The 55,937-nt window shown below is 58.9% G+C and carries 57 protein-coding genes and 2 pseudogenes (1 of these 59 only partly in view); 22 read left to right on the plus strand and 37 right to left on the minus strand.

The genetic code is table 11. The features are described 5' to 3' along the window. Positions 1–72: 72 nt before the first annotated feature. From RBH71_RS04720 to RBH71_RS04775, 12 genes are all read left to right on the plus strand, one after another. On the plus strand, positions 73–1,215 hold the full coding sequence (locus tag RBH71_RS04720) for a Gfo/Idh/MocA family oxidoreductase (RefSeq protein ID WP_323687183.1): 1,143 nt from the start codon (positions 73–75) through the stop codon (positions 1,213–1,215). A 10-nt stretch (positions 1,216–1,225) separates the two neighbouring features. Further along, positions 1,226–2,389, plus strand: a complete 1,164-nt coding sequence (locus RBH71_RS04725) for a dihydrodipicolinate synthase family protein (protein ID WP_111802998.1) — start codon at positions 1,226–1,228, stop codon at positions 2,387–2,389. Between the two features lie 51 nt (positions 2,390–2,440). Beyond that, positions 2,441–3,262, plus strand: coding sequence for a sugar phosphate isomerase/epimerase family protein (locus RBH71_RS04730; protein ID WP_323687184.1), 822 nt, complete (start codon positions 2,441–2,443; stop codon positions 3,260–3,262). A 20-nt stretch (positions 3,263–3,282) separates the two neighbouring features. After that, positions 3,283–4,518 carry a Gfo/Idh/MocA family protein gene (locus RBH71_RS04735; RefSeq protein ID WP_025595955.1) on the plus strand — a complete coding sequence of 412 codons (1,236 nt, stop codon included), beginning with the start codon at positions 3,283–3,285 and terminating at the stop codon, positions 4,516–4,518. A gap of 479 nt (positions 4,519–4,997) precedes the next feature. Beyond that, positions 4,998–5,207 carry a cold-shock protein gene (locus RBH71_RS04740; protein WP_003517872.1) on the plus strand — a complete coding sequence of 70 codons (210 nt, stop codon included), beginning with the start codon at positions 4,998–5,000 and terminating at the stop codon, positions 5,205–5,207. A gap of 109 nt (positions 5,208–5,316) precedes the next feature. Next, on the plus strand, positions 5,317–5,607 hold the full coding sequence (locus RBH71_RS04745; protein WP_003517874.1) for a hypothetical protein: 291 nt from the start codon (positions 5,317–5,319) through the stop codon (positions 5,605–5,607). Between the two features lie 27 nt (positions 5,608–5,634). After that, on the plus strand, positions 5,635–5,871 hold the full coding sequence (gene rpsU / locus RBH71_RS04750) for a 30S ribosomal protein S21 (protein WP_003517876.1): 237 nt from the start codon (positions 5,635–5,637) through the stop codon (positions 5,869–5,871). 30 nt (positions 5,872–5,901) lie between these two features. Further along, positions 5,902–6,117, plus strand: coding sequence for a hypothetical protein (locus RBH71_RS04755; RefSeq protein WP_111802999.1), 216 nt, complete (start codon positions 5,902–5,904; stop codon positions 6,115–6,117). Between the two features lie 147 nt (positions 6,118–6,264). Then, on the plus strand, positions 6,265–6,549 hold the full coding sequence (locus RBH71_RS04760) for a hypothetical protein (protein ID WP_025595953.1): 285 nt from the start codon (positions 6,265–6,267) through the stop codon (positions 6,547–6,549). A 90-nt stretch (positions 6,550–6,639) separates the two neighbouring features. After that, positions 6,640–6,780, plus strand: a complete 141-nt coding sequence (locus RBH71_RS04765; RefSeq protein ID WP_003517881.1) for a hypothetical protein — start codon at positions 6,640–6,642, stop codon at positions 6,778–6,780. 639 nt (positions 6,781–7,419) lie between these two features. Beyond that, a complete protein-coding gene (locus RBH71_RS04770; protein WP_013761399.1) occupies positions 7,420–7,713 on the plus strand; it encodes a hypothetical protein in 294 nt (97 codons plus the stop codon). Between the two features lie 13 nt (positions 7,714–7,726). Continuing rightward, positions 7,727–8,038, plus strand: coding sequence for a hypothetical protein (locus tag RBH71_RS04775; RefSeq protein ID WP_003517885.1), 312 nt, complete (start codon positions 7,727–7,729; stop codon positions 8,036–8,038). Between the two features lie 268 nt (positions 8,039–8,306). Here the strand turns inward: RBH71_RS04775 and RBH71_RS04780 are convergent, their stop codons facing one another. Continuing rightward, complete coding sequence (locus RBH71_RS04780) at positions 8,307–9,404, minus strand: acyltransferase family protein (RefSeq protein WP_041694625.1); 1,098 nt, start codon at positions 9,402–9,404, stop codon at positions 8,307–8,309. Positions 9,405–9,713: 309 nt separating this feature from the next. Here RBH71_RS04780 and RBH71_RS04785 point away from each other — a divergent pair, with 309 nt between their 5' ends. Next, the gene (locus RBH71_RS04785) at positions 9,714–9,950 is read left to right on the plus strand and encodes an acyl carrier protein (protein WP_003517889.1); all 237 of its coding nucleotides are present in this window, start codon (positions 9,714–9,716) and stop codon (positions 9,948–9,950) included. A 16-nt stretch (positions 9,951–9,966) separates the two neighbouring features. Here RBH71_RS04785 and RBH71_RS04790 read toward each other — a convergent pair whose 3' ends face one another. The 5 genes from RBH71_RS04790 to RBH71_RS04810 all read right to left on the minus strand — a co-directional run bounded on the left by RBH71_RS04790 (position 9,967) and on the right by RBH71_RS04810 (position 14,255). Further along, positions 9,967–11,925 (minus strand): MacB family efflux pump subunit, encoded by a 1,959-nt coding sequence (locus RBH71_RS04790; protein ID WP_111803000.1) that lies wholly within the window; start codon positions 11,923–11,925, stop codon positions 9,967–9,969. A gap of 3 nt (positions 11,926–11,928) precedes the next feature. Continuing rightward, the gene (locus RBH71_RS04795) at positions 11,929–13,152 is read right to left on the minus strand and encodes an efflux RND transporter periplasmic adaptor subunit (RefSeq protein WP_097100260.1); all 1,224 of its coding nucleotides are present in this window, start codon (positions 13,150–13,152) and stop codon (positions 11,929–11,931) included. A gap of 22 nt (positions 13,153–13,174) precedes the next feature. Further along, a complete protein-coding gene (locus tag RBH71_RS04800; RefSeq protein ID WP_111803029.1) occupies positions 13,175–13,471 on the minus strand; it encodes a hypothetical protein in 297 nt (98 codons plus the stop codon). Positions 13,472–13,597: 126 nt separating this feature from the next. Beyond that, on the minus strand, positions 13,598–14,014 hold the full coding sequence (locus tag RBH71_RS04805) for a hypothetical protein (protein ID WP_323687185.1): 417 nt from the start codon (positions 14,012–14,014) through the stop codon (positions 13,598–13,600). 40 nt (positions 14,015–14,054) lie between these two features. Beyond that, on the minus strand, positions 14,055–14,255 hold the full coding sequence (locus RBH71_RS04810) for a hypothetical protein (protein WP_323687186.1): 201 nt from the start codon (positions 14,253–14,255) through the stop codon (positions 14,055–14,057). A 173-nt stretch (positions 14,256–14,428) separates the two neighbouring features. Here RBH71_RS04810 and RBH71_RS04815 point away from each other — a divergent pair, with 173 nt between their 5' ends. Both RBH71_RS04815 and RBH71_RS04820 read left to right on the plus strand, forming a co-directional pair. Continuing rightward, the gene (locus RBH71_RS04815) at positions 14,429–15,190 is read left to right on the plus strand and encodes a response regulator (protein WP_097100481.1); all 762 of its coding nucleotides are present in this window, start codon (positions 14,429–14,431) and stop codon (positions 15,188–15,190) included. Beyond that, a pseudogene (locus RBH71_RS04820) lies at positions 15,187–16,448 on the plus strand (ATP-binding protein). The gene RBH71_RS04815 and the pseudogene RBH71_RS04820 overlap by 4 nt, the downstream one beginning before the upstream one ends. Before the next feature lie 44 nt (positions 16,449–16,492). Here the strand turns inward: RBH71_RS04820 and RBH71_RS04825 are convergent. The 6 genes from RBH71_RS04825 to RBH71_RS04850 all read right to left on the minus strand — a co-directional run bounded on the left by RBH71_RS04825 (position 16,493) and on the right by RBH71_RS04850 (position 23,440). Then, positions 16,493–17,587 carry a glycoside hydrolase family 88/105 protein gene (locus RBH71_RS04825; protein ID WP_111803002.1) on the minus strand — a complete coding sequence of 365 codons (1,095 nt, stop codon included), beginning with the start codon at positions 17,585–17,587 and terminating at the stop codon, positions 16,493–16,495. Further along, positions 17,574–19,145 carry a glycoside hydrolase family 28 protein gene (locus RBH71_RS04830; RefSeq protein WP_111803003.1) on the minus strand — a complete coding sequence of 524 codons (1,572 nt, stop codon included), beginning with the start codon at positions 19,143–19,145 and terminating at the stop codon, positions 17,574–17,576. The genes RBH71_RS04825 and RBH71_RS04830 overlap by 14 nt, the downstream gene beginning before the upstream one ends. 112 nt (positions 19,146–19,257) lie before the next feature. Further along, on the minus strand, positions 19,258–20,523 hold the full coding sequence (locus RBH71_RS04835) for an ABC transporter substrate-binding protein (RefSeq protein ID WP_111803004.1): 1,266 nt from the start codon (positions 20,521–20,523) through the stop codon (positions 19,258–19,260). 43 nt (positions 20,524–20,566) lie between these two features. Then, a complete protein-coding gene (locus tag RBH71_RS04840; protein ID WP_111803005.1) occupies positions 20,567–21,667 on the minus strand; it encodes an ABC transporter ATP-binding protein in 1,101 nt (366 codons plus the stop codon). A 2-nt stretch (positions 21,668–21,669) separates the two neighbouring features. Then, positions 21,670–22,554: a carbohydrate ABC transporter permease gene (locus tag RBH71_RS04845; RefSeq protein WP_111803006.1), complete on the minus strand. Its 885-nt coding sequence runs from the start codon at positions 22,552–22,554 to the stop codon at positions 21,670–21,672. Between the two features lie 4 nt (positions 22,555–22,558). Further along, positions 22,559–23,440 (minus strand): carbohydrate ABC transporter permease, encoded by an 882-nt coding sequence (locus tag RBH71_RS04850; RefSeq protein WP_003517909.1) that lies wholly within the window; start codon positions 23,438–23,440, stop codon positions 22,559–22,561. A gap of 211 nt (positions 23,441–23,651) precedes the next feature. Between RBH71_RS04850 and RBH71_RS04855 the strand changes: the two genes are divergently transcribed. After that, positions 23,652–24,578: an AraC family transcriptional regulator gene (locus RBH71_RS04855; RefSeq protein ID WP_111803007.1), complete on the plus strand. Its 927-nt coding sequence runs from the start codon at positions 23,652–23,654 to the stop codon at positions 24,576–24,578. 29 nt (positions 24,579–24,607) lie between these two features. Here the strand turns inward: RBH71_RS04855 and RBH71_RS04860 are convergent, their stop codons facing one another. The 8 genes from RBH71_RS04860 to kduI all read right to left on the minus strand — a co-directional run bounded on the left by RBH71_RS04860 (position 24,608) and on the right by kduI (position 32,237). Then, entirely contained in the window at positions 24,608–25,888 is a 1,281-nt protein-coding gene (locus RBH71_RS04860) for a TRAP transporter large permease (protein ID WP_111810037.1), read from the minus strand. Then, on the minus strand, positions 25,889–26,410 hold the full coding sequence (locus RBH71_RS04865) for a TRAP transporter small permease (RefSeq protein WP_013761414.1): 522 nt from the start codon (positions 26,408–26,410) through the stop codon (positions 25,889–25,891). 77 nt (positions 26,411–26,487) lie between these two features. Continuing rightward, positions 26,488–27,465, minus strand: coding sequence for a TRAP transporter substrate-binding protein (locus tag RBH71_RS04870; RefSeq protein ID WP_003517915.1), 978 nt, complete (start codon positions 27,463–27,465; stop codon positions 26,488–26,490). 146 nt (positions 27,466–27,611) lie between these two features. After that, complete coding sequence (locus tag RBH71_RS04875) at positions 27,612–28,490, minus strand: amidohydrolase family protein (RefSeq protein ID WP_111803009.1); 879 nt, start codon at positions 28,488–28,490, stop codon at positions 27,612–27,614. Then, positions 28,487–29,623: a D-galactarolactone cycloisomerase gene (locus RBH71_RS04880; protein ID WP_111789101.1), complete on the minus strand. Its 1,137-nt coding sequence runs from the start codon at positions 29,621–29,623 to the stop codon at positions 28,487–28,489. The genes RBH71_RS04875 and RBH71_RS04880 overlap by 4 nt, the downstream gene beginning before the upstream one ends. Positions 29,624–29,647: 24 nt before the next feature. Continuing rightward, a complete protein-coding gene (kdgD, locus tag RBH71_RS04885) occupies positions 29,648–30,559 on the minus strand; it encodes a 5-dehydro-4-deoxyglucarate dehydratase (RefSeq protein ID WP_111801512.1) in 912 nt (303 codons plus the stop codon). 113 nt (positions 30,560–30,672) lie between these two features. Further along, positions 30,673–31,416: a 2-dehydro-3-deoxy-D-gluconate 5-dehydrogenase KduD gene (kduD, locus tag RBH71_RS04890; protein WP_013761417.1), complete on the minus strand. Its 744-nt coding sequence runs from the start codon at positions 31,414–31,416 to the stop codon at positions 30,673–30,675. After that, positions 31,413–32,237 (minus strand): 5-dehydro-4-deoxy-D-glucuronate isomerase, encoded by an 825-nt coding sequence (gene kduI, locus RBH71_RS04895; RefSeq protein WP_003517924.1) that lies wholly within the window; start codon positions 32,235–32,237, stop codon positions 31,413–31,415. The genes kduD and kduI overlap by 4 nt, the downstream gene beginning before the upstream one ends. A 175-nt stretch (positions 32,238–32,412) precedes the next feature. Between kduI and RBH71_RS04900 the strand changes: the two genes are divergently transcribed. From RBH71_RS04900 to RBH71_RS04910, 3 genes are all read left to right on the plus strand, one after another. After that, positions 32,413–33,210: an NAD-dependent epimerase/dehydratase family protein gene (locus tag RBH71_RS04900; RefSeq protein WP_111803010.1), complete on the plus strand. Its 798-nt coding sequence runs from the start codon at positions 32,413–32,415 to the stop codon at positions 33,208–33,210. Between the two features lie 134 nt (positions 33,211–33,344). After that, the gene (locus tag RBH71_RS04905; protein WP_003517927.1) at positions 33,345–34,082 is read left to right on the plus strand and encodes a FadR/GntR family transcriptional regulator; all 738 of its coding nucleotides are present in this window, start codon (positions 33,345–33,347) and stop codon (positions 34,080–34,082) included. A 41-nt stretch (positions 34,083–34,123) separates the two neighbouring features. Then, entirely contained in the window at positions 34,124–34,441 is a 318-nt protein-coding gene (locus RBH71_RS04910; protein ID WP_003517929.1) for a cupin domain-containing protein, read from the plus strand. A gap of 12 nt (positions 34,442–34,453) precedes the next feature. Here RBH71_RS04910 and RBH71_RS04915 read toward each other — a convergent pair whose 3' ends face one another. The 6 genes and pseudogenes from RBH71_RS04915 to RBH71_RS04940 form a co-directional block, all read right to left on the minus strand. Continuing rightward, positions 34,454–35,686 (minus strand): M24 family metallopeptidase, encoded by a 1,233-nt coding sequence (locus RBH71_RS04915; RefSeq protein ID WP_111803011.1) that lies wholly within the window; start codon positions 35,684–35,686, stop codon positions 34,454–34,456. A gap of 351 nt (positions 35,687–36,037) precedes the next feature. Next, positions 36,038–38,041, minus strand: coding sequence for an aldo/keto reductase (locus RBH71_RS04920; protein ID WP_003517932.1), 2,004 nt, complete (start codon positions 38,039–38,041; stop codon positions 36,038–36,040). Positions 38,042–38,078: 37 nt separating this feature from the next. Next, the gene (locus RBH71_RS04925; RefSeq protein WP_019566480.1) at positions 38,079–39,164 is read right to left on the minus strand and encodes an ABC transporter ATP-binding protein; all 1,086 of its coding nucleotides are present in this window, start codon (positions 39,162–39,164) and stop codon (positions 38,079–38,081) included. Positions 39,165–39,177: 13 nt separating this feature from the next. Then, entirely contained in the window at positions 39,178–40,014 is an 837-nt protein-coding gene (locus RBH71_RS04930; RefSeq protein WP_111803012.1) for a carbohydrate ABC transporter permease, read from the minus strand. Further along, positions 40,011–40,870, minus strand: a pseudogene (locus RBH71_RS04935) (carbohydrate ABC transporter permease). The gene RBH71_RS04930 and the pseudogene RBH71_RS04935 overlap by 4 nt, the downstream one beginning before the upstream one ends. A gap of 78 nt (positions 40,871–40,948) precedes the next feature. Further along, a complete protein-coding gene (locus tag RBH71_RS04940) occupies positions 40,949–42,220 on the minus strand; it encodes an ABC transporter substrate-binding protein (protein ID WP_080850053.1) in 1,272 nt (423 codons plus the stop codon). A gap of 92 nt (positions 42,221–42,312) precedes the next feature. Here RBH71_RS04940 and RBH71_RS04945 point away from each other — a divergent pair, with 92 nt between their 5' ends. Beyond that, entirely contained in the window at positions 42,313–43,203 is an 891-nt protein-coding gene (locus RBH71_RS04945) for a helix-turn-helix domain-containing protein (protein WP_013761428.1), read from the plus strand. Here the strand turns inward: RBH71_RS04945 and RBH71_RS04950 are convergent. Next, entirely contained in the window at positions 43,200–44,054 is an 855-nt protein-coding gene (locus tag RBH71_RS04950) for an AraC family transcriptional regulator (protein ID WP_019566482.1), read from the minus strand. The genes RBH71_RS04945 and RBH71_RS04950 overlap by 4 nt on opposite strands. Positions 44,055–44,177: 123 nt before the next feature. Between RBH71_RS04950 and RBH71_RS04955 the strand changes: the two genes are divergently transcribed. Together RBH71_RS04955 and RBH71_RS04960 are read left to right on the plus strand one after the other, a co-directional pair. After that, a complete protein-coding gene (locus tag RBH71_RS04955) occupies positions 44,178–45,374 on the plus strand; it encodes an MFS transporter (protein ID WP_003517947.1) in 1,197 nt (398 codons plus the stop codon). Positions 45,375–45,462: 88 nt separating this feature from the next. After that, positions 45,463–46,359 (plus strand): LysR substrate-binding domain-containing protein, encoded by an 897-nt coding sequence (locus RBH71_RS04960; RefSeq protein WP_003517949.1) that lies wholly within the window; start codon positions 45,463–45,465, stop codon positions 46,357–46,359. Between the two features lie 24 nt (positions 46,360–46,383). Here RBH71_RS04960 and RBH71_RS04965 read toward each other — a convergent pair whose 3' ends face one another. The 10 genes from RBH71_RS04965 to RBH71_RS05010 form a co-directional block, all read right to left on the minus strand. Next, positions 46,384–47,664, minus strand: a complete 1,281-nt coding sequence (locus tag RBH71_RS04965) for a TRAP transporter large permease (protein WP_003517952.1) — start codon at positions 47,662–47,664, stop codon at positions 46,384–46,386. Between the two features lie 3 nt (positions 47,665–47,667). After that, a complete protein-coding gene (locus tag RBH71_RS04970; protein WP_003517954.1) occupies positions 47,668–48,219 on the minus strand; it encodes a TRAP transporter small permease in 552 nt (183 codons plus the stop codon). A gap of 141 nt (positions 48,220–48,360) precedes the next feature. After that, complete coding sequence (locus RBH71_RS04975; protein WP_060642674.1) at positions 48,361–49,356, minus strand: DctP family TRAP transporter solute-binding subunit; 996 nt, start codon at positions 49,354–49,356, stop codon at positions 48,361–48,363. A gap of 21 nt (positions 49,357–49,377) precedes the next feature. Beyond that, a complete protein-coding gene (locus tag RBH71_RS04980) occupies positions 49,378–50,280 on the minus strand; it encodes an NAD(P)-dependent oxidoreductase (RefSeq protein WP_003517958.1) in 903 nt (300 codons plus the stop codon). Between the two features lie 12 nt (positions 50,281–50,292). Then, on the minus strand, positions 50,293–50,595 hold the full coding sequence (locus RBH71_RS04985) for a putative quinol monooxygenase (RefSeq protein WP_003517960.1): 303 nt from the start codon (positions 50,593–50,595) through the stop codon (positions 50,293–50,295). A 17-nt stretch (positions 50,596–50,612) separates the two neighbouring features. Continuing rightward, positions 50,613–51,971, minus strand: a complete 1,359-nt coding sequence (locus RBH71_RS04990; protein WP_003517962.1) for an NAD(P)H-dependent oxidoreductase — start codon at positions 51,969–51,971, stop codon at positions 50,613–50,615. Positions 51,972–52,233: 262 nt separating this feature from the next. Beyond that, the gene (locus RBH71_RS04995) at positions 52,234–53,247 is read right to left on the minus strand and encodes a LacI family DNA-binding transcriptional regulator (protein WP_111803013.1); all 1,014 of its coding nucleotides are present in this window, start codon (positions 53,245–53,247) and stop codon (positions 52,234–52,236) included. Between the two features lie 116 nt (positions 53,248–53,363). Further along, a complete protein-coding gene (locus RBH71_RS05000) occupies positions 53,364–54,374 on the minus strand; it encodes a D-altritol 5-dehydrogenase (RefSeq protein WP_065688977.1) in 1,011 nt (336 codons plus the stop codon). A gap of 16 nt (positions 54,375–54,390) precedes the next feature. Then, positions 54,391–55,161 carry a galactitol 2-dehydrogenase gene (locus tag RBH71_RS05005; protein WP_111803032.1) on the minus strand — a complete coding sequence of 257 codons (771 nt, stop codon included), beginning with the start codon at positions 55,159–55,161 and terminating at the stop codon, positions 54,391–54,393. Between the two features lie 270 nt (positions 55,162–55,431). Further along, on the minus strand, positions 55,432–55,937 hold the 3' portion of the coding sequence (locus RBH71_RS05010; protein WP_111803014.1) for an ABC transporter substrate-binding protein. 808 nt of this gene lie beyond the right edge of the window; 506 of the gene's 1,314 nt are visible here — the last part of the coding sequence; the start codon falls outside the window, past its right edge; its stop codon occupies positions 55,432–55,434.

Here is a 55,937-nt window from a genome sequence, read left to right on the forward strand (position 1 = left end):
AACCAAATGGTTACAAATTGCCATGTTTGACGGAAGCGGCTTTCGGGAAAAGGCCGCCTTGGGAGGAAATTCATGAAACGTATCGGCGTCATCATGCACGGCATCACCGGCCGCATGGGTTACAACCAGCACCTCGTGCGCTCCGTTCTCGCCATTCGCGATCAGGGCGGCGTGGTTTTGAAGAGCGGCGAAAAGGTCATGCTCGACCCCATTCTGGTCGGCCGAAACGGTGCGAAAATCGAGGAAATCGCTAAAAAGCACAATGTCGCGCGCTGGACGACCGACATCGACGCCGCCCTTGCGAACCCGGATGACACGCTTTTCTTCGACGCCGGCACGACGCAGATGCGTGGCAGCCTGCTCGAAAAAGCTATCAAGGCGGGCAAGAACGTCTATTGCGAAAAGCCGATTTCCGACAGCGTGGCGGAGGCGCTGGCAATTGCCAGACTGGCAGAAAGCGCCGGTATCAAACACGGCGTGGTGCAGGACAAGCTGTTCCTGCCCGGCCTTCGCAAGCTGGCAATGCTGCGTGACAGCGGCTTTTTCGGCAAGATCCTCTCGGTGCGCGGCGAGTTCGGCTATTGGGTTTTCGAAGGCGATTGGCAGCCGGCGCAGCGTCCTTCGTGGAATTACCGCCTGAAGGATGGCGGCGGTATCATCCTCGATATGCTGTGCCACTGGCGTTATGTGCTCGATAATCTATTCGGACCGGTGAAATCCGTAAGTTGCCTCGGCGCCACCCATATCCCCGAGCGTTTCGATGAACAGGGCCACGCCTATGCGGCGGATGCCGACGATGCCGCCTACGCCACCTTCGAGTTGGAAGGCGGCGCCATCGCCCATATCAACTCTTCCTGGGCGGTGCGTGTGCGCCGCGACGATCTCGTCACGTTTCAGGTTGATGGCACGCATGGTTCGGCCGTAGCGGGTCTCAACAAATGCTGGACCCAGCACCGCACCAATACGCCGAAACCGGTGTGGAACCCTGACCAGCCCCAGACCATCGATTTCTACAAGACCTGGCAGGAAGTGCCTGACAACGTCACTTATGACAACGGTTTCAAGGCGCAGTGGGAAATGTTCGTGCGTCACCTCGTCGACAACGACCTATGGCCCTATGGGCTGATGGAGGGCGTGAAGGGCGTGCAATTGGCCGAACTGGGGCTGAGATCATGGAAGGAACGCCGCTGGCTCGACGTTCCCGCACTTTCCTGAGGAGGCGACAGTGAGCGAACTTAAGCTTCCAAAGGACGACCGCAGCATCGAGGTCTACAGGCTATCAGGCGCGCCGGTCGCCATTGAGAAACGAAGTGCGGCGGATTTCAATCGTGTCGCCTTCGCCGCCGCCCATGTGGTGGCCGATCCCCTCGCCGACAACGATCCATGGTTGACGCCCGCCATCGACTGGGACGCTACCCTGCGCTTCCGCCACCGCCTTTGGGACCTCGGCCTGGGTGTTGCGGAGGCCATGGATACGGCCCAGCGCGGCATGGGACTGGCGTGGCCGCAGGCGCAGGAACTGATCTCCCGTTCGCTGAAGGAAGCAGCCACCCGCAAGGATGCGCTGATCGCCTGCGGCGTCGGCACGGATCATCTTGAGGGCGGCGGATATGACCTGAACCAGATTATCGACTCCTACCTGGAACAGCTTGATTTTGTTCAGGGAGAAGGCGGGCGCGTGATCCTGATGGCAAGCCGGGCGCTCACCGCTGCCGCCCGCTCCCCGGACGATTATCTCGAGGCCTATGCCAAGGTTCTTTCCCGTGCCGAGAACAAGGTGGTTATCCACTGGCTGGGAGAAATGTTCGATCCTGCGCTTGAGGGCTACTGGGGTGCCCGCGACCATATGGCGGCGATGGACACCTGCCTTGCCATGATCGAGGAGAATGCAGACAAGATCGACGGCATCAAGATTTCGCTTCTATCCAAGGAAAAGGAAATCGTCATGCGCCGCCGCCTGCCCGCTGGTGTTCGCATGTATACCGGCGACGACTTCAATTATGCCGAACTGATCGCCGGTGACGAAAAAGGTCATTCGGACGCATTGCTCGGCATTTTCGATGCCATTGCTCCGGCGGCATCCAGGGCGCTCGCCAGCCTGAAGCGCGGTGCGGATAATGAATTCTTCGACATTCTGGAGCCAACGGTGGCGCTTTCGCGCCATATCTTCAAGGCGCCGACCCGCTTTTACAAAACCGGCGTGGTGTTTCTCGCCTATCTCAACGGCTTGCAGGACCATTTCACCATGGTTGGCGGGCAGGAAAGCGCCCGCTCCACGCGGCATTTCGCCGAGCTTTTCCGGTTGGCGGACAAGGCCAATGTGCTTGCCGAACCGGATGTGGCGACGCATCGCATGAAGCAGTTTCTGGCTGTCAGAGGCATTGGTTAAGCGCGAGAGCGAAGGTGGCTGGAGGCCTTCGCAAAAGGGAGGAGTACCGTTATGGGCGTTGAGGGCCTTTCAATAAATTTTGCCACCGTGCGGCAGGGACGTTCCTTCGGGGCAATCGTGGATGCATGCCTTGCGCATGGCATCACCACCATCTCTCCTTGGCGCGAGCAGGTTCACGCTGCAGGCCTTGCTGAAGCAGCACGCATTGTCGAGCAGAACGGCCTTCGTCTCAGCGGCCATTGCCGGGGTGGCTTTTTCCCCGCCCCCGATGCAGAAGGCCGCAGCCGCGCCATCGAGGACAATAAACGCGCCGTGGACGAAGCCGCCGCCATGAAGGCAGATTGCCTAGTGCTTGTCGTGGGCGGCCTGCCCACCGGTTCTCGAGACTTGAAAGGTGCACGGCAGATGGTGGAGGACGGCATGGCCGAACTTCTTCCCTATGCGAGGGCAGCCGGCGTGCCGCTCGCCATTGAACCGTTGCACCCCTTTTATGCCGCCGACCGCGCCTGCTTCAACACTCTGAAACAGTCGCTCGACCTCTGCGACCGGCTAGGTGCTGGAACCGGTGTGGCCATCGACGTCTATCACGTCTGGTGGGACCCAGAGCTGGAGGAACAGGTGGCGCGCGCCGGGCGAAACGGGCAGATACTGGCACACCATATCTGCGACTGGCTGGCGCCGACCACCGATCCGCTCAACGATCGCGGCATGATGGGCGATGGCGTGATTGACCTGAAGGCATTTCGCGCCATGATCGAGGCCGCCGGCTTTTCCGGTCCGCAGGAAGTCGAGATTTTTTCGCATCGTTGGCAGGCACGCCCGGTGGACGAGGTTCTGTCCACCGTCGTCGAGCGCTTTAAAACCGTTTGTTGATTGGGTTCGGGAGTAAGGAAATGCCTGAAAGGGTGAAACGCAAACGTTATGCACTGGTCGGCACCGGCAATCGTGGCACCACCATGTGGGGGCGCGAACTTCTGGCCGGGTGGAGCGACTATGTCGAACTGGTCGGCATTTGCGACCTGAACCTGATGCGCGCAGAACGGGCCCGCGCCATGATGGGGTCGGCCGCTCCGCTTTACGACGACTTCGATCGGATGATGGCCGAGCAACGCCCGGAACTGGTAATCGTGTGCACGCCCGATGATACTCATGACGACATCATTATCCGCGCGCTCGAGGGCGGTGCCGATGTCATCAGCGAAAAACCCATGACCACCACCCCGGAAAAGATTGACCGCATCCGCGCGGCGGAGGCCAAAAGCGGCCGCCGTGTCGACGTTTCCTTCAATTATCGCTTTTCACCGACGGCGGCGCGCATCAAGGAGCTGATCGACGATGGCGCGATCGGCACCGTTACCTCGGTAGATTTCCACTGGTATCTCGATAACCAGCACGGTGCGGATTATTTCCGCCGCTGGCACGCTTTCACCGAACATTCAGGCAGCCTGTTCGTCCACAAGGCGACGCACCACTTCGATCTTCTGAATTGGTATCTCGATTCCGACCCGGTGGAAGTGAAGGGCTTTGGGCAACTGCTGCATTATGGCAAGAACGGACCGTTCCGGGGAACGCGCTGTCGTACCTGCCCGCACAAGGACGAGTGCGATTATTTCATGGATCTCGGGGCCGATCCGTTCCTGGACGCGCTTTACGAGGACCCATCGACTGTGGATGGCTATATGCGTGACGCCTGCGTCTTTCGCGAGGAGATCGACATCCCCGACACGATGAGCGCCTCGATTCGCTATGCGAACGGCGTGCAGGTCTCCTATTCGCTCAATACCTATATGCCGATCGAGGGACACCACATCGCGTTTAACGGCCATAAAGGACGCATCGAGATGCGCCAATATGAAAAGCAGCCGTGGACTGAGCCCCCCGCCGACGAAATCCTGCTGGTGAAAAGTTTCGGTGGCGGTGTCGAGCGTATCTGGGTGCCGCATGAGCCGGGCGGCCATTATGGCGGCGACAATCGCATGCGCGACATGATCTTCAAGCCCGGTTCGAACGACCGGCTGCGGCAGCGGGCGGGTTCGCGCGCCGGCGCAATGTCCGTGCTCTGCGGCGTAGCCGCATTGAAAAGCGCCCGAGAGGGTGGTGCAGCGGCGGTGAAATCCCTGCCCATCTAGATATTTTCGGCCTGCGGTGCTTTCAACGTCGGTCCGCAGGCCGCGATTGCCAAAAAAGAACGGATAACATTCTGCAGATTACGCGCTTCCTCCATACCGGTAAAACGACGATCGGGGGAAGAAAGAGTTAATCATGTCCAGTTTCAGATCCTTAATTCCGCTCATCATCATCGGCACCAGCCTGATCCTTTTTTTCAAATGGGTGGGGCGCGATATGAACAGGGAAGAGAAAAAACCGAAATCGCGCCGCTGACGCAGGAAGAGACATCGGAACCGACAAGTGCAATCGCCAGATGGCGCATTTTTCCGCATCGGCCCATTGCAAAATCAAAAATTGAGGTTATATTCGGCAAATCGACAATTGCTTGTGACGTCGCTCCTGGGACTCTACGTTCCCGTCGGATTTCCTCTCAAATAATCGATCTAATTCCGCAAGGTATCGCGGAAACCAACAACGATTACTACGAAAGGAAATCGTTATGAACACTGGTACTGTAAAGTGGTTCAACGCCACCAAGGGCTTCGGCTTCATTCAGCCTGACAACGGCGGCACGGACGTTTTCGTTCACATTTCGGCTGTTGAGCGCGCAGGTCTGCGTTCGCTGAACGACGGCCAGAAGATCACCTACGACATCGTGCAGGACCGCAAGTCCGGCAAGAGCTCCGCTGACAACCTTCGCGCAGCTTGATTTGTCATCGGCCCCGCTGGCTACGCATGTACCAGCAGTGGCGCTGAGTGATTGTGAGAGGTCGGGTTAAATCCCGGCCTTTTGTTTTTTTGGCCATGGGGAGGCTCTCATGCGCAAAAATCCTTATCGTTCCGGCGATGCTATCTTTCTGAAGGCGGGCGTACTTGGGGCCAACCAGCCCAAAGGTCCAGGCCGGGTCGTAACGGCTCTGCCAGAGACACAACAAGGTGCGGTTCGCTACAGGGTGCGTTTCCAGCACGAGAACTTCGAACGTAATATAGCGCTCGATGAAATCGATGTGGCTGCGTCTTCATCGCGGCCCGTGGAAATCGAAGGCTCGTCTTCGCGCGTTGCGGGATCGAGCTGGATCAATTCGAATACGATCAGAATCAAAAAATAGCAGCGATGGCTGCGTTAAGGAGATAAGTTGCAGGTACTCGTCAGGGATAACAATGTAGAGCAAGCCCTCCGCGTCTTGAAAAAGAGGATGCAGCGCGAGGGTATCTTCCGTGAGATGCGCGCACGGGAATCTTACGAAAAGCCGTCGGAAAAGCGTATCCGCGAAGAAGCCGAAGCTGTGCGCCGCCACCGCAAGATGGCGAAGAAAAAATTGCAGCGCGAGGGATTGCTTCCTGCTCCCAAAAAGGTTGCCCGCGCTCGATAACTGTCAATTCGCTCCGCAAAGGAGAATGCCATGACCGCGACTAAAGAGGCTGTTTTCAAACCCGGAAAGCTGTCCTCGCAGGACAAGGCATCCATAACGGACAAGGCGGCGAAACAGATCATAACCGCCGAATCCGACCAGCGCGCCAAGAAGACGGAACGGCTTCGCCAACTTCGCGAAGCTCAGGAGGCGGCAATCGTCGCCCCTCCACCCACCCGCACCAAAAAGTCATCCGGCAAGAAATAACCCGGTTGCACTTTTTGACGTCGCCTTTCCGAAAAACTTCTTGAACCTGATACGCAACAGGCGCACGCTTCGCCTGTCAGCAATCCGCTGAAGAGTGCTGGTGTTTGAGGGCAGAGTGTCCTCGCCCCCAAAAGAAAGGAGGACGAGATGTCTTCCGAGTTTTATTCATCAAGCCTTTCACGGAACCTCGTCCGCACCGGCGGTTTGGGTTACCGGGAAAACGCATCGCTTCGCCTGCTTCTCAGTGCCGCCGAAGAAACAGCCATGCGCCTGGATCAGGATCGCGGCGCATCCTCCGGCTTTGCGGCGTTTCCTGATTTTGGCCTCCAGCCCGACATGGTGCGGAGAACCTTCTACGCAGGGCGTATCCGCCTCTCCAAACCGACCCTTCCCTTCGGGAAACTTCCGCTTAACGGACTGCCTTTCCCCTGACGATGAAACCGCCCCGCAGCCTGCCTGCGGCGCGCGATCATGCCCCGGACCACACAATATCCAATATCTCTTCAATACCAGGAGGACACCATGGCCAAGGGTCAAGTACGCAGCAACAAAGAAGTCCGCAAACCGAAGAAGGACAAGACGAAAGCTCCGGCTGCGGCACCAGCTGCCGGCACGCAGGTCAAGTTCGCAAACTCCACAACTGCGGATGGCAAGAAGAAGTAGGATTGTTCCGGACAGCCCGCTCATAACAGCGCGACGCACCGGCACGAATTGCCAAACCGCGACCCGATACGCTAAGGGTCGCGACAAATAAAACATGTAATGGAAATGCGGACTTGTTTTGGCCACATTGCTCTTCTATAAAGTTCATACAGCAACTGCTGGTGAGCGCAAAATATGTCGTTCGCAGTTGTTTCCGTCGCTTTAGACTTTTGACCACGGATGTACTGGCACTGGTGTTAATGGCGATATGAGGAAGGTCGGTGCAATATTGCCCCGGCCTTTTTTGTTGTCTGCCCTGGTGAGATAAAGAATGTTGCCGCACCGGTCACATACTCGTCAAGGGCTATGGAATTAACTTGCCTATTGCGCGCAAAGAGCGCACCCTTCCCCATCGGTACTTAAAGGGCGTTACCGCCGTCAGGCATCCTTGCCGTCTCAAGCCCCATTTGCACATGCCTCCCGTCTACAGCGCCCCGTGCGGAATTTCCCAGGGCGCGTTGAGGCACATGCCCCCCGAAAACCGGCAACGGTCATCGACCGCACCGGCGTATCGTTTCAAAGCGTTGGAGCGTCCCGTGCAGCCTTTTAAGGGCGCGCGCGAGGCTTCGGCTTTCTGAACCAGTAAGAAAAGAGGCCATCATGTCTTCTGCGCCCCGTAACTGCCTGATCTCCTCTCAAGATCTCGAAATGCTCCAATTGGTCCTCGAGAGCATCGGTTTTAATCACCTTTCCGACGATGATGACAAAAAGCTCCATAACAGAGCCGCCCGCAAGGTTATTGAATTATATCAGGATGGTTTGACCGATCCGGCAGACCTCACCGACGAAATGCGTTTCCTGTTCGGCGTGCAGAAACACGACCGCATCAAGCCGTGGAAGCCGCTCCCCCGATATGCAATCCAGGGCCTGCCACTGCTTTACCACCGCCATTGAGGGGAGAGAGCAGATGCGCGAATATATCATGGTCAGCACCGGCCTGTGGCTGGGGCTATTTCTGACCTGGTACCTCGTTACCATGTACGATACGGCGGATAGCGTCTTTACGGCGAACACCGTTCCGTCGCTACCGCTGCTGCTGACATCGGCCGAATGCGAGACCCAGTTCGGCATTCTTTTTTCGATGACCGAAAAGCTTTTGAAGGCAGGCGGGCCGATAGTTCCCGACGACTTGCGAAAGAACATAGAGCATTGCATTTCTTCCGATGAGGCAAGCCGCCTGAAACTCAAAGACAATCAACTTATCCGGCTTTTTCCCTGAAGCGCCTCCCGAAGCGGACGTTGTTCGCCAAAATCACTGGTAACAATAATGACTTGGCAAATGAGATATATCAGGAGAAACTGATTTAGTCGGACATCAGTCCGAGAGTTTGCGTCTGCGTGGAGGGTGAGTATGACGTATGACTGGAGCGGCCGCAGAATGCGCCGCATGCGTGCCGCGAAACTGACGATCATCAGTCTCGTCGCGGCCTTTGTTATCACGGCTCCAATCTTCGCGCATTACTGAAGCCCGCAGCGACAAGACGCGATCACACCGGTTGCCCGACCCCTGCCCGCTTTCTCAGGCGACCTTTGAGCCATGTCTGCACTGGCTGATCAAAATGGACCGTCAGGTACCATGACAGACACGTCGTCCCTATCAGGAAAGCGACACCGACCGGCAAAGCGATGTTTTCCCTATCAACGGCAGGCACCAGAAAATCCGTCCAGGCCAGCAGCGGAATATGTAGCACATAGACGGCGTAGGAAGCTGTGCCGAGAAACGTCGACAAGATTCCCACCCTGCGACCCGGCACTATCCTGCTGGCTACGAACAATACCGTCGGCCAGACGAGCAGAACCACCGCGAGATCGAAGAAAGGCCGAAGCTCACGCGAAATTGGCACGGCGAGGATGACGCAGACCAGCATAAGACAGAGGGCCGCCTGGATGGGCTTCAGCTCGGTTATGCGATTGCGGAAGCGGTAAACCAGCACGCCTGCGAAAAACGAGAAAAACACCCTTCCCATGCCGGCATACATTTCGTGCCATCGAAACCCCGCATGCAACTTCCCAAACTCAGCAGCCGCCACGACAAGGACGCAGGCGCTGACAGCCAGCACCACGATTGTCTGTTTCGTAGTCGCCCGCACACCCCACCGGCCATAAACCGCATTCACCACCAGCTCGTTGAAAAGCGACCATGCCGGGCTCACCAGAAACAATGCGCCGTTCAATGTAAGCGTGAAGGGTGCCGGAACAAAAAGAAGTCCAGTCAACAACGCGATCGCCAGTTCGCCGGGATTGATGTGGCGATGAAGATCATCGATCGGCGTCGGCAGGCCCAACAGGTAGAGGCAGATGAAATAGGACGCCATCAACGCCAGCCCCAGCCCATACAATGGATAAAGTCGCGCAAGGCGCGCCTTCATAAAGAAGCCCGGCGTAATCGCCCCTTCGCGCAGTTTCATGCTGTAGGCATGCGCCAGCACAAAACCGCTCAAGGCGAAGAACAAATCGACGGCGAGATAGCTCGAAGCGTCGTCTCTCCCGAAAAACTGTTCGGCATGGCGATGTACGATGAAGAGCGCAGCTACGCCCCTTATGCCATCGAGCAATATGAAGCGTTCCGGGGAAGACTGGACCATGGGCGTTGATGCTCGACAGGACTGGATTATAATTACTTCACGAAAACGAGGTTTACAGCGCAGCGGTTCATCGCATCCAGTCAAAAACTGTTCAACGTCAAACATACCCCGAATTCTTATGGGCAATTCCCCATGAGCCACGCTCTTTCGCAGCCGTCAAAGGCATGCTACGTCCGAATGTCATCGATGCTTTAACCTTCTGACTCTGTGTACCACGCCTCGCAAAAACCGGTTTCGATTTTAGCAAGTGTCCTGGGCGCAAATTCAAACGGGTTGTTCGGCGGCAAACAACTTTCGCGGAGTCCCACCATGTCCACCATCGCCGACCGTATTAAAAAAATCATCGTTGACCAGCTTGGCGCAGATCCCGGCACGGTTGTCGATGACGCCAATTTTGTCGACGATCTCGGTGCCGATTCCCTCGAAGTGGTTCAGGTTGTCATGGAAATCGAGGAAGAATTCGGAGTGGAAATCCCTGATTCGGCCGCAAGCACAATCCTGACCGTTGGCGACGCCATCCGCTTCATCGAAAAAAACAAGGCTTGACCGGCAGCCGCGGATATCAACCCGCCGACAGGGCCGCAACAGGATCGAGGTTCGATGCGTTGCGGGCCGGCAGATAGCCGAAAACGACGCCTATCAGTGTCGAGCAGACGAAGGCAGCAATGATCGACACCGTGGAATAGACCATGGCGAAATTGCTGCTGAAGGCGGAGAAAAGCGCCCCGAAGCCGAAGCTGCCCAAAATTCCCAGCGTTCCGCCGATGATGCAGACGAGCACTGCCTCGATCAGGAACTGGCGCAGTATATCACTGCGCCGTGCGCCGACTGCCATGCGCACGCCGATTTCGGACACACGTTCGGAAACGGAAACGAGCATGATGTTCATCACCCCGATGCCGCCGACCAGAAGCGAAATCACCGCGATCGCCGCAACCAGCAGCGTCATGGTCTGCGTTGTACTGGTGATGGTCTGGCGAATATCGTCAGTGTTGAGAATGTAGAAATCCCGCGTTCCATGCCGCTGGGTGAGAAGAACCGTCACCGCCTGTTCGGCAATTGCGGCGTCAATATCGTCACTCACCTGCACCGTGATGCTGCGCAGCGACAGGCTGCCGAGAAAGCGTGACTGGACGGCAGTATAAGGCAGATAAAGTGAAAGGTTCTGGCTTGAACCGAAACCGCCCTGCTGCGCCTGCGTGATGCCGACGATGCGGGCCGGCACCTTGCCGATGAGGATGACCTGACCGATGGGGCTGCCGTCGAAATCCGCAAACAACGATTTGCGGGTGTTCTCATCAATCACCACCTCCTGGGCTTTCTGCACGACGCTTGCGGTATCGAAAAAGCGCCCTTGTGACAGCTTCGTGCCCTTTGCGACGAAATACCGCTCGCTGACACCATTCACAAGCGCATTAGCCTCCTTCGCGCCGAAACGCACCGTACTGGAGGTCGAGACCGTGGGCGTCACAGCCGCGACATAGGATTGTTTGGCAAGTGCCTCGGCGTCGGAGACGACCAGCGTGGTGATCTTGCCCGACCTAATGTCGCCAAAATCCTTGCCCGCGAAGATTTCCAGCGTGTTGGTGCCGAGGCTTGAGATATTCTGCAGCACGCGCTGCTGTGACCCCTGCCCCAGCGCCACGACGCTGATGACCGAGGCGATGCCAATGATGATACCGAGCATGGTGAGAAAGCTTCGCAGCTTGTGCGCCTGCATCGACAGGAGCGCCATGCGCAATGCCTCCCGCAGCGAGGATACGAGACCAGCGAGACTGGAGGCCCCGCCGGAAACCATAGAGGGTTTGGCGTCATCCTTCCGAACCGGCGCGGCATCCGCCCTGCGGTCTGAAATTATGGCGCCGTCGCTGATTTCGATGATCCGTTCGGCACGTCGTGCAATTGACATATCGTGCGTGACGATAATGACAGTGCGCCCTTCGGCATGCAGCTCGTCGAGGATGCGCAACACCTCGTCGCCGCTCGCGCTGTCGAGCGCACCGGTCGGCTCGTCGGCAAGAATGATTTCGGCATCGTTCATAAGGGCGCGCGCGATGGAAACGCGTTGCTGCTGGCCGCCGGAAAGCTGGCCCGGACGATGATCGAGGCGGTCCGCCATGCCAAGGCGACCGAGCAACCTGGCGGCATCGCTCCTGCGATCGCTTTGTGAATTTCCGGCGTAGATCGCCGGAATTTCGACATTGCCGAGCGCTGTCAGTTCGGCAAGCAGATGGTAACGCTGGAAGATAAAACCGAGATTTTCTCGCCGCAATTCCGAAAGCTGGTCTGCATCGAGATTGCCCGTCTCCCGGCCCCTGATGCTGTAGCTCCCTGACGTCGGCCGGTCGAGGCAACCGAGAATATTCATCAGCGTCGACTTGCCCGATCCGGAAGCGCCGACGATCGCCACCATCTCGCCGGCCTCGATGGTGAGTTCGATATTCTTGAGTACCGTAATCGTACCTTCACCGGACGGATAATCCCGCCGCACGGATTTAAGGCAAATCAGAGGATCAGCCATGGTTCAAAATCCCATCGGCGGGCCGCCAGGCCCCGGCATGGCGTTTTTGGTGGTGTCGATGGAAAGTTCGCCGGTCACCACGCGCTCGTTCTCGGCAAGGCCGGAACGCACTTCCGCCGTGACCTTGTCGTTCAGACCGATTTGGACCCTGCGTTCGGAAATTCTGCCATCGGTGTCTACCACACGCACGGCATAGTCATCGTTGGCGCCCTTGCTACCAAGGGCCGCCGCCGGAACGGTCAGCACGTCCTTGGCTTCACCGAGGACGATATGGACCTCCGCCGTCATATACGTGCGCAACTTGCCGTCCGGGTTCGGCACTTCGAACACGCCATTATAATAGATCGCCTCCGACGACGAGGTGCTGGAAGAGGACGATGTGGTCGAGGAAGACGTCGAGGAGCTGAAGCTGGAATCGCTGCGCACTGATTCAGGCGCCGGTTCAATGGACGTAAGCGTCGCGTCGTAACGCTGCTGCGGCTCACCCAGCACCGTGAAGTAAACTGGCAGGCCGGCTTTTACGCGCGTCACATCCGCTTCGGAAATTTCCGTGCGCACCGTCATCCGGTCGAGCTGGCCTAGGATCACGATTGTCGGCGCGGACTGCGTGGCGTTGACGGTCTGCCCTTCCTGACTGACGATAGACAGAACAGTGCCTTCGATGGGCGCGGTGATCCTCGTATAGCCGAGATTGGCCTTTGCCGTTTCGACAGCGACCTGCGCCTCCTCGATCTGGGCGTCGATCGCTTCGATCTGCGCCTGGGTGACTGCGAGCGCTGCAGTGGCGCTTTCGAAATCCGCACGGGAGGCGGCATTTTTTGACACCATTTCCTGTTGGCGGACAAGGCTCTGGCGGTTGAGAACAAGCGTCGCCTGTTTCTCCACTCGCTGCGCCTTCACATTGGCAAGCGCTGCCAGCGCCGTGCGCAGGCTGTTATTCTGGGTAACGGAATCGATCTCGGCAATGAGATCGCCTGCCTTGACCGTATCTCCAAGTGCGACCTTGACGGCGGTGATGCGACCGGAGGCCTGCGCGCCGACGGCCACCAGACGGACGGGTTTGAGCGTTCCAGTCGCCAGAACCGTCTGCTCGATATCACCGCGCTTCACAGACGAGGTGATATAACCGGGCGTTGCGGCCCGCGTATATTGTGACGAAAACCAGTAGCCACCCAGGGCGAGCGCGACAACCGTCAGCGCCACACCTGCTTTGCGAGCCATTTTCATCGTCCTGTCCTGTCCGGCCGGTCTACTCAAAAGAAGAAACCGACCTCATGTCGTGTTTCACAAGGATGAAGCCGTTGTCTGCTTCGATCCATTCATAGGCGGCAGCGGACTTTCTGGCGGATGCCTTGCGGCAGGTGTCGCCACGACACTTGCGATGTGCATTTTCGCGCCGATCCTTCGCACAGACGGGTTGGTGCCGCTGTTCTTCCTGCCGGGATTTCGCCGGTGGATCTCGCACCGGCCTGTCACCGGCCGCAGCAACCGACCAGACGAAGCTCAAACCAAAAACCGTCGCCAGCATCAGGTAGAAATATCTCATCATCATCTTCTCGCTTGAAAATCACGCGGGGGATCGCAGGCGAGCGATCCCCCGGCTTCAGCCGTTTCCGGCTGATTTCCTCCTTTGCTGGGGGGCTATTAAAGGAGGAAACTTTGAAGAGTGGAGTCAGCCCCGCTCTGCCTGAGGCAGCGGCTGCATCCCGTCGCCATGCGGAGGCTCGACACGACCGTCTCGTCCAGGGCGATGATGCGGGACAGGAGGCGGAGGCGGAGGCGGCATCAATGCGCGTTCGAGTTCAGCAAGCTTCTGCACCTGCTGCGGCGAAAGTTTAGGTTTCAGCGCAGCTGCTGCGTCCTGAAGTGCTTTAGCCTGTTCTGCCTTGTTCATTATAAGGCCGGCCAGCTCCTCACCGGCAAGACGCGGCTCCAGCCCCGTCTCACCCGGTCCCTTCGGCGGCAATGGCTTGCGTTCCGAAGTGGGCAAAACAAGATCGATCAGCGCAGTGGCATAGGCGCGCCACGGACCAAGCTGTTCAGGTGTGACGCCGAGATAGATTTCCGCTGCCGAAAGTTTCGTCGCCAACCCCAATATATCCGGCCCCATCATATCCGGGCGGAGCATCTCAGGCCCGACCATCTCGCGGCCATGCGGCAGCCTTTTGCTCCGGAGCACTATTCGAACCGAAGTCAGGACTGGCGAGGAGCGGCACGGCCTGTTCCGATGCCTGCGGCGCCGGTTCACCCTGCTCCGCAGCCCGGGAGGTGGCCGAAGCGCCAAGAACAGTTGTCACGACGACGGCGGTGGCGATTAGAGCGTTTCTCATCTTACCTTCCTTTTCGTTTTCCAACCTGAGAAGACGATAGGAGCTAAGCGTTTCCGGCCTTGGTCCGAATGTTGCCGGTCTTGTTCCACGCAAGGCCTATTTGTAACCGAATGTTGCCGGAGCGGCCGCAGCAAGCTTTCGTTGCAAAAATCCGCCGTTTCTTTGCGCCGCTTATGTATAGTGGCATCAAAAGGTTGGACGATATGGCGACAGTTTCGGTGACACATATTTTGATCGTGGATGACGATCCGGAGATACGCACATTGCTCGCGAAATATCTCGGCTCGCAGGGGTTTCGCGTTTCGATGGCAGCCGACAGGCGAGAGTTCGAAGAACAGTTCGCCTGCTCCGATCCGGATCTCATCGTGCTCGACGTGATGCTGCCGGATGGTTCCGGCCTCGATATCTGCCGCGATCTGCAAGGCCGCCGGCCGCGCACGCCCGTTATTCTCCTGACAGCGCTCAAGGAGGATGTCGACCGGATCGTCGGGCTGGAAATCGGTGCCGACGACTATCTCGGCAAACCCTTCAATCCGCGAGAACTGACGGCGAGGATCAAGGCCGTGCTGCGCCGCGCAGCACCTCAGGAAGCACCTCGCGGCTCATCCACCGCCTATGGTTTTGCGGACTTCACCGCCGATCCGGAACAGCGCTCCGTCATCCACGCCGGCGGTGAGAGGATCGAGCTGACGGGGGCGGAGTTCGATCTGCTGAAAGTCTTCCTCGACAGGCCCGGCCGGCTTCTTTCGCGCGATCAGCTTCTCGACCTTACGCAGGGCAAGGACCGGGGACCGTTCGACCGCTCCGTCGACGTATTGATGAGCCGGTTGCGCAAGAAGCTCGAAACCGATGCCCGGGCTCCGATCTTCAAGACCGTTCGCAATGGCGGTTACCAGATGACGGTTCAGGTCAGAACCCTGCCGGTGCATCGATGAGCTCGCTCAGAAACCGTATCGCCGCACTGTTGATCGTCTCCATCATCGCGGTCATCGCGCTTGCGACTGTGGTGGCCGATCAGACATTGCAGCCGCCGCCGCCAGATGCCACCATCGAGCCCGTTGCCCGCAGCCTTGCCTTTGCCGTCACCATGGCCGAACGCGACCCCTCGCTGCAACAGCCCGGCTATTTCCGCATCGAACAGAAGCCGCCCGAAGGTGATCTCGACGGAATGCTTTCGGAGTTTCTGGAAAAGGCCCTTGCACAGGTTGGCGAGCCACGCACCGCAATTGTGATCCGCGCACCGGGAAATAATGCCCCGGTGGCGGCTATCGCGCTGGAAAAAAGCGGATGGCTGGTCGCGGAAATTCCCCATATGGGTCCTCCCCGGGCGGCTGGAAGATTTTCGGCATGTGGATCGGGCTGATCATTCTTGGCAGTGCTGCTGTTTCCATCTTTGCCGCCAGAAAGATCACCCGCCCCCTCGACATGCTGGAAAACGCCGCAGCGAGCATCGGACCAGACGGTTCGCTGCCGCATCTTTCGGAAACCGGGCCGGGTGAAATCCGCGCGACGGCGCGGGCCTTGAACGAACTCGCCCGCCGCCTGAAGGCGGCAATGGAAAGCCGAATGCGCCTCGTCGCAGCCGCTGGCCATGACTTGAGAACCCCAATGACCCGCATGCGCCTGCGGGCAGAATTCATCGAAAACGACGAAGAGCGGGGCAAATGGCTGGCGGACCTCGAGGAACTGAACGCCATCGCGGATAGCGCCATTCTGCTTGTGCGCGAGGAAGTGAGCCAGGATACCGTCAAGATGATCGATATCGGTAGGCTTCTCGGCGAAATCGTCAGCGAACTTTCTGATCTCGGTTACGCTGATGCCCTCGACTTTATGAAACCGGAAGCCGCCATGATCATCAAGGCCGCTCCGCTTGCGCTTAAAAGAGCCTTGCGCAACCTCATCCTCAATGCCGTCACCCATGGCAAAACGGCACGGATCGATCTAACCGAGGACGAGAGCGAGGTCGTCGTTACAATCCGCGATGAAGGCCCTGGCATTCCGCAGGAACTGATCGGCCGGGTTTTCGAGCCCTTCTTTCGGGTCGATCTCGGGCGGCGAAAGTCGATCCCTGGTGTGGGGTTGGGTCTTGCCATCGCCAGGGAAATCATCGAGCGCTTCGGTGGCACGATCACAATCGCGAACCACAAAAAACAGGGCCTGATCCAGACGGTGATCTTGGCAAAAGTGGCATGATCTCATGCCACAAACACCCTATGCCCGTTAAGATGACCGCACCGTCATGCCAAAAGCAGGCTTTCGGCATAGGCCATCATCAGCGGCCCGACGCCTTTGGCGTCATCGGATACAACCGGCTCGGTCAGGTAATAATCCGGAGACCCATCGCGATAATTGCCCTCGAAGCCGCCAAGGCCCGCGACATGCACGATGCCGGTAAGACGGACGATACCCTTTTCGTCCACCTTGAGCTGTCTCTCAAGCAGGGCCTCAAGCGCGGACCGGCCCGCCGAAAGAGCCGCATTTGCCTCCTCGCCCTTCAAAAGCCCCAGCCGCGCAGCCCGCAGTAAGGCATAAGCGAACATCGCCGAAGCGGAGGTTTCCTCGTAGTTTCCGGCAAGATCCTGTTTGTCCAGCACCTGCATCCAGAGACCGGTTTTAGTCTGCCGGGCAACAATACCGGCCAGAAGCAGGCCTGCGCGTTCCCGAAGTTCGATCGTTGCGCCATCAGCCGGCAACATCACCAACGCATCGACCAGCGCCATCGCGAGCCAGCCGACGGCGCGGGCCCATACGGCCGGGGATTGGCCGCTCACGGGATCGGCCCAGCGCTGGTTGCGGCTTTCGTCATAACCATGGACATAGAGCCCACCGGCATCCGCCGTCAGCGTGAGTGCTGTTGAGAATTGCTGTAGCGCATCGTCGATCAGTTCGGCATTGCCAGTCGCCTGCGCATATTCGATCTGGAAAGGAAGTCCCATATAAAGGCCGTCCAGCCAGACCTGATGCGGATAACGCTTCTTGTGCCAGTAATTACCGGAACCCGTACGCGGATGGCTGCGGAGTTGACCCGCAAGATGTTCCGCCGCAGCGAGATAACGCGGATCGCCCGTTTCCGCTGCCAGAGGAAACAGAATGCGACCGGCAAGGATGTGATCGATATTGTATTCCCGCGGATCGTAACCGGCGAGCACTCCGTCTGCCGCTATCTGGGTGTCCGCCAGACGATGCAGATGTTCGTTCCAGCGCCGGTCGCCGGTCGCTTCGAACAGGTGCTGCAAACCCCGATAGACACAGCCATCCTCATAACACCAGCTCCCGCCCTTGTAGTGCCTATAGCGGCTGGCGAATTGATCAAAATAATCAGTGGCTTTCATGGGTTTTCTCGATTGAAATCTGTGAGTGGGAAATGCCAGAGGCGCTCAGCAGCGCAGGATCGTCGCAAATGATTTCAGCCTGTTCGAAAACGATCCCCTCATGCAGCATGGGGCGCACCCCATCGGCCATGATCGGCGGTGTGGCCACGGCTGCAGGATCACGCGAGACGATTGTGAGATTGCGAATGGCGATATTGCGGATTGGGGCCTCCGCTAAACCGAGAAAGACGCCGGCGGCATGTGCCAGATGGCGGATTTCCACATCTTCGACAGTAATTCTGTCGATAAACGGGGTCCCGTCGTCGACAGGTGCAGGGTCTCGCGACTGCACCCAGCCGTCATGCCCATCGGCATCGCAATGGTAATGGGCATTGGCGGAAAGCGCGGTCTGCACGCCATCCAGCAACACGCGGCGCATGGTGATATTGCTGATTGAACCGCCACGGCCCCGCCGCGTCTTGAGACGCAGGCCGCGATCCGTGCCAACCATGTCGCAGTCCTCTACCGTTACGTCATGCACGCCACCCGACATTTCCGAGCCGATCACCAGCCCGCCATGGCCGCGCTCCATCAGGCAATGGCGCACGCTGACGCCGCGTGTTTCCGCCAGATGGTCGTCCTCGCCGTTCGGCCCGCGTTTGCCTGCCTTCACAGCAATGCAATCGTCGCCGACTGAAAAGCGCACGCCTGATATCGTCACGTTGCGGCAGCTTTCCGGGTTGAAACCATCGGTATTGGGGCTGTTATGCGGAGCGCTGATTGTGAGACCCGCCGCTTTCAGGGTCTCGCATCCCTGTGGATGGACCGTCCAGGACGGTGCATTGCGAATGGTGAAACCGAAAAGCCCGACATTGCGGCAGGAAACGAGATGCAGGCCGCGCGGTCGGCGCGCGCCGTCACGGGTCTCTTTCGGCCAGCTCCACCAGTCGCCTCTGTCGCCGGAACCATCGAGAACGCCTGTGCCTTCGATCACGAGATTGTCTGCGCCGATGGCATGGACCGGCGCGGCGAAACAGGCATCCGGTAGCCCTTCCCAACTGCCGAGAATGCGGCCCGTCTCATCGCGGGCAGGCAGGATCGGCCAGCCATTGCGGGTGGAGGGTGCGCGCAGCACGGCCCCTTCCGCAAGATGAAACGTCATGTCGCTTTTCAACCGCACGGGAAACGCTGTCCAAAGGCCGGCAGCAAATCGCAACGTGCCGCCCGCAGGCACGGCGGCAACTGCCTCTTCCAGAGCGCGGGCGTTGGCGCGTGCGCCGGCTTCGTCGTCAAGCGCAATATCCGGCGTCAGCGAAAATGCCGTCGCCTCGACAAGCCCCGCGCAGGGCGCTGTCCTGAACTCCAGGCTTGCGAACCCATCCGCTTCGAACACATACCGCGTATCCGGACGCAGATCATGCAGCAGCGTCACCACGGTGGCGGTTTTTCCGGTTCGTAGATCACCATCTTGCGAAGTCAGCCGCCATGCCGTCTGCGGCAGGTGATATCGCGCACCGGGTACAGCGAGGCAAAGCGCCGCCGTTCGCGCCGAAAGCGCGATGATAGAGGGTTCGTTCATGCTCGTTTCTCGTTGTTCGTGCATGTCCCGCCAAAACAATCGGCGGGAATGCCCATGTCACCCGGCAACCGGATAAAGAGCCCGCCGCCGCAGGGGCGGCGGGCCATTGTCGTCAATCGAATTTGGCCAGAACGTCATTGGTGGTATCGATGATCTGCTCAGCCGCCTCTTCCGCCGTCAGCTGGCCATAGGCATATTCCTCCAGCGTATCGATGAAGCCGGAGCGGATTTCCGGATGTTCGTTGAAGGGCGAAACTACCGGTCCAGATGCCGCCATGACGATGGCGTTGGCGGCGCGCACTTCCGGCTCACCCTTGTCGCCCAGACGCTGCGCCGCAGCCTTGGAAGCAGGCAGGCCGCGAGACGTGCCAAGCGCATCGATGCCCTCAGGCTCGTTCAGCAGGCAGTTCAGGATTTGCGCTGCCGCTTCAGGGTTCTTCGAGTTTTTCGAGATAGAAAAGACCATGGAAGGCTTGCGATAAACGCCTTCCGTTACGGCATCGGCGAGCTTCAGCATCGGCACGGGTTTCAGCACCTGCCCATCCTTCAGGGGATCGGCATATTTCGAATAGGTGGAATCCCATTCATAGGAACCAGCGATACGGCCTTCGGACCACGACGGCTTTTCATAAAGATTGACGTTGCCATCGGCCGCTTCCTCTTTCTGGGAGCGAATGGAGCCGGTTTCCACCAGCTTGCCGACGAACGAGATACCTTCCGCCAGTTCCTGCGGCGTCCAGGCGACACGGTTGGTCTTGGGGTCGACCAGATCCTTGCCGGTTTTCTGCACCACGGCGAGTGTCACGAGAAGCTGGGCAGTCTCCTTTACGGCGTTGAAGGTGTAATGATCCTTGCCGAGCTTTTCCTTGATGGTTTTTGTTGCCGCGAAGAATTCATCCCATGTCTTGGGGATTTCAACACCAGCCTTCTCGAAGGTGGTGGCGTTGAAAAAAAACACGCGGCCGGTGGTGGAGACTGAAAGGCCCTGAAGCACCCCGTTCATAGAACCCGCTTCCAGATCCGTCTCGGCCCATTGCGAAAGATCGAGAGGTTTCAGCTGACGCAGATCAGCAAAACCTTCACCATTCTTGGAAAACAGCGGCAGCCATGGCCAGTTCACCTGAACGATATCAGCCTCCGTCTTGCCTGCCATTTGCGTGGTCAGTTTTTCCAGATATCCATCGAAGCCGGTAAACTCACCTTTGACCGTGTGGCTGTATTTTTCACCGCAGGCGGCAATCGCCTTCTGAGTGGCGACATGACGGCTTTCGCCGCCCCACCACGACATACGCAGTTCCGCGGCACCCGCCGCAGGCGCAGCCACCGTGGCCAGATAGGCAGCACCGGCCAGCATCGCCATTGTTCTCGTCATCTTCATTGTTATTCTCCTCCTCGAAAAATCAGGCACGCTCGTCCCCTCCTCACAGCGAGACATTTCGGCCATCGGCCTTGTCGAAAATATGCAGCTTCTCGGGGTCCGGTTTCAGTCGCAGAATGCCGTCGCGCCCAAGCGCCTCGAATTCGGCTGCTCCCACCACGCTCACGAGCTTCTGTCCGCCCAGATCGGCATGCAGATAGACCTCGTGCCCCATGAATTCGGCGTTGGTCAGTTTCGCCTGCAGCGCCGGCCCATCGGCCTCACCGGCAAGCGAAAGATGCTGCGGACGGATGCCGATGACAGCGTCCGTAGGTCTGGCTGAAAGCCGCTTTTCCAGATGGTCGCCTATCGGAAGACGTTGCCCGCCGATGACGAACTCCGCCCCGTCGATCGCCACATCCACAAGGTTCATTTCCGGCATGCCAATGAAACCGGCGACGAACAGATTGGCGGGCCGGTTGTAGAGTTCCTTCGGCGTGGCGACCTGCATGATGCGCCCGGCCTGCATGACGCAGATACGGTCGCCCATGGTCATGGCTTCCGTCTGATCGTGCGTCACGTAGACGACGGTCGAAGACAGGCCCTCCGCCTTCAGCTGGCGATGCAGACCGGTAATGCGCACACGCATGGAAGCGCGCAGCTTCGCATCGAGATTCGAAAGGGGCTCATCGAACAGGAACACGCCCGGCTTCTTGATGAGGGCACGGCCCAAAGCAACACGTTGCGCCTGCCCGCCGGAAAGCTGTTTCGGCAGGCGATCCAGCAAGGGCTCGATTTCGAGAATGCGCGCGACATTGTCGATTGCCTTCTCGATCTCGGGCTTGGCAACACCGGCAATCTTGAGGCCGAAAGCAAGATTGCCGCGCACCTTCATATGCGGATAGAGCGCATAGTTCTGGAACACCATGGCAATGGAGCGCTTGCCGGGCGGCAGGTCGTTGACGCGCTGATCTCCGATGAGGATTTCACCGCCGGTGATTTCCTCCAGCCCCGCCACCATGCGCAGCGTGGTGGATTTGGCGCAGCCGGACGGGCCGACGAAGACCATGAACTCGCCGTCCTCGATTTCGAGATTGATGCCGTGCACGGCCTTGAAGCTGCCGCCATAGACTTTTTCGAGATTTTTAAGTTGAACGCTTGCCATTTTCAGCCCTTGACCCCGCCAGACGAGATCCCTTCAATGAAATACCGTTGCGCCGCGAAAAACACGACGAGCGCAGGCGCGATCGTCAGCACCGACATCGCCAGGATGCGGTTCCATTCGAAGGCTTCGGTGGTGTCGATGGAGAGTTTGAGCGCCAGGCTCACCGGATATTTATCGACCGAGGACAGGTAGATCAGCGGTCCCAGAAAGTCGTTCATCGTCCACATGAACTGGAAAAGGCAGACCGAGATCAGCGCCGGCGCCAGCATCGGCACCACGATGTAGACCAGCGTCTGCAGACTGTTGGCGCCATCCACACGGGCGGCTTCCTCCATATCCGAGGGCAGCGAGCGCAGGAACTGCACAAGCATGAAGACGAAGAAGGCATCACCGGCTAGTGCCGAGGGAACCCATAGCGGCAGGAAACTATCCAGCCAGCCGAGGTCACGGAACAGGATATATTGCGGAATGCGGGTTACGACATTGGGCAAAAGCAGGATGGCGATGACAGAGCCAAACAGGATTTTCTTCAGCGGAAAATCGAAGCGCGCAAAGGCATAGGCCGCCATGGTGCAGGAAACCGCCGTTCCGATGACCTTCGGCAGGATGATCAGGAACGAATTCCAGAAAAACCGGCCGAAGGTGTAGGGCGTGGAAGTCTCCCAGCCGCGGATGTAACCGTCCAGTGTTGGCGTCTCAGGAATGAAACCTGCACCGGAAAAAATCTCGGAATTGGTCTTGAAGCTTGCGCCGACCAGCCAGATCAGCGGATAGAGCATGATGAAGCCGACCGCGAACAGCAGCGTGTACCGGACAGAGGTCGATAACAGCCGGAGCCTTGCCCGGCGGGCGGCCTGCATGTCGTATAAGGTTGCGATATCGGTCATGGCATCAATTCCGCTTGTCGCCGGCGTAATAGACCCATTTTTTCGAGGACCAGAAGGCCACGAGGGTCAGCACGGTGATGATGGTGAAAAGAACCCAGGCGATGGCGGAGGCATAGCCCATGTTGAACTTCTTGAAAGCCTCATCGTAAATATAGAGAGGCAGCAGATAGGTAGACTTCAACGGCCCGCCCTGGGTGATGATGTAAGGCCCGTTAAACTCCTGGAATGCCTGAACCATCTGCATGATCAGGTTGAAAAAGATGACCGGCGTCAGAAGCGGCAGGGTGATGAAAAAGAACGTCTTTACCTTGCCTGCGCCGTCGATTGCCGCTGCCTCATAAAGCGACTTGTCGATGGATTGCAGCGCGGCGAGAAAGATCACCATGGCCGAACCGAACTGCCAGCAGCGCAGCAGCGTAATTGTAAAAAGCGCATTGGCGGGATCGCCAAACCAGTCGACCGGCGACAAGCCGATTGCCGCCAGCGCCATGTTGGCCAGCCCTTCGCTGGCGAAGATGTAACGCCACAGCACCGCAATCGCGATCGAACCGCCGAGGATGGACGGAACGTAAAAGGCGGTGCGGAAAAAATTGATGAATTGCAGCTTGTAATTGAGTATCGCCGCGATGAACAGCGCGAAGGCAAGCTTCAACGGCACCGTCAGAAACACATAAAACAGGGTGACGTTCAGGGATTTCATGAACGTGCGATCACGGGTGAAGAGCCGCTCGTAATTGGCCAGTCCCGCCCATGTGGGGTCACTCATCAGGTCGTAGCGGGTGAAGCTGAGATACAGGGAACCCAGAAACGGGATCGCCGTGAAAACCAGAAGTCCGATGATGTAGGGCGTCAGATATCCCAGCCCGAGGAAGCGATTAGATTTCATGACGCTCCTCCCCCACCCCGGAAAGGCGCGGATAACAGAATACAATTTCGTGCAAGTGATTCTCCCGGAACGGCTGACGGCGGGCGCATGGTGGCGCGATTTCTCGCCGCAGCCGATCTCCTCCCTCATTGATACGGCGCGCATTAGCAGTTTGTGAGGTGACAAAACCAAATTTCCGAGCCAAGGTGAATTAACAAAGACGAGGAAAAAGATGGACGAAATCGAAGGTGGTATTCTCTCGTCCGTTCCGCCTGCGGCGCTCACGCTTAATCTCACGCGCGCCACGATCAAGATGGAGCACTCCCGCACCTGGCAGATCGACAAATCCAATCAGGTGGACGATCTCATTATCTGCCTGGAGGGTCGCGGGCATTATCTCGTGGACGGTGAAGCACGGGTGCTGGAGCCTGGCGACGCCATGCTGATTTTCAGGGGGCAGCATTTTATCGGCTGGAATGAACAGGCCGTCACCTATCGGGGAGTGGCACAGCATTTCACGCTGGATATTTACGGTCGCCACAACCTTGTCGCGCAGATGGACCTCAAGCCGAAACTTTCGCTGAGCCGCTGGCCGCTGCTTGAGCCGCTGGTGCGCCACTATCGGCAGAGCGCTCCACCCTCCTCTGTCACGCTTGGCCAGCATCACCTGTTCATGGTGTTGCTGATCGCATTTATCGATGATGCATTTCTCGGATGGGTCGACCGTCCGAGTTTCCAGCCGGAAGGTGCCGAAGCCCTGGATCTGGCTGTCATGAAAGCGATCACGATGATTTCCGCCACTCCGCTCGACCCTGAAATCGCCGCAAGGGCGACCGACGCAGCCCCCTATAATCGCGACTATTTCCTGCGTGAGTTCCAGAAACGGGTGGGGCGCACGCCGAGGAAATATCAGGAATTCAAACGCATGGAACGTGCCATGCATTTTCTTGAAGCCGGGCTTTCAGTTGCGGCTGCGGCGGCAGAAGTGGGTTATGGAGATCCCTATTATTTTTCGCGGATGTTCAAGCGCACATTGGGGTTGAGCCCCCGCGACCACATGAACAGGATACGCCGCAGCAGGCACGGCAATCTGATGGCGTTTGACGAGCACGAACAGCAGAGGCTGCTTGCCACCGAAATGCAAAAGGCCCCGGCATAGCGGGGCCTTCTTGCGATAAAGCTTTGGAACTACCGGAAAAGTGACGGCAACCAGAGTGAAAGCGACGGAATATAGGTGACGGCGAGTAGCACGGCTATGCTGGCGCCGAAGAACGGCCAGATCGTTCGCATCGCTTCCCGTATCGTTATGCCGCCAACCGCACATCCCACGAAGAGCACCGTTCCGACCGGCGGCGTATTGAGACCGATACCGGCGTTCAGGATCATCACGACACCGAAATGCACGGGATCGATGCCGAAGGCCTTCACGACAGGCAGAAGCACCGGCGTGGAAATGATGACCATCGGTGCCATATCCATGAAAGTGCCGAGCAAGAGCAGAATGACGTTGATGACCAGAAGCACGATAATCGGATTGTCCGAAATCGCGCTGATTGTCGCGATCATCAGTGTCTGTACCTGCAGGAACGCCATCAACCAGCCGAACGATGCAGCCGTGCCGATGACGAGCAGAACCATCGCTGTCGTGCGAACCGCCCCCATCACCGCTTCCACGAAACCGCTCCAGTCCAGCTCACGATAGACAAGCATGGCAACAAGGAGGGCGTAGAGAACGGCAATGCAGGAGCTCTCCGTCGCGGTGAAGATGCCCGAACGAACGCCACCGAAGATGATGCCGATCAACAGAATGCCGGGAAAGGACGCCAGAAGATAATACATCAGCTTCGAAAAGCCGGGAAACGGCTCGGACGGGTAACCCTTGCGCCGCGCGACGATATAGGCGGTGACCATCAGGGCCGCAGCAAGCAGCAGGCCTGGAATGATGCCGGCGGTGAAGAGATCGGCCACCGAAACATTGCCACCCGCCGCGATCGAATAAAGGATCATGTTGTGCGAAGGCGGGATCATCAGCGCGATGATGGCGGCGTTGACAGTGACGTTGACGGCGTAATCCCGGTCATAACCGCGCTTGGCCATTTGCGGGATCATCAGGCCACCAACGGCCGAGGCGTCGGCGACAGCCGAGCCGGAAATGCCGCCGAACAATGTCGAAGCGACGATGTTGACCTGCCCCAGACCGCCGCGCAGATGACCGACAAGACCGGCCGCAAAACGGATCAGACGATGGGCTATACCGCCGCGGACCATGAGGTCACCCGCGAAGATGAAGAACGGGATCGCCATCATCGCAAACACGTTCATGCCGGAGTTCATCTGCTGGAAGACCACGATGGGCGGCAGGCCGAGATAAAGAACGGTGGCGAAGGAGGCAATGCCGAGGCAGAACGCAATCGGCGTACCGATCAGCATCAGAAGGGTGAAGACACCGAAGAGGATTGTGTAAGCCATTTACGCGGCCTCCTGCACAAACACATCCGCCGCGATTTCCTCGCCGATGACGAGATCGATAAAGCGTTCGGCTGCAAACAGCGCGATCAGAAAACCGCCACCGATCAGCGGGAAGAAATCCATGCCGCCCGGCCATCCAAGAACAGGGATCGTCGCCGTCCATGTTCCGGCAGAGAGGACGGTTCCGTACCAGCACATGCCAACCCCGAAGAAGAAGATCAGTGCCAGACTGGTCAGGTCCATCGCCGCCTGTATGCGCGGCGGCATCATATAGCGCAGAATATCCAGCCCCAGATGCACGCTTTCACGCACGCCCACCGCCGCCCCCAGCATGATGAACCATGACATAAGGTGAAGCGACAGCGGCTCGGACCAACTTGGTGAATCATTCAGGATATAACGGGCAAACACCTGCCAGCCGACGATAAGGGTCATGGCGACCATGCCGACGCCGGCGATGTAAAGTGACGCACGGCTGAGCGCGCCGAGAAATGGGCGGATCGCCCGCATGAAGTTTCGCATTTGCCTTCCTCCTCCAACCTCAGACCAATGACGACAAAAGAAAACCGGCCCTGTTGCCAGAGCCGGTTTTTCCTATGTCACTTGACGGCTTTTACCCGCTCAAGGAGGTCTTTCATTTTCGGATCGGTGACGAACTTGTCATAGACCGGCCCCATCGCGGCGGCGAACTCTTCCTTGTTGACCTTGATGACGTTGGCGCCACCGGCGCGTACCTTTTCTTCCGAGGCCTTTTCGCGCGCACTCCACAATTCACGCATCTTGCCAACGGAATCCTTGGCTGCCTGACGCAGCAGCTTTTGATCTTCCGGCGACAGCTTGTCATAGGAAATCTTGGAGATGACGAGGATTTCCGGATTGAGGGAATGTTCCGTCAGCGAATAGTTCTTCGCCACCTCATAGTGACGGGCGGATTCGTAGGACGGCCAATTGTTTTCCGCACCATCGACAACGCCTGTTTCAAGCGAGGAGTAAACCTCGCCCATCGGCATCGGCGTAGGGTTGGCGCCAAACGCCTGCATCATCGATATCCACAGATCCGATTGCTGCACGCGGATTTTGAGGCCCTTCAGGTCCGCCAGTTTTTCGATGGGCTTCTTGGTTGTGTAGAAGGAACGCGCACCGGAATCGTAAAAGGCAAGACCGATTAGGCCGTGCGGTTCGAAAGCTGCCAGAACCTCATCGCCGATCGGGCCGTCTACGGTATTGTGCATGTGTTCCGTCGAACGGAACAGGAAAGGCAGGCCGAGAACGGTGGTTTCCTTGACGAGATTGTTGAAAGGCGCAGCGTTGACGCGGTTCATGTCGATGACGCCGAAGCGGGTCTGCTCGATGGTATCCTTTTCACCGCCGAGAACCGAATTGTTCATGACCTGCACCTTGATGCGGCCATTGGAGCGTTCCGACAGAAGTTCGCCCATATATTTCACGGCTTCAACCGTCGGATAACCGTCGGGATGAATATCGGCCGAGCGCAGGGTGATTTCCTGCGCCTTGGCGGAAACGCCTGACAGCGCGATCCCCATCGCGATGCACATCATGCTTGCAATCTTTTTCATTTCTTCCTCCTCCGTTGTAACAACGGCCCCACCCCTCCAAGGCTAACGGACCGAATTTTTCACGCCCATCCGGGCCGGCATGCAAAGACCTTTCATCTGCAAAGGATGATGGGGACCTCCCTTTCCCCAACTATCCCGAATTGAAACTACACCGCCTTGAGTGGCGGCAGCTTGAACAGGGCTTCTGGATTTTCCACCAGCGCTCGGTGACGGGCCGCATCGTCCGGCAGCCAGCCGAGTGTGAGCTCCGCAAGGCGGGCATCATCCGGATAGGCAGCCGTCTCGCGGACCGAATTGTGCGGCCAGTTCGTCCCCCAGACGATCCGCTCCGGCGCATGGGCAGCGATACGGCGCGAAAAGGCCGCAACATCTTCATAGGGCCAGGCGTCGCGCGAACTTTCATAAACACCGGCAAACTTGAACCAGAGATTGCCGCGATCGATGAGCTTCAAAAGTGCCGCCATCTCCGGGCCATCCGTGTCGATACCCCTGAAGAATTTTCCATGGTGGTCGAAGACCCAGCGCGAACGGATTCTTTCAAGACGCGGCAGATGATCGAGAAGCCCATTGCCGTCGAACTGAACCGCCACCATCCAGTCGGCCGCATGGGCACGCTGATCCACCGCTTCCAGTTCCGATAGGTTCACCGCGCCGCCCGGCAAATCCATGATACGGGCGCCCACGGCACCGGCAGCGGCAAGTCTTTCCATGTCCTTTTCAGTCGTGTTCTCATCGATAATCACCACCGCGCGGGCTGCCTCGCCCATTTCTGCCACGCAGGCCAGCGTGTTGCCGTTATCTCGCTGTTGGGCGTTGCCCTGGGTGATGATGACGCGGTCGATGCCAAGCCATTGCATGAGCTGGCGATAATCCTCAGGCCCCGGCAGCGCACCCGGCGGCAGGCCCGGCCCACCCGGCAAGGCTGGATAACCGGGCAGATACATATGCATCTGAGTATCGACCGCCCCTTTTGGGAACGCTGGCTGCGGCGGTGTCCCGCTTAGTTTTCTGACAAGTTCGCTCATGGCTGTGGCATCCTGAATTCAACGAGTGCGTCGCGGTTGATCTCGATGCCGAGACCGGGACCATCGGGAATGGCGACGACACCGTTCACCGCCTCTATCGGCTGTTGCAGCACGGCCTGACGGAACGGATTATGCGTCCGATCGAATTCCATGATCGGCTCGACGGGGTTTACCCGCACCGGATCGGGCACCATCGCGGCCATGAATTGCAGGGCAGCGGCGATCTGCACGCCCGTGCCCCACACATGCGGTACAATGCGTACGCCGTGCAGCGTGGCAAGCGTGGCAATCTTCTGCGTTTCGGAAAAGCCGCCGCAGCCGCAGAGGTCGGGCTGGAGAATATCCACGGCACCGGCGGAAAGCGCCTGCCACATGCCGTAACGCCCGTGCCAGGTCTCGCCTCCCGCAACCGGGATTGGTTGGCCCGCCCGCACGCGAGCATAGGCATCGAGCTGCTCCGGAACCACCGGCTCCTCGAACCAGTCGATGCCGTATTCAGCCGCACGATTGCCGAGCGCGATGGCTTCGGTAACGGTATAGCCGTGATTGGCGTCGATCATCAGCCGCATATCCGGCCCGATCGCTTCGCGCACGGCGGCAATGACCGCAAGATCCTCCTCGATGCCGAAACCGATCTTGATCTTGCAGGCGTGAAAACCCTCTGCACGGCGCTCCGCCATCTCATTGGCATTGTCGGAGATGCGGTCGACCCCATCACGCTTGAAGCTGCCGGTGGCATAGGCGCGCACGCTTTCGCGCCAGCGCCCGCCGAGCAGCATGGAGATGGAGGTGCCGTAATGCTTTCCCTTGATATCCCACAGCGCGATATCGATACCGGACAGGGCGGTAATGCTGAGGCCGCGCTGGCCCTGGTCGCGCAGGGCATTGTAAAGCACAGCCCAGATCTTTTCGGTCTGGCGGGGATCCTGGCCAATAAGCCAACCGGAATAGGCCTGAACCACGGCGGCGTTCGGTCGCGCCGGACCGAGGCATTCGCCCCAGCCGACGGTCCCGTCATCGCATTCGATTTCGACCAGAACATGGGCACGCCGATCAAAGCGCATGGATGCGCTTTCAAACGGCGTGGCCAGCCGATGTTCGAGCAGATGCGTGCGCACCGCTGTGATCTTCATCGTTCCCCTCCCGCTATACCTTGATCACACCTTGCGCTTGTGCGTGCCGATCAGGGCATCGAGCATGCCGATTTCCTCATTCGTCAGATCCTTCAGCGGCGAGCGCACCGGACCCGCATCAAAGCCCTGCAGGCGAACGCCAGCCTTGATGGCGGAGACAGCGTAACCCTTGGCGCGATTGCGGATCGCCATGAACGGATAGAAGAATTCCGTCAGGATGCGTTCGCAGGTGGCGCGCTCGCCGGCCCGCAGCGCCGCATAGAACTCGTTGGCAAGGCCCGGCACGAAGTTGAAGACGGCCGAGGAATAGGTGGTGAAACCGGCGCCGAGATAGGCTTCGGCAAACAGTTCCGCCGTCGGCATGCCGCCGAGATACATCAGGCGGTCACCCATCTTGGCGGTGATCTGGCGAACGAGACCGATATCACCGGTGCCGTCCTTGAAGCCGACGAGGTTCGGGCACTCATCGCAGAGACGCGCCAGCGTATCCGCCTGAAGCACCGAATTGTCGCGGTTATAAACCATGACGCCGATGCCGACCGACTGGCATATTTTCTTGATGTGCGCGTAAAGGCCTTCCTGCGGCGCATCAATAAGGTAATGCGGCAGAAGCAGGATGCCATCAGCACCGACTTTTTCCACCGAGCGTGCAATATCGACCGCAACCTCGGTGCCGTAGCCGCAGCCGGAAACGATTGCCGTTTCACCGGCCACTTCCTTGGCAGCCGAAACGATAGCAGGGATTTCATCCGGCTTCAGCGAGAAGAACTCGCCCGTACCGCCCGCGGCAAACAGCACCGGCGCCTTGTAACCGGCAAGCCATTCGACATGCGCCCTGTAGCTATCGGCCGCAAAACGACCCTCGGAATCAAAATGCGTTACCGGGAAGGAGAGCAGGCCGGAGCCAAGCGCCGCCTTGATTTGTTCAGGGTTCATAATCCGTATTCCTCTGCAAGTTCACTGACTGGAAGCCACCTAAACCGCTTGCCGCATATTTGTCAACAAGTCATCATACAAGTTATATGATGAATTTTGAAAATCGGCGCGCACTAGCGCGCCAGCCAGCCACCATCGACATTGAGGATGGCGCCATGCACGTAGTCGGCCGCCGGCGAGGCGAGGAAAACCGCCGCCCCGGCGATGTCTTCAGAATGCCCCCAGCGGCCTGCCGGGATGCGCTCCAGAATGGCCTTGTTGCGGGCAGCATCCGCCCGCAACGCCTCGGTATTGTTGGTTTCGATGTAACCGGGCGCTATGGCATTGACGTTGATGCCCTTCGCGGCCCACTCATTTGCCAGAAGCTTGGTCAGACCCGCAACGCCATGCTTCGCCGCCGTATAGGACGGCACGCGGATGCCGCCCTGAAACGACAGTAGCGAGGCGATATTGACTACCTTGCCCGGACGACCTTTCGCCAGCAATTCCTTGGCGAAGGCCTGCGTGGTGAAAAACAGCGCCTTGAGATTGACGTCCATCACCTCATCCCAGTCGAGCTCTGAAAACTCCACGGAATCGGCGCGGCGAATGATGCCGGCATTGTTGACGAGAATATCGAAACCGGCGTCGGCAAAGCTGTCCCTGGCGGCGAGTGGATCGGCAAAATCAATCGACAATGCGGCGGCCTTGCCGCCATTCTTCGCGATCATGTCCAGCGTCTCGTCCGGCGCGCGGCGGGCGGCGCAGACAACTTCCGCGCCGGCCGCGGCGAGGCCGACGGCGATTGCTTGACCAAGCCCTGTATTGGCACCCGTCACCAGCGCCTTACGCCCTTGAAGCGAAAAGGGATTTTTCATTTCAGATCCCCCGGCTGGATGAAGTCCATGTCGGTATAATCGACATTGTCTCCAGCCATGGCCCAGATGAACGTGTAAGAGCCGATGCCAGCGCCGGAATGGATCGACCAAGGCGGAGAAATGGCACCCTCTTCGTTGGAAATGAAGAGATGCCGCGTTTCCTGCGGCTCACCCATCAGGTGCAGAACGCGCGACTTTTCATCCATGCCGAAATAGAGATAGGCCTCCATGCGGCGATCATGAATATGCGACGGAATGGTGTTCCAGACGGAGCCGTCCTCCAGCGTCGTATAGCCGAGCACCAGCTGGCAGCTTTCCATGACGAGTGGGTGGATGAACTGGTTGATTGTGCGCTTGTTGGAGGTCTCGGTCGCACCAAGCTTGACCTCCTTGCTGTCGGCAAGGCTGACGAGCTTTGCCGGCAGGCTGCGATGCGCCGGGCATGAAGTGATGTAGAACCGGCCCGCGCCATCGAAGGTCACCGCACCGCTTCCCGCACCGAGATACAGAACGTCGCCACGATTGAGCGTATACGTCTCGCCACCAGCGTTGACCGTGCCGGTGTCGCCGATATTGACGATGCCCATCTCGCGCCTGTCAAGGAACGACGGCGTCTTGGTTTCCTCGACCTTGTCCAGCATCAGCGGGGCACCATCAGGCACCGCGCCGCCCATGACGAAACGGTCGTAATGGGTATAGATCAGCCTGATTTCGCCGGAACGGAACATGTCGTTGGCGAGGAAATGCTTGCGAAGCCCATCGGTATCGAGCGTTTTTGCATATTCCGGGTTGACGGCCTGCCTTGTTTCGACGGTCAGCATCAAACTCATCCTTCATGATTGTTGCGTATAGGACATAATATATGTTATCCGCTTTTTGTACGATCTGTATGACAAGGTCAAGAGGAACCTGGATATCTCGACCACGCCGGAGACGTTGAACGGGGTTTCCTGCAGCCTCGATGATCCGCAGTCCATTCGTTTAGGGAGAATTGCAATGAAACGGCTTCTTGTTACCGGTGCGGCTGGCCAGCTCGGCCGCGTCATGCGCAAGCGCCTCGCACCTATGGCCGACATATTGCGTCTTGCCGATCTTTCGCCGCTCGATCCTGCCGGGCCGAACGAGGAATGCGTGCAATGCGATCTGGCCGACGCCAGCGCCGTCAATGCGATGGTCGCCGATTGTGACGGCATTGTCCATCTTGGCGGCATATCGGTGGAGCGGCCTTTCGAGCAGATCCTTCACGGTAATATCATCGGGCTTTATAACCTCTATGAGGCGGCCCGCGCCCATGGGCAGCCGCGAATCGTCTTCGCCAGCTCCAATCACACGATCGGTTATTATTCCCAGACAGAGCGGCTTGGCCCCGACGTTCCCTTCCGGCCGGACGGTCTTTACGGCGTGTCCAAATGTTTCGGCGAAAGCCTCGCCCGCATGTATTTCGAAAAATTCGGCCAGGAAACGGCGCTGGTCCGCATCGGCTCCTGCACGCCGGAACCGCAAAATCACCGCATGTTGTCGACCTGGTTTTCGCAGGATGATTTCGTATCGCTGATCGAGGCGGTTTTCCGCGCGCCGGTGCTCGGCTGCCCGGTCGTCTGGGGCGCATCGGCCAATGACGCGGGCTGGTGGGACAATTCCCACCTCGGCTGGCTTGGCTGGAAACCGAAGGACAACGCCGAGACTTTCCGGCAGCACATTGCCGAGACAACACCGCAACCAGACCCTAAAGATGCGGTGGCGCGTTTTCAGGGCGGCGTTTTCATCGACAATCCGATCTTCAAGGCGACTTGAAATGCCATTCGGGACCGACAGGCATGATAACCGGTCTTTCCTGCGCGTGCAGCGGGATTGCAAGCCGGACCGCGAATGACGTATCGAGGAATACCGGACGCTAACCTGCACCCTTTTTTAGAACGGCGATGACAATGACAAAAGCGATAACCTCCGAACCGGCAGCTCCGCAAGCCAAGACGCTTGTGGTGAAGGTTTCCGAGGAGCTCCGCAGCCAGATCGCCAAGGGCCGTTATAAGACAGGCGAGCGCCTGCCTTCCGAAGCGCAGATGACGCAGGAATTCGGCGTAAGCCGCACCGTGGTGCGCGAGGCCATCGCCTCACTGAGGTCCGACGGGCTGGTCGAGCCGCGTCAGGGTGCGGGCGTCTTCGTGCTGGAGCCAGCGCCTGTCGAGCGACGGCCGTTCCATAATGTCGATCTTGCCCGCGTCTCGTCCCTGATCGAAATGCTCGAACTGCGCACCGCCGTGGAAGGTGATGCCGCCGGTCTTGCGGCCGTTCGCCGCTCCCCGGCGCAGGAGGAGAAAATCATCGAAGCCTTCGATGCCTTCCGCGCCAGCGCCGCCAAGGGCATTCCGACAGCAGAGGCCGACTTCGCTTTTCACCTGGCCGTTGCCGACGCAACCAACAATCCGCGCTTCAGCGAGTTTCTACAGGTGCTTGGCCCCACGCTCATTCCGCGCCGCGCCGTTGCCGAAAACGGCAAGGAAACCGTGCTTTCACCCGCTGACCTCAACCGGCTTGTCGGTGAGCACGAAGCGATCCTGATTGCTATACAGGACGGCGACGAAGAGGCGGCAAGAAGCGCCATGCGCCATCACCTGAAAAGCAGCCAGACGCGTTACCGCGCCATGCTGCGCGCGCCGCGCTGAATTTCAAGCTTGAATGACATCGCATGACCGAGGAGAACCACATGCAGCAGCTTCCGACATTCCCCACCGTTTCACCCGACGATGGTGTTGAACGCACCGTGCTTTCCGAAGCGCCGGAGCTGATGGTGGTTTCGTTCCGCTTCAAGACCGGCGCCGAAGGCAAGCTGCACAACCATCCGCATGTGCAATCCACCTATGTCGCCAGCGGCAGCTTCCGCTTTTACCGGGATGGCGAAGCCTACGACCTGCAGAAAGGCGACAGCCTCATCATTCCCGGCCATGTCGAGCACGGCTGCCTCTGCCTGGAAGAGGGCGAGCTGATCGACTGCTTCACCCCGCGCCGCGACGACTTTCTCTGAACCTGGCCGGCCTCAGGCCCGGGACAAATCCCGCAGGGTGCGTGGCAGGCTGTTCATGCACTCTGCCCCGGCTGTAGTAACGAGGTACTGGTCCTCGATCATTAGCGCGCCCAGACCTTCGCCGTAAAACGGCGCTTCAAGTGCCACGACCATGCCGGGAAGAATGACCTCCTCATTGTCATGGGAAAAGAATGGCCATTCCTCGATGCCTACGCCGCCGCCGACGGAATGGCCGAAGTGACCGCGATAATATTCGCTGAATCCGTCTTTGCGCATCGAAGCCAGCATGGCGGCGTGCACCGCACCGAATGTATTGCCGGGACGAATCGCTTCCAGCCCGCTGGCAAAAGCTGCCTCCAGCGCCTTGAAAATATTGGCCGCGAGCGGAGAGACCGCACCCCATGAAAACGTCCGCGCGCCATCCGACGAATAACCATCGACCAACGTGCCAACATCGGCCTTGATCAGGGCACCGGGCGCGACGACCGCCGTCATATCCGACAGGGCCGGACCAACCGATATATAGTCCCAATGGCCGCTCAGCGAAAAACCCGACTTCAAGGCATGCGACTGAGCGCCGGCTTTCCACGCGTTGGAAAGCTGGCTGAGCGCCACGCCCGGCCGCACGGCCGCCGCCATCTCAACCAGCCCGGCCTCAGCGGCCGCTGCGGCCCGCCTGAGAAGTTCAATCTCGCGAACGGATTTCACCGCACGCAGACGTTTCAGCACTGTCGAACCATCAACCCAGGTCACAGCGGGCGTCGCCTCACGAAGAGCCGAAAAATCGGCGGCGGGCATGAATTCGAGATCGGCACCGATGCGCGCCGCAGACAGCCCGCGTTCCTGCAGAAGGTCGGCCAGCAAAACAAAGCAGGCGGCGCGATCGAATGTCTCCGGCCTCTGTCCGCCGGAATTGTTTCGACGATAGGCACCGTCTACCTGCGAGACGTTTTCGACACCCGACATATCGACCATATCGATCCAGATGCGATGCCGGCGCAGATCGACATCAGGCGCGACCTTCTCGACAAGAGGTGCGGCGTGATCGCTGACGACGGCGGCAAGCCCGGACGCAGCATCGGCTGGCACAAGCGCAATCGCCGACCCCGCCCTGCCCCACATCGTCGCAACACCGGCATGTGCTCCAACCGCATAACGGAAGGCTTCCGGCTGGAACAGCACCAGCGCATCCATGCCCGCCTCACCCATCAACTGCTGCGCACGGCCTCGATCGATATCGCCCATAAGAACCCCGGTAGATTGTTTCACCCCCGTGTTTTCAGGCGGGCGCAGTTATATCAAGATTCCGATTTATCAGCGGCTGCTGAGAGAAAGAAGCAGGAAAACAAGATAAGGTTGGAGGTTGGGGATAGTCCTCCTATAAAACAGTGCTTTAGCACCACCACAGCATCCGCATTCCGTCACCCTGACGAGGTCCGGGGTCCAGCACGGTCAATTCCTTGATTGCAAAAGGCTCCGGCCACGGCGCTGACACACCGTGGCCGGATGCCGGGTCAAGCCCGGCATGACGCAGGAGAGGTAGCCGACTTTATCATCCATCCGGAGGCCGCGGAAAACCCGCCGCCTCGTGTCGCGTCACGCCTCCAGCCACTTAACCTGCTCAGCCGTCAGCTTGATATCCAGCGCAGAAAGGCTGTCCTCCAGTTCGGCAATGGTGCGCGGACCGATCAGCGGAATGACCGGGAAAGGCTGGGCGATAACATAAGCGAGCGCGATGTGGATCGGATGGCGGCCGAGTTTCCGGGCAAGCTCGATCGCCCGGTCGCGGCGGTCGAAGTTGCGGTCGGAATACCAGACGCGGACGATTTCCTCGTCATCTCGCTTGTCCCGCCCCGCCCGGTCGGTGAAGAAGCCACGCCCCTGGCTCGACCAGGCGAAATTCGGGATCTGGCGGGATTGGAGCCATGCCTTCCACTCATCGTCCGATGCCGCCACACACCCCGCCCAGATAGGATCGAGCATCTCGGCAAGCGAGAAATTGTTGGAAAGTGCGCCCGGCGCCTGTTTGCCGTTCTCTTGCGCATAGGCGGTGGCCTCGTCCATACGCTCGCGCGTCCAGTTCGATCCGCCAAAAATGCCCCGAATGCGACCACGCCGGACTTCGGCATCCATAGCATCGACAAATTCGCCGACCGGCACGTCGGGATTGTCACGATGCATGAAATAGACATCGACATAATCCGTCTTCAGACGCTCCAGCGACTGGTTGAGCTGCTTGGCGATCATGTCCGGATAGCAGAGGGGCGAATGCGCGCCTTTGCCGATCAGCACGATTTCTTCGCGCGGCACGTTGCGGCTGGTGTGCCAGTCACCGAATATGGCTTCCGTCTTGCCGCCGCCATAGACATAAGCCGTATCGAACAGATTGCCGCCCGCCTCATAAAAGGCATCGAGCGTCAGGGACGCGGAGGCGAAATTGGGGAAGAACTCGAAACCGAGCGCAACCACCGAAGCGGGTTTGGTGAGGCCGGGTATCTGCCGCTTCGGAACCGCATTGCCTGCTACAACCTTGCCACCGGCAATATTCGTGATGCGAGAAGTTGCTTTTTCGACGCTGTATTCCAGGCCAACGGCGGCACGCCATTGGTCCATGACACGTAGATTGCCGAGACTGTCGGCCCAGCCCATGCCGGGCGCGCCGAATTCCTGCTTGCCCTGCCTTATCGCCTCACCTGCCGCATCGACTTCGAAGGAATAGAGCCAGCGGTCTTCCGGCAATTCGATGGTTTCGACCTTGTCGCCCCTGAAAATATCGATCCGGCCGATGCCACCCTTGTGGCCGGCGGCGAACCAGAAATCCTTGACTTCGATACGGCCTTCCGAACCGATGATGCGCAGCACATTGTCCTGGCCTGCCATGATCGAGCAGGAGACTTCGGCAACGATACCGTTCGAAAATTTCAGAACGGCCGAAGCCCATTCATCGACGCCCGACTGGCCGAGATGGGCCGCACCTACAATCTTTTCGGGTTCAGCAAAGGGTTTTCCATCGACTGCACCGGCAATCAGCCGCACCATGGATACGGGATAACCGCCGACATCGAGAATGCCGCCGCCTGCCGTCTCATTGGAAAACAGACGATGATCGGCACGGAAAGACCCCATGTTGAAACCGAAACTGGAGCGGATGATGCGGATATCGCCAACGGCGCGGTTCCTGATCAACTCTACCAGTTTTGCCGTCTGCGGATGCAGGCGGTACATATAGGCCTCGCCCGCAAAGACATCAGCCTTTTTCGCTTCGTGGAAAATGGCGTCGGCGTCATAGGCGGAAAGCGCGATGGGCTTTTCCACCAGCACGTTTTTGCCCGCACGGATCGCCTTGATCGCCCATTCCGCATGGCCGGTATGGGGCGTGGCGATATAGACGGCGTCGATATGGGGATCGGAAAGCAGCGCATCGTAACCGTGGATGATGCGAGCGCCGGGAAAGGCGTCAGCAAGGCCGGGCTTGTCCGGATTGCGGGTGGCGATAGCCTCGAGCTTACCCGTGCGGGAATGGGCAATGCCGTCCGCAAAGGTCTTGGCGATGGTGCCCGGGCCGATAATGCCCCAGCGGATCGGTTGGTCGGTCGTCATGAAATCCTCGTCTTGACTTGCGTGCTTGGGAAAGGGTTCAGCGCAGGCGATTGCCCTGACTGTCGAAAAGAAATGCCTTGCGGGCGGAAAGACCGACCGTCAGCCGGTCACGATTGGCGACGTCTCGCGATTCCGGCCGCTCGATGACGAGTTGCTCACCGCCTTCCGTACGGGCATAGACATAGCTGGTATTGCCGAGGTGCTCGGCGACATCGACGTGGACGGTCAGATCGGCATCGCCCTGCCCGACATCAGCAAAATGTTCGGGCCGGATACCGAGCGAGACCTTGCTTCCCTCATCGAGCCGGTCCTTGATCGGCAGGGTCAGCCGCACGGCAGGATCGCTGTCGAGCGACAGCGTAACGCTTTGTCCGCCTGTACCGATGACGGTCGCCTCCAGAAAATTCATCTTCGGCGAACCGACGAAACCGGCAACGAAACGGTTGGCGGGGTCGTCATAAAGATCGAGCGGGGCACCAACCTGTTCGATATTGCCCGCCCTCAAAACCACGATCTTGTCGGCCAGCGTCATCGCCTCGGTCTGGTCGTGGGTGACATAGATCATCGTGGTGCCAAGCTGCTTGTGCAGCCGCGAGATTTCCACCCGCATCTGCACCCGAAGTTCCGCATCGAGGTTCGACAAGGGCTCGTCGAACAGAAACACCTGCGGTTCGCGCACGATGGCGCGGCCGATGGCGACACGCTGCCGCTGCCCGCCGGAAAGCTGCTTTGGCCGGCGTTCCATCAACTCGTTGATCTGCAGGATTTCGGCGGCGCGGCTGACACGCTTTTCCGTATCGGCCCTGGGATTGCCGTTCATCCTCAGGCCGAAGGACAGGTTTTCGGCAACCGTCATGTGCGGATAAAGCGCATAGGATTGAAACACCATGGCGATGCCGCGATCGGCCGGATCGGCATCGTTGACCGTTCTGCCGCCGATACTGATATCGCCGTCCGATATATCCTCCAGCCCCGCGATCATACGCAGAAGCGTTGATTTGCCACAGCCGGACGGGCCGACGAAGACCACGAACTCGCCATCGGCAATATCGAGATCTGCACCATGGATGACTTTCAGCGCACCGTAGCGCTTGACGACATTCTTGAGCGAAAGTTCCGCCATGCGGTCTCTCCCCTTACTTGACTGCCCCGGCGGAAATGCCGGCGATGAAGTGGCGCTGCAAAGCCACGAAAACGATGAGAATGGGTGCGGTAAGCAGAACTGCACCGGCCATGATGCCGCCCCATGACACTTTGGTGAGCCCGATGAGGGTGCCAAGTGCCACGGGTGCGGTCATCATTTCCGGGCGGGAGTTGATCAGCAGCGGCCAGAGATAATTATTCCAGGAAGCGAGGAAGAGGATGATCGACAGCGCCGCCATGGTGGGGCGCGCCAATGGCAGGGCAATGCGCAGGAATATCTGCCATTCCTTGACGCCCTCGACCCTTGCCGCATCGAAAAGCTCCGTTGGCATCATGGAAAAGGATTGCCGCATGAACAGCACGCCGAGCGAGTTAAACAGTGGCGGCACGATGAGTGCCACCCAGGTGTTGGCGAGCTTGAATTCGCGCGCCACCATGATGAACTGGGGAATGACGACAACTGCAAAAGGCAAGGTGATAGTGCCGAGAATGATGGCGATCACCACCGAGCGTCCGGCAAAACGATAGCGCGCCAGCGCCCAGCCCGCCATGGAGGTCAGAAACACCGAGAGGGCCGTATAGATGACCGCAACGGTGATCGATATGAACATCGCCCGCAGGAAGTTGGTATCCGCCTGAAGGTTTTTGAAGTTCTCGATGAAATTGGTGGACGGGACGAGCACGATGTCGGGGCTGAAAATGCCAAAATCAGGCATTGTCGAGAACACGAACATCATCCACAGCGGAAATAGCCAGATGAGGGCAAGCGGCGTCAGTGTCGCATGCAGCGCGATCTTCTGCCAGAGAAGCGATCTGGATTTCGATCTCATTTCGGCTCCCTCCCGACCCAGAGATTAAGAAGCGAAATGGCGATGGCGAGCGCCGCCATGGTGTAGGCGATGGCCGAGGCGTAGCCGAAATTGAGCGAAGTGAAGCCCTGCCGGTAAAGGAACAACCCCAGCGTTTCCGTACCGCCGCCAGGCCCACCCCTGTTGGTGATGAGGAAAGGCTCGGCAAAAAGCTGCATGGTGCCGATGACGGACAGGACCACGCAAAAAAGGATGATGGGTTTCAACAGCGGCAGTGTGATGTGGAAGAACTGCTGCCGCTTGTTCACCTTGTCCAGTGTCGCCGCCTCATAGACATCGCCGGGGATGGATTGCAGGCCGGCCAGAATGATGATGGCGTTATACCCCGCCCAGCGCCATGTGACGGCGATGATGACCAGCGCCATGGCCGCATTGGCATTGTCGAACCACGAGATGGGCGAAAGGCCAACGGAAGTGATGAGCTTGTTGATGATGCCGAAATCGGCACTGAACATCAGCCGGAAAACTGCCGCATAAGCGACTTCTCCGACGACGACGGGTGCGAAGAAGGCAAAACGGTAAAGCGGGCGCACCTTCAACAGTGGCGAGTTCAGAAGTACCGCCATGACGGTCGCAAGCGCGATCATGACAGGCACCTGAATGACCAGAATGATCAGCGTATTGTAGAGCGCGTTATAAAACGCCGGATCGGAGACCAGCCTCCCCAGTTCATGGAGGGCGCAAACCGCCAGGGATTGATGCGGGTGTTCTGAAACGACAGCACGAACGAGCTAACTATCGGCCAGACCCAGAACGTCGCGAAAATCAGAAGATAGGGCGCAAGGAACGCATAAGCGATCCTGTTCCTTGACGGCATGACGACCTCCAGATGCGATGGTTGGAAAGCTTGGAGAGGCCGGTCCTGCTAAACCGCAAGGCCGGCCATCCGAGAGCTTCATTCCGCGACCGGCAGCCCCGTGGCCGTTTCGATCTGCTTTGCGGCATCGTCGAGAGCTGCTTTCGCATCGGGATAACCACCCGCGAAATATTTGGTCTGCGTCGCCTTGTAGATCGCATCTGCATCCGACTGGAACGCGGTGCCACGGCTGGGCACGATTTTCGGCAGGGTCGCCAGAATATCGGTCCAGACCGCCTGCCCACCCCAATAGGGCTGCTTTTCCTTGACGAAAGGATCATCGATGGCGGAGAGAAGCGAGGGAACGAGGCCGAAGGACTTCAGCATCGTCACCTGCCCCTCATTGGTGGTCAGCGCGTAGTCGATGTACTTCCAGGCGGCTTCCTTGTGCTTGGACGCCGAACTTATCGCCAGCGAAGAGCCACCGAGATTGGCTGCATGCGGACCGTCAGGCGTAAGGCTCGGCATCATATAGACACCCCACTTGCCCGAAAGACCGGGAGAGCCGGAGCGAACCGTGCCTTCATACCAGGCGCCATACATCTGGCTCGCGGCCTTGCCGGCAGTATTGGCCTGAATCTTCTCATCCCAGATCGCGGCCGTGATGATGCCGGCATCCTTCATCTGCTTGATCTTTTCAAGCGTCGCGACACAGGCAGGTTTGTTGATGGTGATGTTCTGGCCGTCGGTCGAAAAGTAACCGCATCCCTGCTCGTTGGCGATCATGCGGAACCACTCGCTGTCGCCGTTGAAATCGGCCTGCGCCATCACGGTGCCGGGATTGGCGGCCATGACCTTCTTGCCAGCCGCGATGAAATCGTCCCAGCTTTTGATGGTGGCCGGATCGACAGCAGCCTTTTCGTAGAAATCGCGCCGGTAAAAAACGGCCACCGGACCCGAATCCCAAGGCACCGCATAAGCTACGCCATCGACCTCCAGCTCCGTGCGCTTAAAGTCAGGAAAAAGCGCCTGTTTTTCAGGCGTATAGCCGAGTGCAGTCAAATCCGTGAAACAATCCGGAAACCGGCTCCAGAACAGTTCCGCCTCGAAATTTTCGACCGTTACAATATCCGGGAGGCCGTCGCCACCCGCTGCGCAAGCCGCCAGCGTCTTGTCGAAAACCTGATCGTTTCCAAGGTCTTCAACAACAATCTTGATGTCAGGATTTTGCTTGTTGAACCCTTCGACAGTGGATTTAAGCGCCGATGCGGCGACATTCCAGCTCCAGATGGTTACGGTCTCGGATTGCGCCATTACCGGTGCCGCAAGGAGCACCAGAGCCGTCGACGCGCCAAGAAATTTAAAGCACATTGAAAACCTCCCTTTTTCAATTGCCGTTCTTTAGCGAACATGGGCACATTACCGGCGGCAGGAAATCTGTCTCGTACAAAGGGAACATCGATTTGGCGGAAAGTAAGATTGCCGAAAGAGCCTTCTACCAGCCGGGTGCAAGCAGCATCGAAGGCATGCCGACCACGCTCCAGCTTTTTTACAACCACCCGCCCATCATGCTCAGGCCGCACTGGCATGCGCAAGTGGAGGTGAACTATGTGATGTCGGGATCCGTACATTACCGGATGGGCGACCACGACCTTTCGCTCGATGCCGGCCAGATGTGCATTTTCTGGGGCGGCCAGCCGCACCAGATGGACCGTTCCTCCGATGATTCGATTTATGCGGGCGCGCATCTGCCGCTCGTCCATTTTTTCCGCATGCGGCTGCCGGCTGCGGTTTCCAGCCTGCTGATGGGCGGCGCAACGATGGTGAGTGCGCAGACGGACCGGGCCGACGAGGAAAATTTCGGCCGCTGGTTCCGTTACGTCACGTCGGGTGATCCGGCCAAGGCGCAGCACGCGGTGGAGGAATTGCTGCTGCGGGTGGAGCGCATGTTCCTCGAGCCCTATACCGTCATATCCTCCGCCGTCAGCGGCAAACGGGAAGAGAACGACGAGAGCATGGCGCCCTCAATCGGCGTGGTGCGCATGTGCGATTTCATTGCCGCCAATTTTCTAGACGACATCGACGCGACCGAAATTGCCCGCGCCGCCTCGCTTCATCCGAAATATGCGATGAACCTGTTTCGGAAATCCACCGGCATGACGCTGATCAAATATCTGACCTTGCTCAGGCTTTCCCGCGCCCAGGCGATGCTGATGAACGGCAAGGACAATATTCTGCAGATTGCCATGGAAAGTGGCTTCGGCTCCGTCAGCGCCTTCAACAAGGCGTTTCGTCAGATCGCCGGCATGTCGCCTTCCGATTTCCGCCGCGATATGCGCGCGACGGCGGCTTAATTTTCCGCCTCTTCAAAATCGGAGTAGCCGGCACTGCGCTGACCTGCCGCCTTGCGATAGGCGCGGGGCGAATTGCCGAGCATTCGCCGGAACATGGTGGTGAAAGCCGGAATATTTTCATAACCGGCATCCAGCGCCACATTGGTCACCGCCTCGCCCGCGGCAAGCCTAGGCAGAGACGCAAAAATGCAGGCCTGCTGACGCCAGGTGACAAAACTCACCCCCAACTCTTTACGAAATAACCGCGTAAAGGAGCGTCGGCTCATGCCCATGGCGGCGGCCCAGTCATCGATTTCCACTCTGGCCACAGGCTTTTTCAGGAACTCGCGGCAAAGACCGGCAAGACGCTGATTATCGGGAAAGGGTAATCCGAGCGGGCGTTCAGGCAGACGGTTTACCTCATCAAGCAGAAGCGCCCGCACCAGTCCCTGCCGGTGAAAAGCGGCTGGTTGCAACTCCTCGCCCAGCAATTCCGAAATCAGGCTGGAGGCAAGGGCGGTAATTTCCACCACCCTTGGGGCCCCGGCTTGAAACAGATCGGGGTGAACGTAGATCGAATGCATCTCCACCGTTGAGATGATCTCAGCCTCATGTTTCAGTCCGGCTGGAATGATAAGCCCGTGACCGGGCGGTATCATCCAGCGCCCGGCGGCGGTGCTGACCAGCACGACGCCCTGGCGTGCGCACCATATCTGCACCCGGCCATGGCTGTGGACCGGGGTATGGTGTCCTGTCGGATAGGCACGGTGAAGCGCCAGCACCGGCTCGTTGGTGCCGTCGATCAATTTCAGGCTGCGCTCATGGTCGTCATCCGCCAGACGGGCGGGTTTTAGCGATTTGATTTTTGCCATTTGGCCCATTCACAAAGAAACTCGTCCAGAACACGAAAGCAGGCCAGAAACAATATGAATAAAAGCGGGAAGAAATAAAGACACGTTTCCCGTCTCTCGCGGGGAATCTGGAGAGGATACATCATGGCCACCGTCACCAGCACCGGGTTCAGCCCGCAACGCACGGCGTTTTCAATCATTGCAGCAGCCAGCTTCTGCCACATGCTCAACGACATCATGCAATCGCTACTGACGTCGCTTTATCCGCTGCTGAAGGCCAATTATGCGCTCGACTTCATGCAGATCGGGCTGCTCACCTTCGCCTTTCAGGTCACGGCATCGCTGTTGCAGCCGGTCGTCGGCATGGTGACCGATCGCTGGCCCATGCCTTTCTCCCTGCCAGTCGCCATGCTCTCCACCTGTGCTGGCCTCATCACGCTCGCATTCGCTCACAGCTTCGAGGTGCTCGTGATCGGCGCCTGCCTGATCGGTGTCGGCTCGGCGATCTTCCATCCGGAGGCGTCACGCGTTGCCCGTCTGGCATCCGGTGGTCGCCACGGTCTGGCACAGTCCTTCTTCCAGGTTGGTGGTAATACAGGCACGGCCATCGGCCCGCTGCTGGCCGCCTTCATCGTCATCCCGTTCGGTCAAGCCAGCCTCAGCTGGTTCTCACTGATCGCGCTGATGGGCTTTGCCGTCTTGTCCTGGGTCGGCGTCTGGTATACCCGCCACCGTCGCGCGAATGTCGGCAAGGCTCCGGCCAGCCGCGCACTTCCGCTGGCACGCGGCACCGTGATGATGACGCTTGCCGTGCTGGTGGTTTTGACCGCCACCAAGAACGCCTATCTCGCTAGCCTTTCCAGCTATTTCACCTTCTACACCATTGAGAAGTTCGGGCTGGGCGTGCAGGATGCGCAGGTTCTGCTGTTCCTCTTCCTTGGCGCTTCTGCGGCGGGCGTTTTCTTCGGTGGTCCGATCGGCGACCGCTTCGGCTCGCGCGTCGTCATCTGGTTCTCGATCCTCGGCGTCATTCCCTTCGCGCTGATGCTGCCCTATGCGAACCTGTTCTGGACGACCGTTCTAGTCGTCGTCATCGGCTTCGTCTTCTCTTCCGCCTTCTCGGCAATCGTCGTGTTCGCGCAGGAACTGGTACCCGGGCGCGTTGGTCTCATCGCCGGCATGTTCTTCGGTTTCGCCTTTGGCTTCGGTGGCATCGGGGCCGCGGTTCTCGGGATCTATGCGGACAAGGAAGGCATCGAGTTCGTCTATCGCATCTGCTCCTACCTGCCGCTGCTCGGCCTGTTGACCGTGCTTTTGCCAAAGTTGCCGAGCCACCGGTAAAGACCCTTCGCTCTCAAGCGTTTCGTCACGGCAGTCACCTGTGATAATCACGGTGACTGCCGTAATTCGTTGAGCGAAGACCAGCCACATGCAGATACCGATAAAATCGATCCTCGTCTTTCATGCTGCGGCAAGGGCGGGCAGCATTTCGCGGGCGGCGGAAGAGCTGAGCGTTACGCCTTCAGCCGTTTCCCAGCAGATCCAGTTGCTCGAAGGCCAGCTTGGCACGACGCTGATGGCGCGGACCGGCCGCAAGGTGACGCTGACGGAGGCGGGCGAGCGGTACTTCTCGATGATCACCGCACAGATCGAGCAGATCACCGATGCCACCGACAGTATTCGCGGCTTCCGCTCGGTGACCACGCTGACAATCAGGGCAACCCCGACCATTTCCAACAAATGGCTGCTGCCGCGTCTCGGCTCCTTTCTGGAGGAGCATCCCGAACTGGAAGTGCGCCTCGACGGCACCAACGAGCCGACCGATTTTTCGCAGGAGCTTGTCGACATAGAGCTGCGCCATGGCGATGGCCGCTGGCCGGGCCTGTTTGTGGAAGGGCTCGTGGAGGAGGAGTTCCTGCCGGTCTGTTCACCGGACATGCCCGGTGCCGGTACATTCCTGCCCGAAGATTTGCAGAACCAGCGGCTTATCCATTCGGTCAAGGCGCAGGCGCAATGGAACCACTGGTTTCCGCTCTCCGGCGTGACGGCTGAAAAGCGCTGGCGCCGCGTTCTGTTCGATCGCAGCCACATGGCCATCGACGCCGCCGTTCTGGGCATCGGCGTGGCGCTGGAAAGCACGTTGATGATGGAGCGGGAACTGCAACGCGGAATGCTGATCCCGGCCGTGGCCGATGCGCCCCGGATCAAGCTCGTCACGCAATGGATCGTTTGCCCGCATTCCCACCTGCGTCAGAGAAAAGTGACGCTGTTTCTGGAGTGGATGCGAAAACAACGCGACGAGTGGCGTGCCCGTCGCGTTGTCTGATGCTTCAGGCTTCCTGTTTCAGTCTCAATAAAGACCCATCAATCGTATCGGCCCGAGCGTCAGCACCGGGAAAAGCACGAGTGCGAATATGGCGAGCGTCAGCACCGTCATCGGCGCCAGCGAACCACGAATGACGTCCTCGATCTTCATGTTCGCCACCTGTGCTGCCGCGAACAGGCAGACCCCGACCGGCGGCGTCACAAGGCCAAGTGTCAGCGTCATGACAGTCACGATCAGGAAGTGGATCGGATCGATGCCCAGCGCCTCCACCGGCGGCATCAGCACCGGAATGAGGATGAACATGGCAGGGATAGCCTCCATGAAGATGCCGATGATCAGCAGAAAAACGAAGATCACCAGCATGCCCGACATCGGCCCAAGGTTCATCGCCTTCAAAAGCTCGGCCACCTGTTCCGGCAGGCCGTCGAAGGTGAAGACCCAGGCGGCAAGCTGCGAGGTGGCGGCGATGAACAGGATGGTGCCGGAAATGCGCGCCGTGGAGATCAGTATTTCCGGCAATTCGCGAACCGGCAGCGTGCGATAGACCAGCACACCCAATACGGCCACATAAACAACCGCGATGGCCGCGGCTTCCGTCGGCGTGAACAGGCCGCTGGCGATACCGATGATGAGGATCAGCGGCGTGAGCATCGGCAGGATGGCGCGAAGGCCGGTGACGATAACCAGACGGAAATTGAAGGGCGTCGGTGGATTGTAGCCGTAATGCACCGAATAGAAGTGGTTAAAGACAAGAAAAGCGAAGGCGATGAAGAGGCCGGGCACCAGACCCGCAATGAGCAGCGTGCCGATCGACACATTGGCGATGGAACCGGCAATCACGATCAGGATCGACGGCGGGATGATGGAGGAGAGCGTGGAGGTGCAGAGCGTCATGCCGACGGCATAACCCTTTGGAAATCCGTGTCGCTCCATGGCCTTGATTTCGATTGCGCCCACAGAGGCGATATCGGCGACTGAGGAGCCGGAGACGCCGGAAAAGATGACCGACGAAATGACGTTGACGTGGCCAAGTCCACCGGGAAGCCAGCCGACCATCGCCTCGGCGAAATCGAAGATGCGCTCCGCCACACGCCCGCGCTCCATCACCGTACCGACCAGAATAAAGAGTGGCACGGCGACGAGAAGGAAAGAGTTCATCGACGAGAACATCGTCTGCGACAGAAGGTCCATGGGCATGGAGGTGAAGAGCCACAGCGTGCCGACACTGGCGAGCGCCAAAGCGATGGCGAGCGGCACACCCAGCATGCTGAGACCGAAAAAGGCGATGAGAAGAAAGACCGACATGGCTCAATGTCCTGCTGAAATAGAGATATCGGCGTGGGCGATCTCGTCCGCGGGGATACCGATCTCGGGTAGCGCGATCAGGTCCCGCCTGCTGCGCAGCGATTCGATGATGGCCAGCACGGCGATGACGGCCGAGACAGGCAGAACCATGCCGATGGTCCACATGGGGATGGGCAAGGTCGCGGCGGTCTCGTTCATCATGATCTGCTGGCGCACCAGGGTGAAGCCCGTCCAGCCCATCATGCCGAAGAAGAACACCGAAGAACCGACATAGATCGGCACCGCCAACCGCCTGAACAGGCGGTGGAACAGCACCAGAAACACCACGACCCGCGCGCTTTCAACAGTGCGGAAACCGGCGGCAAGGCCGAGGAACACCATCCAGATGAAGAGAAAGCGTGTCGCCTCCTCGGTCCAGGGAAGAGGGCTGCCGATGAGGCGGCCAATGACCTGGAGAAGAACGACGACAAGAATACCGAAACAGGCCGCCCCGGCGGCGACATCAGCGATGACCTTGACGATGGTGCCGAGCACCGACGGTTTCGTATCGCGCATGACAATACCCTTCCACTGCTGAAACCGGATATCCGGTAAAACGAATGCCACCCTGCCGCTACGGCAAGGCAACCCTTGCTGACGATGGGAGCGGCCGGGTTGCTAATCGGTGCAAGCCCGACCCTCCTTTCACTGGCGGCGTCAGTTCGTCTTGAGGAAAGCCTGCGTCTTGTCGAAAAACGCCTGATCTTTCACGAGGGCGGAGAATTTTGCCGAAAGACCAGTCGCGACAGCCACGAAAGCCTTGCGCTCGTCGTCGGTCAGCGTGTTGACCTCCATGCCGTTCTTCTTCAGCGTTGCGAGCGACTTGTCGATATCGGCAGCATCGTTCTCGGCTTTCCACAGCTCGGTTTCCGTCGCCGCGTCCCTCAACGCCGTTTTGAAGCCTTCGTCGAGGCCTTCGAAACGGGCCGGGTTCATGCCCAGCACCCAGGCGTCAGCGATGTGGTTGCTGATCGTCAGGTATTTCTGCACTTCATAAAGCTTGGCGCTGACAGGCACGTTGACCGGATTTTCCTGCCCGTCGACGACTTTCAGCTGGAGCGCGTTATAGACTTCCGCAAAGGCCATCGGCGTCGGGGCAGCACCCATGGCGCCGAAGAATTCGACCCAGAGCGGATTGTTCGGCACACGCAGCTTCATGCCCTTGAGATCGGCAGGCGATTTGATCGGCGCCTTGGAGTTGGTGATTTGGCGCAACGGCCGAGACCAGAGATCGAGCCCGAGAATGCCGATCTTGCTCAGATCGCCGGAAAGCTCCTTGCCAAGATCGCTGTCAAGATAGACGCGCAGCTGGTCAATATCGCGGAACTGATAGGGAATGGCGATGGCCGTGAATTTCGGATTGAACGTCGCGTAAAGCGATGTCGAGTTCAAGAGCATGTCGAGCGAACCGCCGGCCAGCTGCTTAACGCCCGCCGAAGGATCGCCGCCATAAAGCGTGCCGTTCGGAAACACTTTGATCTTGAGTTTGCCGTCAGTCTTTTTCGAAACAATCTCGGCGAACTTGTTGGCCGCGAGCGTGATTTCCGACGTATCGGAATCCGGCGTCGAAAGCGTGAGCGTTTCCGCCTGCGCGATCGATGCAACAAGCATGGTGGCGGCAAGAGCCAGCCCGTAAAGTTTTGAAATTTTCATGTGTTCCTCCCGTTGTTGTCTCTAAACAGTTTCGAGCGTTCCTCCGAACGCGTTCATGCGTTTAACTTCAAGGATCACACCGCTGTGATCAAGCTCGCCCGCGCCATGCTCGACCATGGAGCGGAACAGCCGGTCAACCTCCTCGCCGACCGGTAATTTCAGGCCACGGCTCTTGGCGAAAGCCAGCGCCGTGGACGTATCCTTCAGCTGATATTTCGCCGGCCCGCCGGGGCGGAAATCGCCTTCCACCATGCGTTTGCCGTGCTGGCGGAAGACGGTGGACTCGGCAAAACCGCCAAGCAAAGCCTGGCGCACCTGCGCCGGGTCGGCTCCCCCCGCTTCAACCAGCGTCAAAGCTTCCGCTACGGCGCAGATCGTTGAAGCCACGATCAGCTGGTTGGCCAGCTTGGCCAATGAACCGCAGCCCACCGGACCGACATGGGTGACGCGGCCGAGGCAATTGAGGAGTGGCCGCAATGCGTCCACATCCCGCTGCTCACCGCCGGCCATGATGGCGAGCGTTCCCTCAGTCGCCCCTTTTTCGCCGCCGGAAACCGGTGCGTCGACATAAGCGACGCCATGAGCCTTTGCCGCCTCCGCCTGTTCCCGTGCGCTGTCGACCGGAATCGAACTCATCACCAGCAGAAATGCACCAGGCTTCATGGTGGAAACGACACCCGAGGCGCCGAGCAGAACCTCGTCGCAGACCGGCCCGGAACTCAGCATACAGAGCACGACATCGGCTTCGGCTACAGCTTCGGCAGCCGTGGCCGTCGGCTGCACGCCCTTTGCCGCCAGAACCGCAGCTTTTTCAGCACTGCGGTTCCAGGCCTTGACGGAAAAACCGGCCTCCGCGAGACGCGCCGCCATGGGTGCACCCATGATGCCCGTTCCGATGACAGCGATTTCGCGGATGTCCTGCATTTTTTCCACCCTTCAAAGCCATTGCCGGTTGAGGAAACGAACCGGCAACTCTTCTTCGATGAGGGCGGGAAACGCCTCGCGAAACCGGTCGAGATGGGGTGTTTTCAGATGGTCGTCGAAAGCTTCGCGGCTGTCATAGACCTCATAGAACACCACGTTGTTTCCGGATTCCGGCCGCACCACATCGAATTGCCGGCAACCCGGTTCATCCTGAACGGAATGGGTGGCATCATCTTGCGCTGCGTTAAGAAAGGCATCCATCGCGTCAGGCTTGACCCGGAATTCCGCGATTACCACGAAAGCTCCATTCGGCATGTCCCGTTCTCCGTCCATCACGCCGCAGCGTCTTTTTGCGGACGGAACTGGTTTTCCATGTCCTGGCGAAGCTTCACCACATCCAAGTCGCTCACCAGTTCCACATCATCGAAGCTGACGATCTGATCCTTCTTGATGGCGCGCTTCAGCTTGACATTATGGGCAAGACCGATCGGCAGCGCCTTGATGTCGAGGCTGCGGGTGGCAGGGATGGCATTGGCCCAGACCGCGTAACCGCCCTCGCCATCAAGCATTTCGCCGGGCTGCATGTCCTTCTTGGCCGTCGCAACCGCATCGCCACGGAACTCCTTCGAGCAACCGGTGGCCTCATTGCGCAGTACGGCCGAAAGCACGCTTATCGAAGTTTCGAGACCGATGATGTGGAACGGACGCCACATGGAGGCGTACCAGCCCGAAGGATCGGTCAGCAGTCCATATTGCTTGAAGCAGGCGCGGGCATATTCATTATGTGCCTTAAAGGTGACGAAAACGCCGTAACGGATGTTATTAAACACCTCGCGACCATCCGGCTCCTGGCTTGCGGCAATATCCACGAGACCGGAGCGCGACATGCGGCCGCCATCGGCAGCAGGGCGAAAGACGCGGGCGAGATCGTGCAGGCCTGCGGGCGGGAAGGCCAGACCGTCATCCGGGCAATCCAGCCCTGTGCCGTTTGCGACCGCCGCCATTTCGATGGCCGCCTTGGTGCCGTCGGTAAATGAATTGTACATTTTCGGATTGAAGTCGCCCTTGGCCACTTCCTCGTCAGTCCAGCCGAAGTAGCTCCAGACCGTATCAGGCGTCGAATACCGGTAACGCGGCTCGAAATTCATCCCCTTGCCGGCGGAAACGACCTCGAACCCGGTGGCGCGTGCCCAATCGACCAATTCGCAGATCAGGGCCGGCTGGTCACCGTAAGCCATGGAGTAGATAAGACCCTTGGCCCGCGCCTTTTCGGCCAGGATGGGCCCGACCATCACATCGGCTTCCACATTGACCATGACGACATGTTTGTTGTGGTCGATGGCTCCGAGCGCATGGCGCGCGCCAGCCAGCGGATGGCCAGTCGCCTCGATCACGCATTCAATCTCGCCGCAGGCGAACAGTTCATTCACATCGTCAGTCACATAGGTCTTGCCGCTCTTCAGCGCATCGGCGCAGCTCGTCGCGTCATAACGCTCCTTCGGCCAGCCGACGCGGTCAAACGATTCCCGCGCCTTGCCGACATTGAGATCAGCGACGGCGACCATGTGGAAACCGGCGATGCGCTGCGCCTGCGCCAGAACCATGGAACCGAACTTGCCGGCACCGATGAGACCCACCCTGACGGGCTTGCCGCCGGCTGCGCGCTGCGACAGAAGAGAATAGAGATTCATGTTTTGACATCCTTCGCTGGGGAAATTGCTGGCGAGAGTGCCCAGTCAGCCCGGCAAAGGCCATGCGATACCGAGGCTACGAAGGGTTAACCCTCGCGGCACCGAAGACATGACGTTTCTGCGTTCCTCCCGGATCCCGGCACACACTTGCGCCGGCCCCCGCGGTCGCCTCCCAAAGCAACCCTGGGAACAGAGTAGGAGCGTTCAAATATTAGTTCTATTTAGAAAAACAGATTTTTCTTTTAATTTTTCTAACAAACTATCAAGCCGATTTGCGCAGCATCAGATCGGCACTGAGGAGAATGCGCTCGCGCATCCGTGTCGTATCATCCGCCTCCTCATTCAACTTCTGCAGCAGAAGTTCGATCGATAGCCTGCCGATCTCGTTGTAATTCTGCGCCACCGTGGTAATCGGCGGGCAGGCATAACGTGAAAGCGGATGATCGTCATGGCCGGCTACCCTGAGATCGTAATCCGTGCCATGGCCGACCCTGATGCCCTTCTGGAAGGCGGCGGCGATGACGCCGAAGGCGATACGGTCATTGGCGCATAAAATAGTGCGCGAGGGCAAATGCCCTGCCCCATCCAGCAACCGAGTCGCTTCATCAAAGGCGAAACGCTCGAAATCCCAGGTTACGGTGCCGGGAACACCGATGACATGCGGCTCGAAACCAAGACGCCGCATCGCCTCCTCATAGGCCGTGCGGCGCGTTGCGGCGTTGGTATTGACCTGCGGCATGTCGAAGAAACAGGGCGGCTCGCCCGAACGGCAGAGATAATCCACCATCAGCCCGACGCTCTGGCGGTTGTCGGTGCCGACAAAGGCCGAGGTCTCGTCGAGTGGAGAATCGACATAGACGATCGGTATGCTGGCCGCCAGCTGCTCTAGCGTGGCGCGATGGGACTTGACGCCGAGCGGAGCGATGATGGCGCCCGCGACATTCATCGACTTGAAGGTGCGGATGGCCCGATCCTCGATTTCCGCCTTGCCGTCGGACGACAGCACGAAGGCAAGGAACCCCGCCTCGTTGGCGATGAGTTCGATACGGCTCGTCAGCGCCATGTAGAACGGGTCGGTTGAGTTCGGAATAATGATGCCGATGATATTGGAGCGGCGGCGGTTGAGGTTGACGGCGAAGATATTCGGTCGGAAGCCCGATTTCTTCAGCGCATCCTCAATGGCATCCCGCGTCTTCTTGCGGACCGAGGCCGGATCATTGAAGTATTTCGAAACAGTCGGGCGGGAAAGGCCGACGAATTCCGAGAACTCTTCCATCGTCCTGATAGATTTGGCCAAAGTGCTTGCCCCCATGAAATATTACATGTGGTACTCTATATCGACCGGCCTTCGCACGAAAAGCCGGTCGAATACGGTTATCAACGGCCAAACGATCATTCGGCTGCAAATTGCACTTTCATCGTGGCCGGATCGGACGGCTTTTTCATAAAGAACGGCAGCATATCCGAAAGCGGCAGCCGGTGCGACACCAGCCGCGCCATGACATCACCATCCGTTTCCAGAATGGCAAGCGCCTGCGGTATATTGCGGTTCAGCGAATGTGAGCCGACAAGCTTCAGCTGCCGCCGGAAGATTTCGAAAGGCGCAACCGAGATACGGGCATCCGGCGCGCAGACACCGAAAAACAGCGCCGTGCCGCCATCCGCGACCAGCGGGATCATTGCTTCCGCAACAGCTGCGATGCCGGTCGCATCCGCCACGAAATCGAACGCCTTCTGTTGCCGCAGCAGCGCCTCAGACCCGGAAACCGCCGTCTGAAGTCCAAGACTTTCAGCGAAGTCCAGCCTGCTTTCGTTGATGTCCGCAATCGTCACCGTGGCAATGCCTCGTGATTTCAGCGACAGGGCGAGCAGCAGGCCGATGGGGCCGGCGCCAAAAACAAGCGCATTGCCCGGCACCGACCCAATCTCGCCAATACCCGCGCTCTGCATGCCGTTGACGACGCAGGCGAGCGGTTCGGCAAGTGCTGCCACGTGATAGGGCATGGAACCTATGCCATGCAGTTGGTCGGCGCGCACCACGCTGAATTCCGCAAAACCGCCATTGTGGGAAACGCCATAGGCCTTCAGCGTGTTGCAGAGGTTGGTAAGCCCTTTCCTGCAACTGGGGCAGGTGCCGCAGGGCAGATTGGGATCGACGACAACCCTGTCGCCGACCTTGATACCAGTGACATCTGCCGCCACCGCCGCAACTTCGCCAGCATATTCATGGCCGGGAATGACGGGAAAGGCACCGTCACCGTAACGCGCATGTAGCACGTCGATATCGGTATGGCACAGCCCCGAAGCCTTGACCCGGACAAGGGCATGCCCCGGCGGCAGATCGGCGACGGGCACGTCCGTAAGCACGGCTCGTCCCTTCTCGACGAATTGAATCGCATGCATGGTCATCTCCGGCTTTTCAGCTCATCCAGTTGCCGCCGTCGACATTATATGTCTGGGCGAGAATATAGTCGCTGTCGGAAGAGGCGAGGAAAACTGCAAGGCCCTTGATGTCATCCGGCGTGGCGAAACGGCCGATCGGCACGGATTTGGCCACCGCCGCCTTCTTCTCACCCGGCTTCAAGCCTTCCCATTTGGCGAAATGCGCATCGACCACTTCCCAGTGCTCGCCATCCACGACACCCGGCGCAATCGCATTGACGTTGATGCCGTGTTTGACGAGCGCCAGCGCCGCCGACTGCGTGGCGGAAATGATCGCCGCTTTGGAAGCGCAATAAAGCGTCACGAGCGCCTCACCGCGCCGACCGGCCTGGCTCGCCATATTGATGATCTTGCCGCCGCGCGCACGCGCGATCATGACATTGGAGACGGCCTTCATCATGAAAAGCGGCCCCTTGAGATTGATGTCGAAAACCCGCTCATAGCTTTCTTCGGTAATGCCGTTGATCGGCGCCATATCGAAGATCGCGGCATTGTTGACGAGAATATCGATGCCGCCGAATTCCTCATCGGTCGCCTTTACAACCGCATCGATCTGACCAAGGTCAGTCACGTCCAGACGGATGGCCTTGGCGGATGGGCCTATAGCGGCTGCAGAAGCGGTCGCCCTGGCAATATCGATATCGGCGATGATGACCTTTGCACCCTCATCGGCGAAAGCCTGTGCAAAACCAAGGCCGATGCCGCGGGCGGCGCCGGTAATCAGCGCGACCTTGTTCTTCAATCTCATGTCGATCTCCGTGATGCATGGCGGGTAATGGATGAACTCGGCCATGCGCGTTTGTGTTAGATGCGATTTTCTCACTCCCCTCATTCCTGTGCCTGTCACAGGAATCCAGCCGACGCGCGTCTGCGTGGCGAGAGAGTCCTTTTCAGCCCAAGGACTTGGGCTGACTGGATTCCTGTGACAAGCACACGAATGAGGGCGGCGGGTGCGCCAGCCCCACCCATGCCGCCCGCCGCCAAAGTGACGAACGGGCGGCACGCCGGGAGGACGCGGCTACTTGATGTAGCCCGCGCGGGTCATGTCACGCTCGACCTGTTTCTGGGCGCCTTCGAGCGCCGTATCGACGGTCTGCTGGCCGGAGAGTGCTGCCGCAATCTGCTGGCCGACAACCGTGCCGATCGACTGGAATTCCGGTATGGCGACGAACTGCACGCCAGTATAGGGGACCGGATCCTTTGTCGGCTTCGACGGATCGGCGGACATGATGGCTTTCAGCACCGTATCCGCAAAGGGTGCGGCCTTCTTGTATTCTGGCAGCTCATAGGTGGATTTGCGCGTACCGGGCGGCACGGCGACCCAGCCTTCGCTTTCGCCGACCGTCTTCACATAGTTCTTCGAGGTCGCCCATTTAACGAATGACTTGGCGGTTTCGAGCTTCTTCGTGGTGTTCGGAATTGCAAGGTTCCATGACCACGACCAGCTCGATCCGTTCGGCGTTGCCTCTACCGGAGCACGCGTGAAAGCGGTCTTGTCGGCAACCTGGCTCTGTTTGGGATCGT

This window comes from Rhizobium sp. AN68 (assembly GCF_030758035.1).
GTDB lineage: Bacteria > Pseudomonadota > Alphaproteobacteria > Rhizobiales > Rhizobiaceae > Agrobacterium > Agrobacterium tumefaciens.

What these genes read in the sequence shown, in the direction of transcription:
- RBH71_RS04720 (WP_323687183.1), top strand. Translation starts at nt 73, where the DNA reads ATGAAACGTATCGGCGTCATCATGCACGGCATCACCGGCCGCATGGGT.
- RBH71_RS04730 (WP_323687184.1), top strand. Translation starts at nt 2,441, where the DNA reads ATGGGCGTTGAGGGCCTTTCAATAAATTTTGCCACCGTGCGGCAGGGA.
- RBH71_RS04735 (WP_025595955.1), top strand. Translation starts at nt 3,283, where the DNA reads ATGCCTGAAAGGGTGAAACGCAAACGTTATGCACTGGTCGGCACCGGC.
- RBH71_RS04740 (WP_003517872.1), top strand. Translation starts at nt 4,998, where the DNA reads ATGAACACTGGTACTGTAAAGTGGTTCAACGCCACCAAGGGCTTCGGC.
- RBH71_RS04745 (WP_003517874.1), top strand. Translation starts at nt 5,317, where the DNA reads ATGCGCAAAAATCCTTATCGTTCCGGCGATGCTATCTTTCTGAAGGCG.
- RBH71_RS04755 (WP_111802999.1), top strand. Translation starts at nt 5,902, where the DNA reads ATGACCGCGACTAAAGAGGCTGTTTTCAAACCCGGAAAGCTGTCCTCG.
- RBH71_RS04760 (WP_025595953.1), top strand. Translation starts at nt 6,265, where the DNA reads ATGTCTTCCGAGTTTTATTCATCAAGCCTTTCACGGAACCTCGTCCGC.
- RBH71_RS04765 (WP_003517881.1), top strand. Translation starts at nt 6,640, where the DNA reads ATGGCCAAGGGTCAAGTACGCAGCAACAAAGAAGTCCGCAAACCGAAG.
- RBH71_RS04770 (WP_013761399.1), top strand. Translation starts at nt 7,420, where the DNA reads ATGTCTTCTGCGCCCCGTAACTGCCTGATCTCCTCTCAAGATCTCGAA.
- RBH71_RS04775 (WP_003517885.1), top strand. Translation starts at nt 7,727, where the DNA reads ATGCGCGAATATATCATGGTCAGCACCGGCCTGTGGCTGGGGCTATTT.
- RBH71_RS04780 (WP_041694625.1), bottom strand. Translation starts at nt 9,404, where the DNA reads ATGGTCCAGTCTTCCCCGGAACGCTTCATATTGCTCGATGGCATAAGG.
- RBH71_RS04785 (WP_003517889.1), top strand. Translation starts at nt 9,714, where the DNA reads ATGTCCACCATCGCCGACCGTATTAAAAAAATCATCGTTGACCAGCTT.
- RBH71_RS04790 (WP_111803000.1), bottom strand. Translation starts at nt 11,925, where the DNA reads ATGGCTGATCCTCTGATTTGCCTTAAATCCGTGCGGCGGGATTATCCG.
- RBH71_RS04795 (WP_097100260.1), bottom strand. Translation starts at nt 13,152, where the DNA reads ATGAAAATGGCTCGCAAAGCAGGTGTGGCGCTGACGGTTGTCGCGCTC.
- RBH71_RS04800 (WP_111803029.1), bottom strand. Translation starts at nt 13,471, where the DNA reads ATGAGATATTTCTACCTGATGCTGGCGACGGTTTTTGGTTTGAGCTTC.
- RBH71_RS04810 (WP_323687186.1), bottom strand. Translation starts at nt 14,255, where the DNA reads ATGAGAAACGCTCTAATCGCCACCGCCGTCGTCGTGACAACTGTTCTT.
- RBH71_RS04815 (WP_097100481.1), top strand. Translation starts at nt 14,429, where the DNA reads ATGTATAGTGGCATCAAAAGGTTGGACGATATGGCGACAGTTTCGGTG.
- RBH71_RS04825 (WP_111803002.1), bottom strand. Translation starts at nt 17,587, where the DNA reads ATGAAAGCCACTGATTATTTTGATCAATTCGCCAGCCGCTATAGGCAC.
- RBH71_RS04830 (WP_111803003.1), bottom strand. Translation starts at nt 19,145, where the DNA reads ATGAACGAACCCTCTATCATCGCGCTTTCGGCGCGAACGGCGGCGCTT.
- RBH71_RS04835 (WP_111803004.1), bottom strand. Translation starts at nt 20,523, where the DNA reads ATGAAGATGACGAGAACAATGGCGATGCTGGCCGGTGCTGCCTATCTG.
- RBH71_RS04840 (WP_111803005.1), bottom strand. Translation starts at nt 21,667, where the DNA reads ATGGCAAGCGTTCAACTTAAAAATCTCGAAAAAGTCTATGGCGGCAGC.
- RBH71_RS04845 (WP_111803006.1), bottom strand. Translation starts at nt 22,554, where the DNA reads ATGACCGATATCGCAACCTTATACGACATGCAGGCCGCCCGCCGGGCA.
- RBH71_RS04850 (WP_003517909.1), bottom strand. Translation starts at nt 23,440, where the DNA reads ATGAAATCTAATCGCTTCCTCGGGCTGGGATATCTGACGCCCTACATC.
- RBH71_RS04855 (WP_111803007.1), top strand. Translation starts at nt 23,652, where the DNA reads ATGGACGAAATCGAAGGTGGTATTCTCTCGTCCGTTCCGCCTGCGGCG.
- RBH71_RS04860 (WP_111810037.1), bottom strand. Translation starts at nt 25,888, where the DNA reads ATGGCTTACACAATCCTCTTCGGTGTCTTCACCCTTCTGATGCTGATC.
- RBH71_RS04865 (WP_013761414.1), bottom strand. Translation starts at nt 26,410, where the DNA reads ATGCGAAACTTCATGCGGGCGATCCGCCCATTTCTCGGCGCGCTCAGC.
- RBH71_RS04870 (WP_003517915.1), bottom strand. Translation starts at nt 27,465, where the DNA reads ATGAAAAAGATTGCAAGCATGATGTGCATCGCGATGGGGATCGCGCTG.
- RBH71_RS04875 (WP_111803009.1), bottom strand. Translation starts at nt 28,490, where the DNA reads ATGAGCGAACTTGTCAGAAAACTAAGCGGGACACCGCCGCAGCCAGCG.
- RBH71_RS04880 (WP_111789101.1), bottom strand. Translation starts at nt 29,623, where the DNA reads ATGAAGATCACAGCGGTGCGCACGCATCTGCTCGAACATCGGCTGGCC.
- kdgD (WP_111801512.1), bottom strand. Translation starts at nt 30,559, where the DNA reads ATGAACCCTGAACAAATCAAGGCGGCGCTTGGCTCCGGCCTGCTCTCC.
- kduD (WP_013761417.1), bottom strand. Translation starts at nt 31,416, where the DNA reads ATGAAAAATCCCTTTTCGCTTCAAGGGCGTAAGGCGCTGGTGACGGGT.
- kduI (WP_003517924.1), bottom strand. Translation starts at nt 32,237, where the DNA reads ATGCTGACCGTCGAAACAAGGCAGGCCGTCAACCCGGAATATGCAAAA.
- RBH71_RS04900 (WP_111803010.1), top strand. Translation starts at nt 32,413, where the DNA reads ATGAAACGGCTTCTTGTTACCGGTGCGGCTGGCCAGCTCGGCCGCGTC.
- RBH71_RS04905 (WP_003517927.1), top strand. Translation starts at nt 33,345, where the DNA reads ATGACAAAAGCGATAACCTCCGAACCGGCAGCTCCGCAAGCCAAGACG.
- RBH71_RS04910 (WP_003517929.1), top strand. Translation starts at nt 34,124, where the DNA reads ATGCAGCAGCTTCCGACATTCCCCACCGTTTCACCCGACGATGGTGTT.
- RBH71_RS04915 (WP_111803011.1), bottom strand. Translation starts at nt 35,686, where the DNA reads ATGGGCGATATCGATCGAGGCCGTGCGCAGCAGTTGATGGGTGAGGCG.
- RBH71_RS04920 (WP_003517932.1), bottom strand. Translation starts at nt 38,041, where the DNA reads ATGACGACCGACCAACCGATCCGCTGGGGCATTATCGGCCCGGGCACC.
- RBH71_RS04925 (WP_019566480.1), bottom strand. Translation starts at nt 39,164, where the DNA reads ATGGCGGAACTTTCGCTCAAGAATGTCGTCAAGCGCTACGGTGCGCTG.
- RBH71_RS04930 (WP_111803012.1), bottom strand. Translation starts at nt 40,014, where the DNA reads ATGAGATCGAAATCCAGATCGCTTCTCTGGCAGAAGATCGCGCTGCAT.
- RBH71_RS04940 (WP_080850053.1), bottom strand. Translation starts at nt 42,220, where the DNA reads ATGTGCTTTAAATTTCTTGGCGCGTCGACGGCTCTGGTGCTCCTTGCG.
- RBH71_RS04950 (WP_019566482.1), bottom strand. Translation starts at nt 44,054, where the DNA reads ATGGCAAAAATCAAATCGCTAAAACCCGCCCGTCTGGCGGATGACGAC.
- RBH71_RS04955 (WP_003517947.1), top strand. Translation starts at nt 44,178, where the DNA reads ATGGCCACCGTCACCAGCACCGGGTTCAGCCCGCAACGCACGGCGTTT.
- RBH71_RS04960 (WP_003517949.1), top strand. Translation starts at nt 45,463, where the DNA reads ATGCAGATACCGATAAAATCGATCCTCGTCTTTCATGCTGCGGCAAGG.
- RBH71_RS04965 (WP_003517952.1), bottom strand. Translation starts at nt 47,664, where the DNA reads ATGTCGGTCTTTCTTCTCATCGCCTTTTTCGGTCTCAGCATGCTGGGT.
- RBH71_RS04970 (WP_003517954.1), bottom strand. Translation starts at nt 48,219, where the DNA reads ATGCGCGATACGAAACCGTCGGTGCTCGGCACCATCGTCAAGGTCATC.
- RBH71_RS04975 (WP_060642674.1), bottom strand. Translation starts at nt 49,356, where the DNA reads ATGAAAATTTCAAAACTTTACGGGCTGGCTCTTGCCGCCACCATGCTT.
- RBH71_RS04980 (WP_003517958.1), bottom strand. Translation starts at nt 50,280, where the DNA reads ATGCAGGACATCCGCGAAATCGCTGTCATCGGAACGGGCATCATGGGT.
- RBH71_RS04985 (WP_003517960.1), bottom strand. Translation starts at nt 50,595, where the DNA reads ATGCCGAATGGAGCTTTCGTGGTAATCGCGGAATTCCGGGTCAAGCCT.
- RBH71_RS04990 (WP_003517962.1), bottom strand. Translation starts at nt 51,971, where the DNA reads ATGAATCTCTATTCTCTTCTGTCGCAGCGCGCAGCCGGCGGCAAGCCC.
- RBH71_RS04995 (WP_111803013.1), bottom strand. Translation starts at nt 53,247, where the DNA reads ATGGAAGAGTTCTCGGAATTCGTCGGCCTTTCCCGCCCGACTGTTTCG.
- RBH71_RS05000 (WP_065688977.1), bottom strand. Translation starts at nt 54,374, where the DNA reads ATGCATGCGATTCAATTCGTCGAGAAGGGACGAGCCGTGCTTACGGAC.
- RBH71_RS05005 (WP_111803032.1), bottom strand. Translation starts at nt 55,161, where the DNA reads ATGAGATTGAAGAACAAGGTCGCGCTGATTACCGGCGCCGCCCGCGGC.